The organism is Rhodococcus sp. PvP016 (genome assembly GCF_017832185.1).
Lineage (GTDB): Bacteria > Actinomycetota > Actinomycetes > Mycobacteriales > Mycobacteriaceae > Rhodococcoides.
This window is the reverse complement of the sequence record NZ_JAFIBH010000001.1, coordinates 567,694-625,364: the sequence shown is the minus strand read 5'-3', so window position 1 is coordinate 625,364 and position 57,671 is coordinate 567,694. Positions and strand designations below refer to the sequence as shown.

The following is a 57,671-nucleotide window of genomic DNA, read 5'->3' as shown; positions in this document are numbered from 1 at the left end:
ACGCGATGCAGGAACTGAGCGGCCGACAGCGGGAATGCCTGTTCATGGCGTTCTTCGAAGGTCTCACGTACGCGGAGGCCGCCGATCGGATGGGTGTGCCGGTGTCGACGATGAAGTCGCGTATCCGCAGCGCACTCGCGAAGATGCGCGTCGATCCACGCGTGGCCTGCCTGGCGGAGTGACCGTCAGCGGCCGTCCGTGACGGGCGGCCCGGAGACGTCGCAGTGCATCGGCGCGCGGCCCGCCGGGCGAGGTGTGCGGATCGAGACGGCGGCGAGTGCCCCGGCGAGCGCCAGCATGGCCGCGCAGATGAGCATCGCGGCGCGGAATCCCGACGAGAACTGTGCGGGATCCAACTGCCCGGAGATGCCCACGATGCCGGGGATCGCGGCGACCGAGAGCAGTTGAGCCGTGCGCGCGACCGCGTTGTTCACGGCGGACGCGGTACCCGCGTGCGATGCCGGTGCCGCGCCGATGACGGCCGCGGTGAGTGGCGCCACGAGCAGGGAGAGCCCCACGCCGAAGACGACGACGGCCGGCAGCACCGCACCGAGGTAGGTCGATCCCGGCCCGATGCGGATCATGAGCACCAGTCCGGCCGCGGCCACCAGTGGTGCCACCGTCATGGGCAGTCGAGGTCCGATGCGGCCGGCCAGCGCGCCGGCGCGCGCCGACAGCAGGAGGAGCGCCGCGGTGATCGGCAGTGTCGCCGTGCCGGCCGCGAGGGCCGAGTACCCCAGAGCCACCTGCAGTTGCAGCAGCAACAGGAAGAACACTCCGCCGAGCGCCGCGTAGGCCGCGAAGGTCACGACGTTCGCCGCGACGAAGACCCTGGACGAGAAAAGCGTGGGCGGCACCAGAGGGTGAGCCGTCCGGCGCTCGACGACGACGAACACGGCCATGCCGACCAGGCCGATCGCGATGATCGGCCACCGTCCGTCGATCGCGCCGTAGGTCAGTGCTGCGAGAGCGAGGGCGACGACGGCCGCTCCGGGGAGGTCGAGTCGGCCGGAGGCCTCGGGGTCCTGTGACTCCGGCACGTGACGCAGCGCGACGACGACGACCGCTACGGCGAGCGGCACGTTGAGCAGGAAGATGGACCGCCACCCGGCGATCTCCACGAGCCAACCGCCCAGCAGCGGGCCCACCGCGGACCCGATGCCACCGAAGCCCGACCACAGGCCGATGGCCGCACCCCGATCCTTCGGGTCGATCGACGCCGACAGGATCGCCAGCGAGCCCGGTGTGACGAGAGCGGCGCCGATGCCCTGCACGACACGAGCGACCACGAGGAACTCGACGTTCGGCGCGAGACCGCACGCGACCGACGCGACCGCGAACCAGATCGTGCCCAGGACGAAGATGCGCCGCCGTCCGACACGGTCGCCGAGCGAGCCGCCCAGCAGCACGAACGCGGCGAGCGTGAGGGTGTAGCCGGTGACCGTCCACTGCAGCCCGCTGACGTCGGCGCCCAGTTCGGTCCCGATGTCGGGGAGGGCGATGGTGACCACGGTTCCGTCGAGCAGCGACAGTGTCGATCCCAGCACCGTGGCCAGCACGATCCACCGGCCGCGCGCCGACGACAGGGGGACCGTCGCGGCGGGCGGGGTCACTGCTCGTCGAGACAGACGACGAAGGCGCGCTCGTCGTAGACGTAGCTGCTCGACGAGGGGCATTCCGACGCGTCGGTCGTGCCCTGCAGGACGTCGACGACTCGGACCCCGTCGATCATCGGAGCATCACAGTCGGAGCGCTCCGGGTCAGGAGTGCCCAGATCCATGCAGCCGCCGACCACGAAGTCGATGTCGAGGCACAGCGCGCCCTGCTCGACACCCGCGAGCGTCTCGTAATACGTCTGGTCGACGTCTCCGGGGCAGAAGTCGGTGGAGACCTCGGCCGACACCACGCGGTAGTTCGATTCGGGAGACCCGCACGCGGCCTCCTCGATGGTGGCCTCGTCGACCGTGCCGCCGAGGCGCACGCAGTCACCCGCCTGTGCGTCGATCGAGACGTCGCCACCGGTGCCGGACGGAGTGGTGGGGACCGGCGGGAGGATCGAATCGTTCGGCAACTCGGGCACCTCGGACGCGGGCACGGAGCCCTGCTGAGCGACGGGGGTACCGGTGACCGTCGACGAGCACCCTGCCAGCAGGGCGACCGCTGTCAGCACGAGGAGAACGGCCGGAGCGCGCCGCGTTCCCGGTCGCCGAGAAATCGTCATGGACGACACTGTAAGCCCGTAGCGCCGTTTGTCCGACGTGTAAGTATTGAGCGGTGGACCTCCCCGTTTCACCTCCGTTGCAGCCCATGCTCGCCAAGGCCTCCAAGACGGTCCCCGACCAGCCCGACTCGGGGGATCCGGCGTGGTCCTACGAGCCCAAGTGGGACGGCTTCCGCACGATCGTCTTCCGCGACGGAGACGAGGTGGTGCTCGGCTCACGTGGCGGCAAGGACCTGGCCCGGTACTTCCCGGAGATGGTCGACGCCGTGCGCGAGGAACTGCCCGAACGATGCGTCGTCGACGGCGAGCTCGTGGTCGCCCTCGAGACCGACGGATCGTGGCGGCTCGACTGGGACTCGCTGTCCGAGCGGATCCACCCCGCCGACAGTCGCGTGCGCATGCTGGCCGAGAAGACTCCCGCGCAGTTCATCGGTTTCGATCTCCTGGCTCTCGGTGACGAGGACCTGACCGGTCTTCCCTTCGCCGAGAGGCGCGCCCGCCTGGAGACGATCCTCGACACGGGCCGGACCGAGCCGCGCTGCCACGTGACGCGGGTGACCGCGGACGCCGCTCTGGCCACCGACTGGTTCGACCGGTTCGAGGGCGCCGGCCTGGACGGGGTCGTGGCCAAGCGGCTCGACGGCGTGTACGTGCCGAACAAGCGCGAGATGATCAAGGTCAAGCACGCCCGCACGGCCGACTGCGTCCTCATCGGGTACCGCATTCACAAGAGCGGCAACGGTATCGGGTCGATGCTGCTGGGTCTCTACAACGGCGACCAGCTCCAGATGATCGGCGGCGCGTCCGCGTTCACGGACGCGAAGCGGTTGTCCTACCTCGAGGAACTGGAACCGTTGCGGCTCGGTGACGACATCGTCTCCGACGGCGAGCAGACCCGCTGGCGCTCCGGCATGGACCGTACGTGGATCCCGGTGCGTCCCGAGCGGGTTCTCGAGGTGGCCTACGACCAGATGGAGAAGTCGAGGCTGCGCCATGCCGCGCGCTTCGTCCGCTGGCGCCCGGACCGAGACCCGCTGAGCTGCACGTACGACCAGCTCGACGTGCCCTCGGACTACGACGTCTCCGACATCCTCGAGAGGTCCTGACCGTGGCCGCGAAGTCGACGCCCGTGATGCTGCAGGTCGGCAAGCGTGAGGTGAAGGTCTCGAGTCCGGACCGCATCATCTACGAGGCCACGGACCGCACGCCGGACATCACCAAACTGCAGGTGTGCGAGTACTTCTCGGCGGTGGGCGAGCCGCTGATGCGCGCCCTGGGGGACCGTCCCACCGCGATGGAGCGCTGGCCCGACGGGTATCGCGACGGGATGCGCCTGGCCACCGGTCCGCAGGACAAGGGTGGCGACGGCTTCTATCAGAAGCGATTGCCGAGGGGTGCACCCGATTTCGTCGAGACCGTCGAGATCACGTTCCCGAGCCGGAGGCGCGCGGAGGAACTGTGTCCCACGGAACCGGCGTCGCTGGTGTGGGCCGCCCAGATGGGCACCCTGACCTTCCACCCGTGGCCGGTCCGTCGGCCCGAGGTCGACCGGCCCGACGAGCTGCGCATCGACATCGACCCCCAACCGGGCACCTCGTTCACCGATGCCCGCCGTGTCGCTCTGGTGACGCGAGAACTGTTGGAGGAGCTCGGTCTTCGTGGCTACCCGAAGACCAGTGGCAACCGCGGCATCCACGTGTACGTGCGGATCCGGCCGGAGTGGACGTTCGAGGACGTGCGTCACGCCGCGATCGGCCTGGGCCGTGAACTCGAACGCCGCGACGACGGCGTGACGACGGCCTGGTGGAAGGAGGAGCGCGGTGCGCGCCTCTTCATCGACTACAACCAGAACAACAGGGACCGCACCATTGCGAGTGCGTGGAGTCTGCGGGCGCGTCCCGGCGCCCCGGTGTCGACGCCGATGACCTGGGAGCGGCTCGCCGAGACCAGCGACCCCCACGAGTACTCCCTGGTCACCGTCCCCGACTACCTGCAGGACGGCGATCCCTGGGCATCGATGGACGACGAGGCGTACTCGTTGGCTCCGCTGCTCGATCTGTGGGAGACGCTGCCCGGCGGCGAACTCAACTTCCCTCCGGACTACCCCAAGATGCCCGGCGAGCCGCCCCGCGTCCAGCCGTCGAAGAAGGTGGCCGCTCACTGGGACGAGGACGGCAATCGGGCGCAGGAGTAGTCGACGTCAGTCGGCGACCGGCCGGCGGGCTGCTGCGCGCATGGCCTCGAGCTCGCGGATGATGGTCGCGGCGTCGTGCGGGCCGCTGTGGCGCTGCGGAACCCGGCCCTCGACGCCGAGGTAGAACGTCGGTGTCCCCGGTAGCTCGCTGGTGAGCGCGTCGAGTTCGTCGTCCTCGACGCGGGTGACGAAGTCGCCGGTGCGGAGATCGTCCTCGAAGCGATCCATGTCGAGTCCGAGGTCCGCGGCGTAGCGGTCGATGTCGTCGCGCTCGAGGGCGTCGCTGTGCAGGAACAGCATGTCGTGCATCTCCCAGAACTTGCCCTGTGCCGCAGCGGCTTCCGACGCCTCGGACGCGTACCGGGCATGCGGGTGGTAGTCGTCGAGAGGGTAGTGGCGGAAGATGTAGCGCACCTGGTCGCCGAAGTGTTCCCGCACCTCGCGCGTGCTTCCGGTCGCCTTGCTGCAGAACGGGCACTCGAAATCGCCGTACTCGACGATGGTGAGCGGCGCGCCCACCGGCCCGCGGATGTGGTCCCGCTTCGGGCTCACGCGGCGGAGGAGGTCCAGTGACGGTTCCGCGGGCGGCGGCGCGAATCGGTTACCGAGCGAGAACACCAGCCAGCCGAGCAGCGCGGCGATCACGGAGGCACTGAGCACGCCGACGCGGGCCTGGTCCGCGAGCGCCGGGTCGTCCAGTGCGAGATCGACGATGAACAGCGAGATGGTGAATCCCACGCCGGAGAGCGCGGCGCCGCCCGCGATCTGCGGGAAGGTGAGCCCCGGCGTCATGGATCCCGGACGGAGCTTCGCGAACACCGCGCTCGCCGTCGTGATGCCGACGAACTTGCCGAGCACCAGGCCGACGACGATGCCCCAGGTCAGCGAGGATGTGGCGGCGGCGCGCAGCGTCTCCGAGCTCAGGACCACACCCGCGTTCGCGAGGGCGAAGATCGGCACGATGATGAAGGCCGTGTACGGCTGGTGGAGCCGCATCAGCCGCTCGTTCACCGAGACTGCGCGCTCGAGTCCGAGTCGCGCGGCGCGGGCGTACTCCGGATTGGGGGACTGCCGGAACGCGCGAGTCAACGCGGCGGCATGTTCCACCTCGCGCCGCCGCGGCGGGTAGACGGGCAGGATCAGCGCGATCATGACGCCCGCGAGAGTGGGGTGGACGCCGGACTCGTACATGGCGACCCAGGTGACCACCGAGACGAGTCCGTAGCCGGCGCCGCGCCACACCCGCAGGCCGCGCAGCGACGCGATCAGAGCGAGGCCCGCCACTGACACGAGCAGCGGCCCGATCCGTAGTTCGTCGGTGTAGAACACAGCGATGATGGCGAGGGCACCGACGTCGTCGGCGACGGCGAGGGTCAGCAGGAAGATCCGCAGACGCACGGCTCTGGCTGGTCCGACGACCGCCAGCAGCCCGACCACGAACGCGGTGTCGGTCGAGATCACGACTCCCCATGCCGCGGCCTCGGGCCCGGTGGGATTGAGGAGAAGGAACAATGCCGCGGGCAGTGCGAGCCCGGCGATCGCCGCCACGATGGGTACGGCGGCGCGAGAACGGTCGCGAAGCTCGCCCATGGCGAACTCCCGCTTCACCTCGAGCCCGACGACGAAGAAGAACAGAGCCATCAGGCCGTCGTTGACCCAGTGCTGCAGGTCGAGTTCGATGCCCTGATCACCCAGCGTGATCGACAGCGGGGTGTGCCAGAACGACTGATAGGTCTCACCCCACGGCGAGTTGGCCCAGATCAGCGCGACCACGGTGGCGACGAGGAGGAACGCCGCAGCGACGGTCTCGCTGCTGTCTCCCCGACGCGCATCCGCGATCTTGTCGACCAGGCCTCTGAACCGCGTTCGATGCGCGGTGATCGACTCCGTCACCGCCCGAAACTACACGCAGCGCCGCACCCCTCGCGGGGTGCGGCGCTGTGAGCTGTGCGGTGGAGACGGAGTGTCAGCTCGCGTCGCGTGCCGCTTCCTTCTCGGAACCGGCGCCGGCCGTCGAGAGCTGGCCGCCCGCGTTCTCGAGGTGCGCACGCACGAACCAGTGGAACAGCTCGAGCTGGCCGCTGTGCCCGATGAGCAGGTCCTCGGTGACGGGGTCGACCTTGCCGACCTCCTCGATCGCCGCGCGGTAATCCGAGATCACGCCGGTGTAGACGAGGTCGAGGGCGCCGAGGTGCTCGATGGCCGGCGCTCGGCCGATGCTGTAGTCGTCCCACTTGCGCTGGGAGACGATGGTGCCGGGGGTGCCGAGTGCGGACGAGCCCAGCGTCGCGATGCGCTCCGCGACGTCGTCGGCGAAGCCGCGCACGGCCTCGACCTGGGGATCCAGCATCTCGTGAACGGAGATGAAGTTGGGTCCGACGACGTTCCAGTGCACGTGCTTGAGCGTCAGATGCAGGTCGTTCAGGGCGTTGAGGCGGTCCTGGAGAACCTCCGCCACATGGGCGCCGTCGGCGACGTCCATGCCGGGAACGGTGTACGAGGCCGTCTTCTGCGTCGTGTCAGTCATGCACCGTGGATTCACCGTCGGCCCCTCGTTCAAACCCCCCGGCGTCGCAGGTCACACCGGCTCGGGGGCAGGGTCTCGGTGTGGTCCGGCGCGACTCCGCATCTGCGTAGGCTGAGCGTCGTAGCGTTGTCGAGAAGGGTGTTCCACGAGTCATGCGAGTCTTCTTCTGCCGCAAGTGCGGTCAACAGCTGTCGTTCGAGAACTCCATCTGTCTGAGCTGTGACAGCAGGCTGGGATTCCACCTGCCGAGTCGCAGCATGCAGGTGCTCGACGACGATCTGTCCGTGGTCGTGGACGGCACCACTTGGCGACGCTGCGCCAACATCAAGTTGGCGCAGTGCAACTGGTTGGTGGACGCGACGGACGGTGACACGCTGTGCCTGTCCTGCGCCCTCACCCGCACGCGGCCCGCCGACTCCGACCAGGAGGCCATCGCCGAGTTCGCGTCCGCGGAGACGGCGAAGCGCCGGGTGGTGCTCGAGCTGGACGAGTTGCACCTGCCGATCATCGGGCGGGACGAGAACCCCGAGGGCGGTCTGGCGTTCGACCTGCTCTCGAGCGCCAACCGCAACGTCATCACCGGCCATGCCAACGGGCTGATCACGCTGGACCTCGCCGAGAGCGACGACGTGCACCGCGAGCAGCTCCGGGTGTCCATGGACGAGCCCTATCGCACGCTCGTCGGCCACTTCCGGCACGAGATCGGCCACTTCTATCAGATGGTGCTGATCGGCAGCGGTGATCATCGCGAGCGGTTCGAAGAGCTCTTCGGCAACCCGGACGACGACTACCAGGCGGCACTGGATCGGCACTACAGCGAGGGTGCACCGGACGGCTGGAAGAAGAACTACGTGTCGTCCTACGCGACGATGCATCCGGCCGAGGACTGGGCGGAGACGTTCGCCCACTACCTGCACATCCGAGACACCCTGGACACCGCCGCGGCCTACGCCTTCGCGCCCGCCGGATCCACCTTCGACGCGCCCCTGGCCGGCGACGTCGGCTTCAGCCGGATCATCGACTGGTGGCTCCCACTCACGTGGTCACTCAACCAGCTGAACAGGTCCATGGGACACCAGGACCTCTACCCCTTCGTCCTGCCAGCGAAGGTGCTGGAGAAGATGCGGTTCGTCCACTCCGTCATCGTCCCCGACGAGGTCTGAGCAGGCGCTCTCTACCAGGAACCGCTTCGTTCGGGAGGCAGCCGGGCGATGAGGGACCGCGCGCACTCGATGGTCAGCGTCGTGTCGTGCGACAGCACGTAGTCGTACCGACGTTCCATGTCGGGGCCGGTGTCACCGAGGTCGCGGGCCGCGAGCACCGCGGAGAAGTGGGGCGTCAGCACCACGACGTCCCATTCCTCGCGCAACGCGTCCGATGCGGCGAGGTTCGCGCCGCGGATCTTCGGGGCGGGCTCGGTGCCGATGTTCTCCGCGAGCGCGCCGACCAGCGTCGCGTTCATGGCCATCAGTTCCCACCGTCGTCCGGTGATGGGCGTGAAGTGCTTGACGTGCTGGAACGCTCCGAGCATCAGCGCGGTCTGCTGGCTGTCGGTCGCCATCGCCTCGAGGTTCTTGCTGATCTCGATGAGCAGACGCTTGCTCGCGCGACGCACGTCGCGACCGCCGGCGGCCAGGTTGTACGGCGTCGACATCGGGGTGAAGCCGCGATCGCGCGCGATCTCGAACTCCAGGGGTGAGCCCACGGGACTGTCGACGGAGAGATCGGTGGTCGATCCGTAGAGAGAGCCCTCGCCGACGCGCGCTCCCATGGCCTGCGCCGTGAGTGCTGCTCGCGGGGTGTCGATGCCCTCGGCCATGACCACGGCGCCGGTGCGCTCCACCTGGGCCGCGACAGCGTTGACCACGCGGGCCGTGAAGCGGTTGGGGCGCGTGGCCAGGAGGGTCCGGTCCAGCTTGATCACGTCCGGCTCGAGCAGCGGGAGCAGAGCGAGGGACTCGGGCCGTACTCCCACGTGGTCGACGGCGATGGCCCAGCCGAGTCGCCGGACCTCGGCGACCACCTGCATCAGGTGCGCCGGTCGTCGAATCAGCGCGGTCTCGTCGAACTGCAGCACCGCGCCGCCCATGTCGTGGTCCCGAAGGTCGGGCAGTTCCGTGAGGGAATCGGGATCGACCGCGATGAACAGGGGCAGTTCACGAGGGAGATCGGCACGCGCGGCCTCGCCGAGCGCTCCGTTCCACCGTGCGGCGTCGAGGTCGGGTGTCATGCCCATCGACTTAGCGGCGGACGCGAGCGACACGGGGTCGGCGAACGACGAGTCGGCGGGACCCCGAACGACCGCCTCGTACCCGACGATGGCGTCGGTCTGCAGATCGATGATGCGCTGGAAGGACGTGCGGAGGCTCTCGGGACCGAGCAGATCGCTGAGTCCGCCCCCGTCCCGGTCGCCGGAGAACAGCACGGGACGGGCCGGCCTGCTTCCGGCTGTGTTGGTTCGGTCGTCGATCACCACGGCGTGTGCCCTTCCGTCATGTCGGCACGTTCGCGAGGAACGTGCTCGACCCTCGACTGCCGCCGTGGTTTGACAGGAGTCATACGTCATCCCGGCGCGGCGCACTCAGCGCCCTCGCGGGTGTCTCACCACATTACCCGACTGGCGATCGCGACCACCCGTATGTGTTAATTGCGGTGCGATCAGGTAAGGCAACTTCGCTAGGGATGGTTCACAAGCATGGGTGCTCGACGTTCGGCTCGTTTCCTCGCTCGTTCGGCTGCAGGCGTCCTCGCCGCGGCCGCCGTCACCGTCGGAGTGGCCGTGCCCGCCTCCGCGGCACCGCTGTGGCCCGGTGGCCCGGACATCTCACTCCCGCCGATCCCCGGCATCACCGCCCCCGCGCCCGGTGTGCCGACACCGCCGGTCGCCCCGCCCGCACCCGTCGAGGCGCCGCGTGGTCCCGCGAACTTCTCCGCTCCCGCGCTGAACCCGTCCGCGGGCGAGGTCGTCGGTGTCGCGCAGCCGATCATCGTCCGGTTCGCCGCCCCGATCGACGACCGCGCGGTCGCCGAGCGAGCGATCGACGTGACCACCTCCGCCGGTGACGTCGCCGGCCGCTTCTTCTGGTTCTCCGACAGTCAGGTCCGCTGGCGACCCGACGTCTTCTGGCCGGCGAACACGACCGTGACGGTGACCGCGGGAGACGCGTCGTCCACCTTCACCGTCGGCGATGCGATCGTCACGACGGCCGACGACGACACCAAGACCATCACGGTGACGCGCAACGGCGAGGTGGTGCGCACCATGCCCACCTCGATGGGCAAGGTCGGCCACGAGACGCCCAACGGCACCTACATCGTCGGCGAGCGCTTCCGCGACATGTACATGGACTCGTCCACCTACGGCGTGCCGGTCGATGCGCCCGAGGGCTACCGGACCTACGTGGAGTACGCCACCCGGATGTCGAACAGCGGCATCTTCGTCCACGCCGCGCCGTGGTCGGTGGACAGCCAGGGTGTCGAGAACGTCAGCCACGGCTGCCTCAACGTCAGTACCGAGGACGCGAAATGGTTCTTCGAGACGGCTCAGAAGGGTGATCCCGTGGTGGTGCAGAACACCGACGGCGGCATTCTGAACGGTCGCGACGGACTCGGCGACTGGCAACTCTGAACGATCACATCTCGGACCGATACTGATCGGTCCATGTTCACCATTCGTTCGCTTTACCTAGGCTAATGTCCCATCGGTGAGAGCAAGCCCGCCGCGATCGCGGCCGGTGGTCCAGCGCACCTTGCCGGAACTGCCACCCGCACAACGATCTTTCCTCCGTCGACCGTGGCGCGACTACGCGCTGTTCCTGGTGCTGGTCGGGCCGAACCTGGTCCTGCTGGGCGTGTTCACCTACCGGCCGCTGCTGGACAACATCAGGCTCTCGTTCTTCGACTGGAACATCTCGTCGCCGACGTCGACCTTCATCGGTCTCTCGAACTACCGCGAATGGTGGGGACGCAGCGACACGTGGCAGATCGTGTCGAACACGGTCATCTTCACCATCGCGGCGGTGGCGGGCAGCATGCTCCTCGGACTCGTCCTGGCGATGCTCCTCGATCGCAAGCTGCGCGGGCGCAACATCGTCCGCTCGGCCGTCTTCGCGCCGTTCGTCATCTCCGGCGCCGCCATCGGTGTGGCGTTCCAGTTCGTGTTCGATCCGAACTTCGGCCTGATCCAGGACATCATGCGGCGGTTCGGCTTCGAGGGAGTGCCGGACTTCTACCAGAGCCCCGGGTGGGCGCTGTTCATGATCACGGTGACGTACCTGTGGAAGAACCTGGGCTACGCCTTCGTCATCTATCTCGCAGCGCTGCAGGGTCTTCGGCAGGATCTGACCGAAGCCGCGCAGATCGACGGCGCGAGTCGGTGGACGACGTTCCGCAAGGTGACACTGCCCCAGCTGCGTCCCACCACGTTTTTTCTGTCCATCACCGTCATGCTCAACTCGTTGCAGGTCTTCGACATCATCAACGTGATGACACGGGGCGGTCCCCTGGGCACCGGCACCACCACGATGGTCTATCAGGTGTACGAGGAGTCCTTCCGCAACTTCCGGGCGGGCTACGGCGCGACCGTCGCCACGATCATGTTCCTGGTGCTGCTCGTCATCACCGTCCTGCAGGTGCGAGTCATGGATCGAGGTGACGCGCGATGAGCGTGATCGACAGGGCGCCGGCCGCTACCACCGACGATGCCCGCCCGGCGCGGGACGCCGCCCGGCGTCGCCGACTCTCCACCCTCTTCGGCTACGCCGCGATGGTCGTGGTCATCGTCATCATCGGGTTGCCGCTCTTCTGGATCGTCGTCACCTCGTTCAAGGAGCGCGGTGACATCTACGTGCAGCCGTCGGTCTGGTGGCCCGCGGTGTTCCGCCCGGAGAACTACGACGAGGCGACGACCACCGTTCCGTTCTGGACGTTCCTGAAGAACTCCCTGATCATCACCAGCATCCTGGCCGTCGTGAAGTTCGCGCTCGGCGTGCTCAGCGCCTACGGCCTCGTCTTCCTGCGCTTTCCCGGCAAGACGATCGTCTTCCTCGTGATCATCGCGGCACTGATGGTGCCGAACCAGATCACGGTGATCTCCAACTACGCGCTGGTGGCACAGCTGGGGTGGCGCAACACCTTCCAGGGCATCATCGTGCCGCTGGCGGGCGTGGCGTTCGGAACGTTCCTCATGCGCAACCACTTCCTGTCGATACCGCAGGAGATCATCGAGGCCGCCCGCATGGACGCCGCCGGCCCGGTCCGCCTGTTGTTCCGGGTGGTCCTGCCGTTGTCGGGCCCGACCATGGTCGCGTTCGCCACCATCACCGTGGTGAACGAGTGGAACGAGTACCTCTGGCCGTTCCTGATGTCGGACGACTCGTCCGTCGCGCCGCTGCCGGTGGGCCTGACCCAGTTGCAGAACAACGACGGCGTCACCAACTGGGGGCCCGTCATGGCCGGCACGGTGCTCACCATGCTGCCCATCCTCGTCGTCTTCCTCGCGCTGCAACGCCACATGATCAAGGGACTCACCTCCGGCGCCGTCAAGGGCTGACCCCTCTCCCCCATCCACCGAGTTCTTGCACAAGGAGCACATCATGCAACCGTTCACTCGCCGCGGATTCCTCGGCCTCTCCGGTGCCGTCGCCGCCGGTGCCGCCCTCACCGCCTGTGCCGGAACGAGTTCGACGAGCACCTCGTCGTCGTCCGGCGGCGGCGATGCCAGTACGATCACGTTCTGGTCGTCCCACCCGGGCAGCTCGAAGGACATCGAGAACGAGCTCATCTCGCGCTTCCAGACCGCCAATCCCGATCTGACGGTGCAGATGGTCGACGGCGGCAAGAACTACGAGGAGATCGCGCAGAAGTTCAACGCCGCGCTGTCGGGCGGGTCGCTGCCCGACGTCGTGCTGCTCTCGGACGTGTGGTGGTTCAACTTCGCGCTGCTCGGCGCGATCTCGCCGCTGGACGACCTGTTCTCGCAGGCGGGCGTGAACACGAGCGACTACGTCGACTCGCTCGTCGCCGACTACAACTGGAACGACAAGACGTGGGCGCTGCCCTACGCCCGCTCGACCCCGCTGTTCTACTACAACCGCGAGGTGTGGACTGCTGCCGGACTCCCGGATCGCGGGCCGGCCACGTGGCAGGAGTTCGATCAGTGGGGCCCGGAGATCCAGCGCGCCATCGGATCCGGCAAGCTCGCGCACGGCTGGGGCAACGCGGAGGACTACCTGGGGTGGACCTTCGAGGGACCGATCTGGACGTTCGGCGGCAGCTACTCCGACGAGTTCGATCTGAAGTTCACCGACGAGCGCACCATCGAGGCCGGCAACTTCCTCAAGGACATGATCCACACGAAGAAGTACGCGGCCGTGTCCAACGACATCGCCAACGACTTCTCCGCGGGCCTGCTCGGCTCGACCATCGCGTCGACCGGCGACCTGTCGGGCATCACGAAGAACGCGAAGTTCGACTTCGGCACGGCGTTCCTCCCCGCCGAGGCGGGCACTCCCGGGTGCCCGACGGGTGGCGCCGGACTGGCCATCCCGGCCAACATTCCGGACGAGCGGAAGATCAACGCGCTCAAGTTCATCGAGTTCGTGACCAACACCGAGAACACGGCGTACTTCTCGCAGAACGTCGGCTACATGCCGGTGCGCAAGTCGTCCGCCACCGACGCCTCCGAGGTCGCGTTCCTCGAGCAGAACCCGCGCTCGCGGACCGCGGTGGACCAGCTCGCGCGGACGCGGTCGCAGGACTACGCCCGCGTGTTCGTGCCCGGCGGCGACCAGATCATCGGTGCGGGACTCGAGCAGATCGCCCTGCAGAACGCCGACGTGGCGTCGACGTTCTCGGGTGTGCAGGATCAGTTGCAGCAGATCATCGATCGCCAGATCACTCCCAAGCTGCCCAAGTAGAAGCGGATCACCTCTGTCATGGCCTCGGTACATTTCGTGGAGACGACCCACCGCTACGCGGGAGCCCCGACTCCCTCGGTGGACGCGCTCAGTCTGGACATCGCGGACGGCGAGTTCCTCGTGCTCGTCGGACCGTCGGGATGCGGCAAGTCGACGAGCCTGCGCATGCTCGCCGGGCTCGAGGCGATAGAGAGCGGGCGCATCGAGATCGGCGGCAAGGACGTCAGCGGGTACGCACCCAAGGAACGCGACGTCGCGATGGTGTTCCAGAACTACGCGCTGTATCCGAACATGACGGTGGCGGAGAACATGGGCTTCGCGCTGCGTAACGCGGGGATGTCGAAGGCGGACACGGCCGTCCGTGTCGAGGAGGCGGCTCGGATGCTAGAGCTCGAGCCCCTCCTCGGCCGGCGTCCGGGCAAGCTGTCCGGCGGCCAGCGTCAGCGCGTGGCGATGGGACGCGCGATCGTGCGTCGCCCCGAGGTGTTCTGCATGGACGAGCCGCTCTCCAACCTGGACGCGAAGCTCCGGGTGAGCACGAGGTCGCAGATCGCGTCGTTGCAGCGTCGGCTCGGCACGACGACGGTGTACGTGACCCACGATCAGGTCGAGGCCATGACGATGGGGGACCGGGTCGCGGTCCTGAAGAGCGGACTCCTGCAGCAGGTCGCGAGTCCGCGCGAGCTGTACGCGAATCCGGTCAACGACTTCGTCGCGTCGTTCATCGGCTCGCCCGCGATGAATCTGCTCGAGACGGACGTGGTGGACGGGCATGCCGTCCTGGGTGGCGCGCGTGTCCCGGTGCCCGCCGCACACCAGGGGAGGATCGTCGTCGGCGTCCGCCCCGAGTCGTGGGAACTGGTGGGCGAGTCCGACACCGAGGCGGTCGAGCTGACCACCGAGCTGGTCGAGGAGCTGGGCGCCGAGTCGTTCGCCTACTCGGTCGGACCGGCCGACGCCGGCTGGACGGCCCGCGGTGGCCGCGTGGTGGTGCGGGTGGATCGTCGTGTCGTGGTCGGCGCGGGCGAGCGCCTGCGCGTCAGGCCGGACGCGGGTGAGGTGTACTTCTTCGATCCCGAGTCCGGCCTGCGCCTGCGCTAGATCACCAGATGCGCACGCGCTGTTCCGGATCCAGGTAGAGCGCGTCCTGCTCCGTCACCTCGAAGGCCTCGTGGAAGCTGTCGAGGTTGCGAACCACGCCGTTGCACCGGAACTCGGGCGGCGAGTGGGGATCGATGGACAGGCGGCGCAGCGCCTCCGCGTCCCGCGCCTTGGTGCGCCACACCTGCGCCCAGCCGAAGAAGACACGCTGGAGCCCGGTCAGTCCGTCGATCTCCGGGGCCTCGGAGCCGTTCAACGAGATCTTGTACGCCTCGACGGCGATCGACAGACCACCGAGGTCGCCGATGTTCTCGCCGATCGTGAACTTGCCGTTGACGTGATGTCCGGGAAGGGCTTTCGGCTCGAACGAGTCGTACTGCTCGATCAGCGCAGTGGTGCGCTTGCCGAACTCGCTGCGATCACTGTCGGTCCACCAGTCGACGAGGTTGCCGTCACCGTCGTACTTGGCTCCCTGGTCGTCGAATCCGTGGCCGATCTCGTGTCCGATGACCGCACCGATGCCGCCGTAGTTCGCGGCGTCGTCGGCGTTCGGGTCGAAGAACGGGGGCTGCAGGATCGCGGCGGGGAACACGATCTCGTTCATGCCCGGGTTGTAGTAGGCGTTGACGGTCTGCGGCGTCATGAACCACTCGCCGCGGTCCACCGGACCACCGAGCTTGTCCAGATCGCGTTGGTACTCGGCCTCGTAGCCGCGGCGGTAGTTGCCCACCACGTCCGACGGATCGATCAGCAGCGACGAGTAGTCCCGCCAGGTGTCCGGGTAGCCGATCTTCGGGGTGAACTTGTCGAGCTTCGCCAGCGCGGCCGTCCGCGTCTCCGGGCTCATCCACTCGAGGTCGGAGATGTTGCGCCGGTACGCCTCGACGAGGTTGGCCACCAATTCCTGCATGCGCGTCCGCGAGTCGGCCGGGAAGTGCTTCTGCACGTACAGCTTTCCCACCGCCTCGCCCATCAGGTCCTGCACGAGGGAGACGCCGCGCTTCCAGCGCTCGCGGTTGGTCTCGGTTCCCGTCAGCGTGCGGCCGTAGAAGGCGAAGTTCTCGTCGACGATCGCGGACGTCAGGTACGGCGCGCGGGAGTGGAGGATGCGCCAGGTGGCCCAGGCCTTCCAGTCGTCGAGGCTCCGCGTCGACCACAGCTCCGCGAACGTGGTGAGGAAATCGGGCTGGCGGACGACGATCTCGGCGAAGTGCCGGTCCGCGTCCGCGCCGAGGCCCTCGATCCAGGCGTCCCACTCGAAGCCGGGAGCGTCCGCTCGTAGCGACTCGAGCGTCGTCAGGTTGTAGGAGAGATCGGCGTCGCGGCGCTTCACCACGTCCCAGTGGCCCGCCGCCAGGGCGGTCTCGAGATCGAGGACGCTCGCTGCGGACCGGGTCACGCCCGCGAGGGTGAACATGGCGCCGATGTGCTCGGCGTACTGCTCGCGAACCTGTGCGTGCTCGTCCTCGCGGTAGTACGACTCGTCGGGGAGGCCGAGGCCGGACTGCGAGAAGTGGACGAGGTAGCGGTCCGACTTCTTCGAATCCGTGTCGACGTAGTGCGCGATCGCGCCGCCGACACCGGTGCGCTGCAGAGTGCCGAGTGCGCGGGCGAGCGACTCGGTGTCGGTGGCGTCGGCCACCGCCGCGAGCTCGTCGGCGATCGGCGCGGTGCCGGCCGACTCGATGGCGTCGGCGTCCAGGAAGCTGCTGTAGAGGTCACCGATCTTCGCGGCGTCCGAGCCGGGCGCCGGGCTGGAGTCCGCCGCGACCTGGATGATGTCGCGGACGTGCTCCTCGGCCCGGTCGTACAGCGTCCGGAAAGCGCCGTCGACGGCGCGGTCGGCCGGGATGTCGTACTCGGCCAGCCAGCGGCCGTTGACGTGCTCGAAGAGATCGTCCTGCGCCCGAGTGGCGGCGTCGACGAACTTCAGGTCCAGGCCCGAGGGCCGTGCGAGTGATGCGTCCGAGGTCATGCCTCCATCCTGACAGGCCGGACGAGATGCGCGGGGGCGACGGGGCATTACGCTGGTCGTCGCAGGGTCACGTTGTCGACGAGAGAATTCGGGGTAACCGAGGCTCATGTCCACGGAACAGCACAGCATCGACGAGCCCGTCGCGCCGCCACCCCTCGACGAGGGCGCCCTCCTCGGCGCACTCGCCGCCTGGCTGCCGGAACAGCGGTGGTTCTCCGCCAAGGGTCACACCGTCACCGGAGTGCATCTGCTCACGCGGGAGACGCTGGCCACCACGTCCGAGCTGGTGGTCGAGCACGTGCTCGTGCGGGTGGACCTCGAGGGCGCCGAGCCCCAGATCTTCCAGGTGCCTCTCGGTGTCCGGACCTCGGTGGACGAGGACCTCGACCCGTGGGTGATCACCCGGGACGGCGGCGCGGTGGTGTTCGACGCCCTCCGCGATCCCGACGCCATCTCGGTGTACTCCGACCTCCTGGCCACCGGCGGGACCGGCGAGGTGCGCTTCCTGGCGATGCCGGGCAGCGACCTGCAGACCGGCCTGCGCGGAAAGGTGCTGGGCGCGGAACAGTCGAACACGTCGGTCATCCTGGGCGACCGTCATCTGCTGAAGATCTTCCGGCGCGTCACGATCGGGATCAATCCCGACGTGGAGCTGCACCGGGCGTTGGGTCAGGCGGGGTGCGAGAACGTCGCGCCGCTGCGCGGATGGATGGAAGCGGACATCGACCACACCGAGACGACCCTCGCCATGGCGCAGGACTTCGTGGCGGGATCCACCGAGGGGTGGACCACCGCGCAGGCGAGCGTGCGAGACGTCCTGGCCAGCGGTGACGTGACGACGTCCGACTTCACGAGCGAGGCGCGCGAGCTGGGCCGCGCCGTCGCCTCCGTACACGCCGATCTCGCGTCGGTGCTGGGCACGTCCCTGGCGCCGGCGGCCGGTACGGCGGCCGACATCTCCGCTCGCGTGGAGACGGCACTGCCGGTGATCGCCGACCTGGAGCAGTACCTGCCGCGCATCCGGGCCCTGATCGACCAGGCCGCGGGCACGGGCGGCATCGACACCCAGCGCATCCACGGTGACCTGCACCTGGGGCAGGTGCTCCGCACGCCGGAGCGGTGGGTCCTCATCGACTTCGAGGGCGAACCGTCGAAGTCGTTCGAGGAGCGGCGCACTCCGGACAGCACGCTGCGCGACGTGGCGGGGATGATTCGCTCCTTCGACTACGCCGCCATGAGCCACGTCGTCGAGATCGACGATCCGCAGGAACGGGCGCGACTCGAGCCCGTGGCGCGGGAGTGGGTGGAGCGCAACGTGTCCGCGTTCTGCGACGGCTACACCGAGGTGGCGGGACACGACCCGCGCATCTCGTGGGCGCTGCTGCGAGCGTACGAGCTGGACAAGGCCGTGTACGAGGCCGTGTACGAGGCGCGCAACCGCCCGACCTGGCTCTCGATCCCCCTGCACGCCATCGAGCGGCTCGTCGCGGAGTGACCTCGCGTACGGTCGCCGTGCTGCGGGCGGCCGGCTGCGTGTTCGCCGAGGACGAGGCAGCGCTGCTGATCGGGGAGGCTCCGGACGAGAGCACGCTGGCCGACTGGATCGCGCGCCGTGTCGCCGGTGAGCCGCTCGAGTACATCGTGGGGTGGGCGCAGTTCCACGGTGGCCGCGTGCTCGTCGAGCCCGGCGTCTTCGTGCCGCGCCGACGGACCGAGGCCATGGTGGACGCGGCGCTCGACCGACTCGGCAGCGGCGTGCTGCTCGATCTGTGCTGCGGCTCGGGTGCCGTGGCCGCCGCGGTGATGCGCTCGGCGCCGGGGTCCACGGTGTACGCCTCCGACATCGACCCGGTGGCGGTGGCGTGCGCTCGCCGAAACCTGCCGTGCTGCACGGTCTTCGAGAGCGACACGTTCGCCGCAGTACCGACGCACCTGCGCCACGGGATCGCCGTCCTCACCGCCAACACGCCGTACGTTCCCTCGTCGGCGATCGAGACCATGCCGCCCGAGGCGCGGGATCACGAACCCCGCGTCACGCTCGACGGTGGACCGGACGGACTGGACGTCCAGCGCCGCGTGGCCGCGCAGGCACGCGATTGGCTGGCGCCCGGCGGATCACTGATCGTGGAGGCGTCCGCGGCACAGGCCGACACGGTGCGGCAGATCTTCGCTGCCGCCGGTCTGGAGCCGACGGTGGTGCACGACGAGGATCGGGACGCCACCATCGTGATCGGGCGTGCGTGAGCGTCCACAACTCGTGCGGATCGACGGGATCCCGCCGATCCGACCGAGTTCAGGACTGTGACGCACGGTCAGGGCTGACCGAACCGCCCGGACTGGAAGTCCTCGAACGCCTGGAGCACCTCGGCCTTGGTGTTCATGACGAACGGCCCGGCCATCGCGACGGGCTCGCGGATCGGCTCGCCTCCGAGGACGAACATCTCCATAGACTCGGTGCCCTCCGCGGCGGCGAAGGTCAGCGTGTCGCCGGAGCCGTAGACCGTGGTCTGACCGGTGCGTACGGGCCGCCGCTCGGTGCCGACGGTGCCGGATCCGCCCAGCACGTAGGCGATGGCGTTGTAGCGCGCGTTCCAGGGCAGGGTGACCGAGGCACCGGGGGCAACGGTGACGTGGGACAGCGTGATGGGCGTGTAGGTCGATCCCGGACCCTGGTGGCCGTCCATCTCGCCGGCGATGACGCGCACCAGCGCGCCGCCGTCCGGGCTCGAGAGCAGAGCGACCTCGCGGCCGGTGATGTCCTGGTACCGCGGCGCCGCCATCTTGTTGCTGCGCGGGAGGTTCACCCACAGCTGCACGCCGTGGAACAGCCCGCCCGAGACGACGAGATGCTCCGGCGGGGCCTCGATGTGCAGGATGCCTGCTCCGGCCGTCATCCACTGGGTGTCGCCGCCGGTGATGGAACCGCCACCGCCGTGCGAGTCCTGGTGGTCCATGATCCCGTCGATCATGTAGGTGACGGTCTCGAAGCCGCGGTGGGGATGCCACGGCGTTCCCTTGGGCTCGCCGGGCGCGTAGTTCACCTCGCCCATCTGGTCCATGTGGATGAACGGGTCGAGGGACGTCATGTCGACGCCCGCGAAGGCACGTCGGACCGGGAACCCCTCGCCCTCGTAGCCGGTGGGGGCGGTGGTGACGGCGCGGACCGGCCGGTTCACCGAGCCGGGCTGCGGCGTGGAGATGCGGGGGAGCGCGAGAACGTTGTCGACGGTCACTGCGGGCATGTCGGCCTCCTGGGATTAAGTTGAAGAATCAACTACTTGCCCGGCTCAACCGCGCGGCCCCGCTACTTGTTCCCCCGCCGGATCCACGTGCAGATCGAACCAGTCGAGGGTGCGCGACCACGCGTCGTACGCAGCCCGTTCGTTGTAGACGGCGGGTCGATCGTTGCAGTGGAAGCCGTGCTCCGCGTCGGGATAGCGGGCGATGCGAGTGTCCACCTGCGCCTCGGTGACGGCGGCGTTCAGCGCATCGACGTCGTCGACCGGAATGCCGGTGTCGAGATCGCCGAAGAACCCGTGCCACGGCGTCCGCAGTGCCGTGGCGCCGTCGAGCAGGGGCGGGTAGCCGAAGCGACCCTCTCGGATGCCGCCGCCGTAGAACGTGGCCGCGGCGCCGAGTGGACGCCGCACCGCCGTCTCGAAAGCCACCGTGCCGCCCATGCAGAACCCGACGATGGCGCACCCGCTCGGTCCGTAGCCGTACCCGGCCAACTCGTCGAACGCGGCATCGACGTCCTGATCGATCTCCTCGGCCTTCAGTGCGCCGATCAGGTCCATCGCGGTGCTCATGTCGTCGTACGACACCACCGGATCACCGGCCCGATGGAAGAGATGCGGGGCCACGGCGATCCATCCCGCCGAGGCGAAGCGGCCGCAGACCTCCGCGATGTGGTCGGTCACGCCGAACGCCTCCTGGACGACGACGACACCGCCTCGTATCGGACCTTCCGGGACGCGTGTGGTGAAAGTGATGGCCATCCCACCATCAGATCACGAGAATCTCGGTGTTCTATGTGTGAAATGTGTGAAACGGGGAAAACCGCGCCGAGGAACCAGCAGGAGGCTGCCATGACATCGACCTTGAACAACCCCGGAGCAGCGACGCCGCAGGAGCCGACCGGTCCGCCGCCGACGTTCGAGATCGGTGCGCGGGTGCGCACCCGGCACTCCGTCGACCGCGACTCGGATCCGGCGTCGTGGCCTCTCGAGACGGGATCGATCGTCGAGGACTTCGCCGACTTCGTGGGCTCGTCCTCCGTGGGTCGGGACTGGGCCGTGGCGCACCGGTGGGCGGTGGCGTTGGACAACGGGTGCCTGGTGTTCCGCGACACCGACGACCTCGAGGCCGCCGGGGACCTGAGCTCGGCCGCCGAGGCGTCAGCGCGGAAGCAGTAGCACCAGCACGGTCACGCCGGCGATGACGATTGCCGCGCGGAAGGGCGTCCGGCCGCTGCCGGTCGACGCGATCCACGCGGCGACGATCACGACGGCCAGAGCGGCGATTCCCGCTGCGGTCGTGGCCCCGGTGCGCCCGAGGGCCCCGCTCCCCACGACCCCCACGATCGATGCGGTGACGAGCACCCCCGCGGCGAGTGGAGCGACCACGCGCGCGGGGAGTCGGTGTGCCAGCCCGCGGACTCCCGTCGCCGTGTCGTCGGCGATGTCGGGCAGCACGTTGACCAGGTGGGCGCCGAAGCCGAGCAGCGCCCCGACCGTGATCATCCACCACGGCGGCATCGCGTCGGCCACGGTGAGCGAGACGACCACGGGCGCCGATCCGAACGCGACGGTGTACGGCAGCCACGACACGACGGTGGATTTCAGACCCAGGTTGTAGGCGAGGGCCGACCCGACTCCCAGCACGAGGTGCACCGCACCGGGAACCACGCCGCACAGCATCGAGAACACCACGCAGACCACCGCAGCGACCGCGACGCACACCCGCACGATGGTGGGGTCGAGGCGCCCGACGGCGAGCGGCTTGTCCGTGCGGCCGACCGCGGTGTCCCGCGGGGCGTCGATCAGGTCGTTGGTCCATCCCACGATCAGTTGCCCGCTCAGCACCGCCACGACCACGACGACGAGGAGCCCTGCCGAAGGTGGCCCGATGCTGACCGACAGCAGTGCGACGAACGACGTGACCGCGGCGGCCGGGCCGGGGTGGGAGGCGACGAGGAGAGCGGAGAGTCGACTGCCCATGTACCGGAACAGTACTCAGCTGGCGCGAGCGTCCTCGCGTACCGGGGCTCCCGCGTCCCGCTCGCGGCGGGCGTCCTCGAGCACGACGAGCCTGCCGAGTGCCGTGCGCGCATGCATCTGCTGCTGCGTGACGGTCAGCTGGGTCCGCGCTCGGCCGAGGAACGTCCACGTCCAGTTGAAGACGGTGGTGAGTCGACTCTTGAATCCGACGATGTAGACGAGGTGCACCGCGAGCCACATCAGCCATGCCAGGAAGCCGGTGATCTTGACGGGTCCCACCTGCGCCACGGCCGAGAACCGCGTCACGGTCGCCATGCTGCCCTTGTCCCGGTAGTGGAACGGGGTGCGCTCGGGGCGCGGTGTGTCGGTGGCAGCGGCGCGGACGTCGGCGGTGATGCACCGTGCGGCGTAGCGGCCGCCCTGGATCGCCACCTGGGCGACGCCGGGGAGCTTGTCGCGCGCCATCATGTCGCCGATCACGAAGACCTCGGGGTGGCCCGGCAGCGTCAGATCGGCCTCGACGAGCACGCGGCCCGCGCGGTCGACCTCGGCTCCGGACTTCGCCGCGAGCTGCGCCGCGAGCGGGCTCGCGGAGACACCGGCCGACCAGACCTTGCAGGAGGACTCGATGCGGCGCTCGGTGCCGTCGCTGTCGCGGACCGACAATCCGTCGGCGTCGACGTCGGTGACCGCGGCGCGCAGCTCGACCTCGACACCGACCTTCTCGAGCCGTCGTCGAGCATTCTCGCCCAGCGAGTCGGCGAAGGGCGGCAACACCTTCGGGGCCGCGTCGAGCAGAATCACGCGGGCGTCGCGGCTGTCGATCGTGCGGAACGTTCCGGCGAGGGTGCGGCGCGAGAGCTCGGCGATCTGGCCCGCCATCTCGACGCCCGTGGGGCCGGCGCCGACGACGACGAACGTGAGCAGCCGTGCGCGCTCGACGGGGTCGGTGGTGAGTTCGGCGGCGTCGAACGCGTTCATGATGCGCCCGCGCAGCTCGAGGGCGTCGTCGAGCGTCTTCATGCCGGGGGCGAACTCGGCGAAGTGATCGTTGCCGAAGTAGGACTGGCCGGCGCCCGCGGCGACGACGAGGCTGTCGTACGGAGTGACGGTGACGCGGCCACGGCTGACCGAGACGACGGTGCGCGCCTCGAGGTCGACCTCCGTGACGTCGCCGAGCACGACGGCGGCATTCGCCTGGTTCTTGAGGATGAGACGGGTGGAGGGCGCGATCTCGCCCTCGGAGAGGATGCCGGTGGCCACCTGGTAGAGCAACGGCTGGAACAGGTGGTGCGCGGTGCGCGCCACGATCGTCACGTCGACGTCGCTCCGACGCAGGGCCTTGGTCGCGAACAGGCCGCCGAATCCGGAGCCGATGACGACGACGCGGTGCGGGGCTGTGGTGGTGGTCACGGTGCCCGTTCCTCTCACTTCACGTGGCCGACCTGCGGGTCCGCCTCCGACGGGGTTCCCGTCTGTGACCCAGACCATACACGGCGCGCTCGATTTGTCAGAACAAATAGGTGGAGCAGGGCGAACGCCTACGATTCGAGCATGGATCGCCCCGTGGTCGCCCTCGAGAACGCCGACGCCGTGTACGACTACTACCGGGAGCATCAGCAGAATCGACGCGTCACGCGGCTCGCCTACGGGGCTCTCGCCGGACGGTTCCGACCCCGCGTCCGGTACGGCGACGGCGCGCGCGAACGCCTCCGCGCCCTCATCTACGACGACACGCGGTTCATCCTGGCCGTGAACCACGTCAGCGAGACCGACCCGTACACGGTCGCTGCCGCCGCGTGGTCCAGTGCGCTGCGACCCGTCATCGGCCGCACCCGCGTCCTGGCCAAGGACGAGCTGTTCGTCGAGACCGAACCGAACCGTCCGCGGACCCGCCGCATCGCGGAGCGGACGTCGCAACGACGCCGCATCGAGATGATGGGCGGCATCCCGGTGTTCCGCAGCCGCGACCACGGTCTGCGCGCCGTGTCCCGAGCCGGCAATCTCATGATGGACGTGTGCGCCGAAAGGCTCTCTCGCGGTGACGACCTCGCGATCTTCCCGGAGGGCACGTGCAACGAGGGTGATCCGACGGTCCTCCAGCACGTCGGGAGCGGTATCGGCCACATCGTCACACGCGCACGGACGCGCGGCGTCGAGCCGAGGCTCGTGGTGATGGGGCTGCACTACGGACCGCCGCCCGGCAGGTACCGCTCGGCGAGCGTGCACATCGACGTGCCGGACATCGTGCTCCCCGACAAGCCGGTCTCCATCGCGCGCACCGTCGCCGAGTATCTTCAGGTCGCCGTCGAGCTGTCGGTCCGCCAGTACTGACTGGTGGTTTTGTCCGGTCGGACCGAAATGTTATGTGCTGCATCGTTGTTCACGTCCGATTCGGCTCCTGCTCGCCTGCTGTGTGCCTGACGTCGAGGTGACGGGAGCAGCGTCGTCTCCATGGTGGAGAACGCACTGAACCCGGCCGGGGAGATCGTCGACACGGGGGTTCCCGCGCACATCGCGGCACAGGCATCGATGGCCGAGCAGCGCGACTGGCACCTGAGCAATCTTCGACGCCACCGGGTGTCACGCCGGAACTTCCTCGTGGGCGCTGCCGCCGTCGCCGCAGCCGCCGGGGTGGGAAACCCCGGTTGGAATCGCGTCGCCTACGCGCAGGACGCGCCGCTGACCGTCGGAGGACGGCACCTCTCCTTCGGCTCCGACGCCGCGACGCAGCTTCGGTTCTCGGCGCAGCTCTCCCGCAATCCCGGACTCACCGGGGTGTTTCTCGACCACGGTCCGACCCCGGCACTGGGCGCCACCACATCGGCCGAGGTGCGCAACCTGGTGAGTCAGGTGCCGCGATCCGACGGCGGCATCCTGGCAGCCGAGCAGTTCTACGTGCACGTTCCGGTGGACGGCCTCACACCCCGTCTTCCGCACTACTACCGGTGGCGCACCGCCGACGGCTACGTCAGCGACGTCCGCAGTGCCGCACCGGCACTGCCGCCCGGACGGCTCGCACCGTTCCGGTTCACGATGATGGGAGATCAAGGCGTCGACGAGACGCCGACGCAGCCTCCCGGCCTGAAGCCCGGCGACTACGACGACCTCTACTACAAGCCCGACAACGAGCCGTCGGCCAAGCACGCGGCCAACATCGTGCGCCAGATCGCCGACTCACGGCCCGACTTCCACATCCTCGCCGGCGACATCGCGTACGCGGATCCGTCCGGACAGGGGCGCACGCCTCGCTTCGTCCCCAGCGGGGGCACCGTGGACAAGGTCTTCGACAAGTTCAACCCCTACGTGTGGGACGGCTACTTCGCCGCGATCGAGCAGAGCGCAGCATCGGCGCCCTGGCTGTTCGCGACCGGCAACCACGACATGGAGGCGCTGTACGGGCCCAACGGATACGGCGGCCACGCAGCACGATTGGATCAGCCGGACAACGGGCCCGCCGGGTGCCCGTCGGTGTACTCGTTCGTGCACGGCAACGTCGCGGTGCTGTCCCTCGACGCGAACGACGTGTCGCACGAGATCCGCGCCAACACGGGTTACAGCGGCGGACGTCAGACGGGATGGGTGGAGTCGACCCTGGCGCGCTACCGGGCCGATCCGGCCGTCGACTTCATCGTCTGCTTCTTCCACCACTGCGCGTACTCGACGACGAAGGACCACGCGAGCGACGGCGGTGTGCGCGGCGCGTGGGCGGGCCTGTTCGACCGGTACCACGTCGACGTGGTGCTGCAGGCGCACAATCACGTCTTCGAACGGTCCGATCCGATCCGCGGGGGATCCCCGACCCGCGTCGCCGGCGACCGATCGGAGGTCACCTCCGTCTCGGACGGCACCGTCTACTACACGGTGGGCGGTGGTGGCCGTCCGCGCTACGGATTCCAGGACGGCGAGCGCGAGAGCTACCGCGGCAACGAGGTGGCCGACACGTCGGTGCCGAACAGCTACGTCGTCGCCGCGGACGGATCGAAGGTGCCCGAATCGCTCACCTGGTCACGGGTGCGATTTCGCAACTACTCGTTCGTCCGCGCGGACGTGACGCCCGGAATCCCCGGCATCACACCGAGTCGGATGCGCATCGCCGCGGTCGACGAGTACGGGCGGGAGTTCGACGAGGTCACCTTCCGCCGTGAGCTGCCGCTCGCGTTCGGCAGCTAGAGCCCTCGGGGGTCTCGGTTCGTCGGTGCTTCGGCCCCGTCACCGTTCCGGCAGGGAACCTCTGGATGATGGGCGACAACCGGGATCACTCTGCGGATTCCCGTTTCCACCGCTCCGACGAGTTCGGCGGCACCGTCCCGGTGGATGCGGTCATCGGCCGAGCGCGCGCCGTCGTTCTCCCACCCGCGAGGTGGGGCTTGATTCACTGACATCGCGCCGCGCGTTCACGGTTCGATGATGGTGAAGCGGGCCGAGTTTCGCACTCCGAGGCGGGCCGTCACTCGATCACCGATGTGGTGATCGAGCAGCTTCTCGCTCCATGCCAGTCGTTGTGCGGGTCGCCCGCGGTAGTGGAAATACACGCCGACGCGGTCGGCGGCCGCGGGAATGTCGACGGTGTTCGTTCCCCAGCGCAGTGGGTGACCACGTCCGTCGACATCGAGGCCCGGCCTGGTGAACAGCGCATGGAACCACGTGTTCACCCGAGCCGGCTTCACAGTGACGGTCGCTGTGACAGTGTCCGTGGAGGACGTCATGCCAGTGCTCCTCTTTCCGGTTCCGCGCTGCCGGCGATGTTCACCATCCACCCGATGCCGAACCGGTCGGTGAGCATCCCGAAGGTGTCGCCCCACGGCGCCGTCTCCAGCGGGACACCGAGGGTGCCGCCCTCGGCGAGCGCGTCCCAGAACCCGCGCAGTTCTGCCGCGTCGTCGCCGCTCAGGGACACCGTGCCGTTGGTGCTCACCTCCATCGACGAGGGTGTGTCGGCGCCCATCAGTGTGAAGCCGCTCGGGGTGTCGAGCTGACCGTGCATGACGTTGCCGGACTCGGAGTCCTCGACGGGCATCCCGGAGTCTCCGAAGGTCGACAGCGTGAGTTCTCCGCCGAACACGGTGCGGTAGAACTCCATCGCCTCTCGCGCCGAGTCGCGGAACGACAGATACGGATTGAGTCGGGTGGTCATGGCGAGCCTCTTTCTCGAGCAGGGGTGGTCCGCCGACTCGTGTGACTTGATAGAAAGAGTGGGAGCCGCGGGGTTTCGGGGCCGAGATGAGAAAGAGGGTAGTCGTGAGCGAGCAGGTCAGGACAGCAATCGTCACGGGAAGTGCGCGAGGAATCGGTGCCGCCGTCGCCCGACGTCTCGCTGCGGACGGCTTCGGTGTCGCCGTCGTCGATCTCGACGAGGCGGCGTGTGCCGGCACGGTCGACGCGATCACCGCAGCCGGTGGTCAGGCCATCGCCGTCGGCGCGAACGTCGCCGACGAGCAGTCGGTCGTCTCCGCGGTCGAGCGCATCGCCACCGACTTCGGTGCACCCACGGTGCTGGTGAACAACGCCGGCATCCTGCGCGACAATCTTCTGTTCAAGATGTCGGTCGACGACTGGGACGCCGTGCTGGGCGTGCATCTGCGCGGATCGTTCCTCATGTCCCGCGAGGTGCAGAAGCATCAGGTCGAGGCCAAGTGGGGACGCATCGTCAACCTGTCGTCCACCTCGGCGCTGGGCAACCGCGGCCAGGCCAACTACGCGGCCGCCAAGGCAGGTATGCAGGGCTTCACGAAGACCCTCGCCATCGAGCTGGGCCGCTACAACGTCACGGTCAACGCGATCGCACCCGGTTTCATCGAGACGGAGATGACGGCGGCGACGGCCGAGCGCGTCGGAGTGCCGTTCGAGGACTTCAAGAAGGGCGCTGCGTCGCAGATCCCGGTCAACCGCATCGGTCAGCCGGAGGACATCGCCCACACGGCATCCTTCTTCTGCAGCGAGGGTGCGGGATTCGTGTCCGGCCAGGTCGTCTACGTCGCGGGCGGGCCCAAAGACTGACGATGCGAGTTCTTCTTCTCTCCGACACCCACGTCCCCACCCGCGCGCGGGATCTGCCCGCCGCGGTGTGGGACGCGGTGGACGCCGCCGAGCTGGTGGTGCACGCGGGTGACTGGATGGCGCCGTCGCTGCTCGATGCTCTCGAGGAGCGGTCGACCGATCTTCTCGCCTGCTGGGGCAACAACGACGGTGACGATCTCCGCGCGCGGTTGCCGGAGGTCGCACGGCGGACGGTCGAGGGTGTGCGCATGGTCGTCACGCACGAGACCGGAGCGAAGGGGGGACGGGAGAAGCGGATGGACGCGCAGTTCCCGGACGCCGACCTGCTCGTGTTCGGGCACAGTCACATTCCGTGGGACTCGGTGTCCGACAACGGGATGCGCCTGCTCAACCCGGGCTCGCCGACCGACCGTCGGCGGCAACCGCACTGCACCTACATGACGATGACCCTGAGCGACGGTGCCGTCTCGGACGTCGTGGTGCACGAGCTGTGACGCGCATCGACGCCTGGACATGGTCGGTGCGGCTGTTCAAGACACGCTCCGCCGCCGCATCGGCGTGCCGCGGCGGACACGTGAAGATCAACGGCAGCGCGGCCAAGCCGGCGCAGCACGTGGTACCCGGTGACGAGGTGCGCATCCGCGCCGGGGGATTCGAGAAGATCGTCGAGGTGACCCAGCTGGTGAACAAGCGAGTGGGAGCTCCGGCCGCGGTGACGTGCTACATCGACCGGAGTCCACCCCCGCCGCCACGGGAACTGTTCGCCGCAGTGCCCGTTCGCGATCGAGGAGCCGGCAGGCCGACGAAGCGGGACCGGCGCGAGATCGACCGGTTGCGGTCGGCACCGCCGAGCGACTAGCTGTACTCGACAGGCGCGCGGGGTTCCCTCGGCCGGCGCCTGACGTTCCCGCACCCATCCTCGGCTCTCGCACGCGTGTTGCTCGGCAAGGCTGCGTGCGGAACGCGAGGAAGGGTGCGGGAACGGTGTCAGCGCAGCAGTGCGCGCGACATGACGACGCGCTGAATCTGGTTGGTGCCCTCGTAGATCTGCGTGATCTTGGCGTCGCGCATCATGCGCTCGACGGGGAAGTCGCGCGTGTAGCCGGCGCCGCCGAAGAGCTGCACCGCGTCGGTGGTCACCTTCATGGCGACGTCCGAGGCGAAGCACTTGGAGGCAGCGGAGATGAAGCCGAGGTTCTTCTCGCCGCGCTCGGCGCGAGCGGCTGCCGAGTACACCATGAGGCGAGCCGCCTCGATCTCCATCGCCATGTCGGCGAGCATGAACTCGACGCCCTGGAACGTGCTGATGGCCTTGCCGAACTGCTTGCGGTCCTTGGTGTACGCGATGGCCGCGTCGAGAGCGCCCTGCGCGATGCCGACGGCCTGGGCGCCGATGGTGGGACGGGTGTGGTCGAGCGTCGCGAGTGCCGTCTTGAAGCCGGTGCCGGGCTCGCCGATGATGCGGTCTCCGGGGATGCGGCAGTTCTCGAAGTACAGCTCACGGGTGGGGCTGCCCTTGATGCCGAGCTTGCGCTCCTTCTCGCCGACCGAGAAGCCCTCGTCGTCCTTGTGCACCATGAACGCCGAGATGCCGTTGGCCTTCTTCTCGGGATCGGTGACGGCCATGACGGTGTACCAGGTCGACTTGCCGGCGTTGGTGATCCACGCCTTCGAGCCGTTCAGGATCCAGTCGTCACCGTCCGCCTTCGCGCGGGTCTTCATACCGGCGGCGTCCGAGCCCGCCTCCCGCTCGGACAGTCCGTAGGACGCCATCTCGCCCTCGGCGATGGAGGGCAGCACCTTCTGCTTGAGCTCCTCGCCGCCGCTCAGGATCAGGCCCATGGTGCCGAGCTTGTTCACGGCGGGGATCAGTGAGGAGGAACCGCACACGCGCGCAACTTCCTCGATCACCATGCAGGCTGCGACCGAGTCGGCTCCCTGGCCGCCGTACTCCTCGGGGATGTGCACGGCGTTGAAGCCGGAGGCGTTGAGTGCCTTCAGGGCCTCGTCGGGGAAGCGCTCCTGCTCGTCGACCTCGGTGGCGTACGGAGCGATCTCCTTCTCGGAGAGTGCGCGGATGGCCTCGCGCAGTTCGTTGTGCTCGTCGGCGAGCTGGAAGAGGTCGAAGCTGGGGTTGCCGGCCATGGGATGTCCGTTCGTCGTGGTGAAGGGAGTCGTGGCACTCGGTGTCACGGAATGTGGCCAGCGTACCGGACCGACTGGCCGGTGACCATGGCGGCGTGGCACCAAGTGTCACCGGTCACGTGCGGGTGCTCCGAAGCCGTACCGTCCGTCCCTTATTCTGGTGGCCGTGCACCACCAGGCGACGACCCGTGCGCCGGGTGCCCGGGCCGTCGGTGTGCTGCGTCCGGGCCACCGCGTCGACCTCGACGGCCTCCGCGGGCTGGCGATCGCCCTCGTCGTCGTCTTCCACATCTGGTTCGGCAGGGTCTCGGGCGGCGTCGACGTCTTCCTCGTTCTGTCCGGCTTCTTCTTCACGCCGATGGTCCTGCGCCGCGTCGAGCGAGCCGACGGTCCCGTCCTGCGGCCCCTCGTCGTCCGCACCGCCCGACGCCTCTACCCCGCTGCGGTGGTGGTGTTCGGCGCTGTGGCCCTGTGGACCGTGTGGGACCGGCCCTTCACGATGTGGGACGCGACGACGCGGCAGCTCCTCGCTTCGCTGGCGTACGTCCAGAACTGGGAGCTCGCGCGGACCGCGTCCGACTACGCGGCGGCCGATCTGTCGGTCAGTCCGCTCCAGCACCTGTGGTCGATGTCCGTGCAGGTGCAGTTCTACGTCGGTGTCACGGCAGTGGTGTTCCTCGTCGCCGCGGCGTGCCGACGGTGTGGTCGCCGGGACCTGACGACACCGGTGCTGGTGTCGGTGCTCGCGGTCGCCGCCGCGGTGTCGTTCGCCTACGCGGCCGACATCGGCCGCACCCACCAGGGGTGGGCCTACTACGACACCGGGGCGCGGACGTGGGAGCTCGCGGTCGGTGCGATCGCCTGGCTGGCGATCGGCCGGGTGGTGCTGCCGGCCGCGCTGCGTGCCGCGGCCGCCGTCGTCGGACTCGCCGCGCTCGTGGGCTGTGGGTTCCTCGTCGACGGTGCGGCGCAGTTCCCCGGTCCGGCCGCGCTGGTGCCGGTCGGGGCCGCGATGCTGCTGGTGGTCGCCGGTGCAGGTGCTCCCGAGTCCCGAGCACCTGCCGTGACCCGCGTTCTCGAGTCCCGCCCACTGCAGTTCCTCGGCTCCATCGCCTACCCGCTGTACCTGTGGCACTGGCCGATCCTCATCGCGGTGCTGAGTGCAGGGCACTCGGTGACCGTGGTGACGGGATCCGCCGTGACGGTCGTCTCGATCGCCCTGGCCGTCGCCACGCGCTCGTGGGTGGAGGAGCCGGTGCACCGTCGGGGCGCGGGCCGCGGCGTCCTCATTGCCCTGGTGGCCACCGGAGCGGTCGGCCTCGCCGCGGTGAGCGCGGCCTGGCAGGGCTACCTCGACCGCGCGACGGCGCAGCCGACCGCCGACGTGAGCGCCGACGAGCGCTACCCGGGGGCGCTCGCACTCGTCGACGGTGAGCCCGTGCCGGACGCTCCGATGCGACCCACCGTGCTCGATGCGGACCTGGACCTGCCGCAGTCGACCCTGGACGGCTGCATCGCGGACATGACGCAGCGCGAGGTGATCTCGTGCGTGTACGGCGATCCCGATGCGACGCGCACCCTTGCCCTCGCCGGCGGATCGCACGCCGAGCACTGGCTCCCCGCTCTCCACCGGATCGGCCGGGATCGCGGGTTCGCCGTGATCACCTACCTGAAGATGGGATGCCCGCTCGACATCGGCGAGCCGCTCCTGGCGGACCTGCCCTACCCGGACTGCCGGGACTGGTCCTCGGAGGTGCTCGACATCCTCGCGGCGGACCGCCCCGACTGGGTGTTCACCACGTCGACGCGGCCGAGCCCCACGGAGTTCGGTGACGTCACGCCCGACGCGTACCTCGACGTCTGGGCACGCTTCTCCGCGCTCGCTCTTCCCGTCGTGGCCGTGCGGGACACTCCCTGGCTCAGCCGGGAGGGCGTCCCGTATCGCGCCGCGGACTGCCTTGCCGACGGCGGCGACAGCGAGTCGTGCGGACTGCCGCGCAGCGAGGCCCTGTCCGAGATCGATCCGGCCCGCGCCGCGTCGCTGCCGTTCCCCTCGGTGGTTCCCGTCGACTTCTCCGATGCGGTCTGCGGTCCCGACGTGTGTCGCGTCGTCGAAGGAAACGTGCTGGTCTACCACGATTCCCACCACCTGTCGGCGACGTACGTCCGGTCGCTCGTGCCGGTGGTCGACAGCACGCTCGGCGAGGTCACGGGGTGGTGGTGAGACCGTCCCCGAAGTGCTGTGCGAGCAGGGTCGTGACGTCGGCGACCGACGTTCCCGGCGGCAACACGAGTGCGGTGGGCCGGTCTCCCGCGGTATCGGTGACGAACCGCCGCTTCACCGCTCCGAGGGCACGTCGCACGTCCTCGACCTCGACTCGGGCCCCGTCGCGTAGCCACGTGCGCAGCAGGTAGTTGTGCGTCGCCGTGACCGCGGCGGCGAACTGCACCAGGGACAGCGGCTCCTGCGTCGGGGCGCCGCGGCGCAGAGTGTCGACGAAGACGCGCTCGTACCGCAGCACCATCACCAGTTCGCGCTCGCGCAACGCGGGAACCGTCTGCAGGACGCGGTAGCGGCGACGGGTGGTGTCCGGCGTGCCGGAGAACCGGGCGAACACGCGCGCTGCGGCCTCGCACACGGCGTCGTACGGGTCGAGGTCGGTGGTTCCCAGGAAGTCCTGCACATGGGCGAGGGTGGCGTCATGGTCGAGGAAGACCACGTCCTCCTTGGACCGGAACTGCCGGAAGAACGTGCGGCGCGACAGCCCGGCGCTCTCCGCGATCTGGTCGACCGTGGTGGCCTCGTACCCCTTGCTCTCGAAGAGCTCCAGCGCCGCGCCCATGACCTCGAGGCGGAACCGGGAGTCCTCGGTTTCTCGCGGTTCGTCGTGGGCGGCCATGGCTTCACGGTAGCGTGAACTGCTCGGACCGGTGAGCTGCCGGAACGCACGTGACGGTGAAGGGACGAGGTCGTGGCGTTGGTGATGGGTGTCGATTCGTCCACCCAGTCGTGCAAAATCGTTGTTCGGGACGCGGATTCCGGTGAGCTGGTCCGCCATGGCCGAGCCGGCCATCCCGACGGCACCGAGATCGACCCGGCCCGGTGGCACGACGCTCTCGAGACCGCTCTCGCGGACGCCGGTGGAATGGACGGCGTCGACGCGGTCTCCGTCGGAGCGCAGCAGCACGGCATGGTGTGTCTCGACGAGGCAGGCGAGACCGTCCGACAGGCGTTGCTGTGGAACGACACTCGCTCCGCCGAGTCGGCTCGCGACCTGGTGACCGAGCTGGGTGGAGGCCAGGCATGGGCCGACGCCGTGGGCGTGGTGCCGGTCGCGGCCATCACCGCGGCGAAACTGCGCTGGCTCGCGGACCACGAGCCGGACAATGCCGATCGCACTGCGGCAGTCTGTCTTCCACACGACTGGTTGTCCTGGCGCCTCGGCGGCGCTCGCGGACTCGACGCCCTGGCCACCGATCGGGGTGACGCCAGCGGCACGGGGTACTTCTCGGCGGCCACGAACGAGTACCGCGTCGATCTGCTCGGTCTCGCGCTCCGCGGGCGCACCCCGCACGTGCCCACCGTGGCGGCGCCCTCGACGCGGATCGGCACGACGTCCGGCGGCGCGGCCATCGGGCCCGGAACCGGTGACAATGCCGCTGCAGCACTGGCTCTGGGTGCCGGCGAGGGTGACCTGGTGGTCTCCATCGGCACGTCCGGTGTGGTCTCCGCCGTCACCACCGTGGCTCCTCGCGACGCGTCGGGACTGGTGGCGGGCTTCGCCGACGCCACCGGTCGTCAACTGCCTCTCGTCTGTACCCTGAACGCCGCGCGCGTGCTCGATGCGACCGCACGGCTGCTCGGCGTCGACCACGACGAACTGTCGCGGCTCGCGCTGTCCACGGAGAGCCAGGGCCTGGTCATGGTGCCGTACCTCGAGGGGGAGCGCACACCGAACAGGCCCGACGCGACCGGCGCGATTCACGGCCTGCGCCTGACCAATTCGACCCCGGCGCACCTCGCGCGTTCCGCGATCGAGGGCCTGCTGTGCAGTCTCGCCGACGGGATCGACCACCTGGTGGCGCAGGGTGCGACGGTGTCGCGAGTGCTGCTCGTCGGCGGGGGCGCGAAGTCGGAGGCGGTGCGCGTCCTGGCGCCGGCAGTCTTCGGAATGCCCGTCGACGTCCCGCCGCCCGGTGAGTACGTGGCCGACGGGGCCGCGCGCCAGGCGGCCTGGGTGCTGTCCGGCGGGGCCGAACCGCCCGCCTGGGCCGCGGCGGACATCCCCCGGTACGAGGCGGACCCGACCCCGGCGGTGCGAGAGCGCTACGCGGAGGTGAGCCACCTGACCGAGGGGACGTAGTGGTTCGGTGTGGGCGTACGGGCGTCAGCGCACCGACCACTCCACGGTGGCGCGGGCTCCGCGGGTGTGCAGGGAGTCGAGAGCCGCGGTGTAGGCGTCGACGAAGCGCGGATCGTCCACCAGATCCCCGAACAACTCGCGGTTCCGCACGAACGCGAGGGGGTCCTCGCGCTGCTGCCGAGCCAGCGGGGTGAGCGTGTCCTTCAGACGGTCGACGATCTCGATGGGCTCACCCTGCTCGTCGACACCCTCGGCGTAGCGCGCCCAGCTCGCGATCACCGCGGCGGACAGTGCGACCGGTCCGCCGGACTCGAGGTTCGTGCGCACCACCGGGACCAGCCACTTCGGGATCCGGTCCGACGATTCGGCGCAGAGCCGTGCCACGGTGTCCCGGATCTCGGGGTTGGAGAAGCGCTCGATCAGCGTCTTCTTGTACTCGGCCAGGTCGATTCCGGGAACCGGGTGCAGCGTGGGAGTGGCCTCCTCGTCCATGTAGCGCAACAGGAACTCGGCGAACAGTGCGTCCTGCGTGACGTCGTGCACGAGCCGGTAGCCGCTGAGGTACCCGACGTAGCAGAGGGCCTGATGGCTCGCGTTGAGCAGGCGCAGCTTCATCAGCTCGTACGGGGTGACGTCGTCGACCACCTGAACGCCCACGTCCTCGAACGACGGCCGGCCGAGGGTGAAGTGATCCTCGAGCGCCCACTGGGTGAACGGCTCCGCGGCCACCGGCCACTGGTCTTCGAGGTCGTAGCGTGCGGCGAGCTCGTCGACGACGTCGGGTGTGGTGACGGGCGTGATGCGGTCGACCATGGAGTTGGGGAACTGCGCGTTGTCCGTGATCCACTGTGCCAGTTCGGGATTCTTCAGGCGGGCGAACGCGGTGAAGGTCGACCGGGCGATGTGGCCGTTGCCCTCGATGTTGTCGCACGACATGATCGTGAACGGTGCGAGCCCGCGATCCTTCCGGCGGGACAACGCCTCGCACACCAGTCCGAAGGTCGTGCCCGGTACCGCACCGGGGGCCAGATCAGCTCGTACAGAGGGGTTCTCGGCGTCGAACTCGCCCGTGGTGGCGGAGAAGTTGTAGCCGCCCTCGGTGACGGTGAGAGAGACGATGCGGGTGTCGGCGTGGGCGAGCTTCTCGATCACCGCCTCGGGATCGTCCGGCGCGAAGAGGTACTCGGTGATGGATCCGACGACCGAGGTGTCCCACGAGCCGTCGGAGTGCCGCAGCGCCAGCGTGTAGAGACAGTCCTGGGCGTCCATGACGTCCTTCATGCGGCGATCACCCGGCAGGACGCCCACGCCGCAGATACCCCAGCGTGATGCGGACTCGAAGTCGGTGCGGAGCAGCCGGTCCACATACATCGCCTGGTGCGCACGGTGGAAGCCGCCGACGCCGAAGTGGACGATCCCGGTGGTGATCGCCGAGCGGTCGTACCGTGGCACGTCCACGTCGTCGGGAAGCTGGTCGAGGGTGGCGGCGGACAGCTTCACGAGAGAGTCTCCTGACTGGGTGTCACGGTGACGACAGCCTTGATGCTGCCGTCGGTACGGTCGTGATTCAGTGCGTCCTCGACATGATCCAGGTCGAACCGGCCGGTGACCATGCTGTCGAGCTCGACCCGTCCGGTGCGGACGAGTTCCAGTGCGGTGGGCCAGGTGTCGGCATAGCGGAAGACGCCGGTGACCCACAGTTCCCGGTTCTGGATCACCGACACGGGAATCGGGTACTCGTCGCCGCCCATGCCCACGAGCACCACTCTGCCCGCAGGGCGCACGGCGCGCATCCCGTCCTGCACTGCGCGGGGTGCGCCCGACGCGTCGATGAACGCGTCGACATCGAGGTCGTGTACCGACTCGGCCGCCGGATCGATCACGCGGGTCGCCCCGTACCGGGTGGCGTTGGCGCGGCGGTCGGCCGAGATGTCCGACACGAGGATCTCCGTCGCGCCGAAGGCGCGTGCGACCTGCGCGGTGAGCACTCCGACCGGCCCGGCGCCCGCGATCAACACTCGTGAGCCGCCGGTGATTCCGGCCTTGCGCGCGGTCGCGATGGCCACCGACAAGGGCTCGAAGAGGGCCGCGGCGTCGTCGGACACCGCGTCGGGGACATCGTGCGCGAACGAGGATCCGATGGTCACGTACTCGCAGAGGGCACCGTCCACGGGAGGGGTTGCATAGAACTCCATGTGGGGGCACAGGTTGTAGTGGCCCGAGCGCGTCTCGCGACTGTCGGGATCGGGTCGTTGCGGCTCGATGGACACTCGGGACCCGACTCGCCGAGGGGAGACGCCGTCACCGACGGCGACGATCACGCCCGACGCCTCGTGGCCCAGAACGAGCGGCGAGTCGACGACGAAGTCGCCGATGCGACCCTCGCGGTAGTAGTGCGCATCCGATCCGCAGACTCCGACGGATGCCACCCGGACCAGGACGTCACCTGCGCTCGGCGTCGGCACCGGCCGTGTCTGCGTCTCGATGTGTCCCGGTTCGGTGAGAACTGCGGCACGCATGGAATCGACTGTTGTGTGGATCACACCTGGATGTTAGCTTAAGTGAGCAGATGAACACCAGGTGAGCAGATGCTCACCTCGACGACCGGGAGCGACATCGTGACGACGCCGAGTTCGAGCGACGAGCTGAGGCTCGCGCTGCGTGCGGCGACGATGTACCACGTCGAGGGCGCGACCCAGGCGGAGATCGCCACCAAGCTCGGTGTCTCCCGTCCCACGGCAGGCCGACTCGTCGCCCGGGCCCGGGCGAACGGGCTCGTGCGCATCGAGATCCACGTGCCCGAGGAGATCAGCGGATCGGTGCACACCGATCTCGAACGTCGACTCGAGGAGCGGTACGGCCTGGACGAGGCGCTGGTGGTCACGTCCACCATCGACGACGCCGGCGGCCGGTACGACGCGGTGGGCCGCGCCGCGTCGGGCGTCCTCACCCGACGCGTGCAGCCTGCTCACACCCTCGGTTTCACGTGGGGGCCGGAGACGGTCGCGGTGGCGCAGTCGCTCCAGGGACGCGGCAGCCGGTGCACCCGCGTGGTGCAGCTGGACGGATCCATGAGCACCGCGGACTACCAGACCGGGGTCGACTTCGTCCTCACCCGGTGCGCCGAGCAACTGCAGGCGACGCCGATGCGGCTCAACGCCCCTCTTTACGCCGACCCGGCGACAGTCGTCGCGCTGCAACAGGACTCGCTGATGTCCAAGGCACTCGACGCCGGACGCACCGCGGATCTCATGTTCTTCGGACTGGGCCCGGTCTCGACGTCGACGACACTGTTCGAGGGAAGCTTCCTCGACGCCGACCTCCTGTCCGAACTCGATCGACTCGGTGCGGTCGGTGAGATCGGCGGTCGGTTCTTCGACTCCGACGGCGCCGACGTCGACAGCTCACTGACCGACCGCACGGTCTCGGTGCCGCTGGACGACATCCGTAACTGCGCCACCACGCTCCTCATCTCCGGCGGTGCGCGCAAGCACGCCGCGATCCGGGCCGCTCTGCGCGGCCGTCTCGCCACCGTCCTGGTGACCGATATCGCCTGTGCTCTGGACCTTCTCGACGAGCACGGCAGCAACCCCATGAAGGAATCGAGGTAGTACCGACGTGACATCACGATTCGTCCCACTCGCCGCCCTCGCCGCAGCCACCGTGCTGACGGCGAGCGGCTGCGCGGGCGCGGGATCGTTCGGAGGTGACGGTGGCGGCACGACCATCACCGTGGCCATCGTCTCCAACTCGCAGATGTCCGACGCGATCTCGCTCGCACCGGAGTTCGAGGCCGAGAACCCGGGTGTGAACCTGAAGTTCGTCTCGCTGTCCGAGAACGAGGCGCGCGCGAAGATCACGGCGTCGGTGGCCACGGGCGGCGGTGAGTTCGACGTGGTGATGATCAGCAACTACGAGACGCCGCAGTGGGCCGAGAACGGGTGGCTCACCAATCTGTCCGAGTACGCCCAGGCCACACCGGGGTACGACGAGGACGATTTCATCCCGTCGCTCAAGGAGTCGCTCTCCTACGAGGGAAGCATGTACTCGGTGCCGTTCTACGGTGAGTCGTCCTTCCTCATGTACCGCAAGGACCTGATGGAGGAAGCGGGCATCACGATGCCGGCCGAGCCCACCTGGGACCAGGTGGCCGAGGCCGCCGCGACACTCGACCGTCCGGGCATGTCGGGCATCTGCCTGCGTGGCAAGCCCGGCTGGGGCGAGGTACTCGCTCCCCTCGACACCGTCATCAACGCCTTCGGCGGCCGGTGGTACGACGAGAACTGGAACGCGCAGCTCGACAGCCCGCAGGTCGAGGAAGCCGTGCAGTTCTACGTCGACCTGGTCCGGTCGCACGGCCAGGCCGGCGCGGCGACGAGCGGCTTCAGCGAGTGCGGAACGCAACTCGCACAGGGCAACACGGCCATGTGGTACGACGCCACCTCGGCGGTGTCGGTGCTCGAGGACCCCACGTCGAGCACCGTCGTCGGCAAGATCGGTTACGCCAAGGCCCCGTCGGCGGTCAAGGGCGACAACGGGTGGCTGTACTCCTGGTCGCTCGGCATCCCGACGACGTCGGAGAGCCCGGACGACGCCTGGAAGTTCGTGTCGTGGATGACGAACAAGGAGTACCTGAAGAAGGTCGGTACCGAGCTCGGCTGGGAGCGGGTGCCGCCGGGAAGCCGGTTGTCCACCTACGAGATCCCGGAGTACAAGGAGGCGTCGGCCGCCTTCGGTCAGGTCACGCTCGACTCGATCAACAATGCCGATCCGCTGAACCCGACGGTCGATCCGGTGCCGTACACCGGCGTCCAGTTCCTCACCATCCCCGAGTTCCAGGATCTCGGCACCCGGGTCAGTCAGCAGATCAGCGCCGCCGTGGCAGGACAGATCAGCGTCCAGGACGCGCTCGCTCAAGCGCAGCAGTACGCCGAGGTGGTCGGCAAGACGTATCAGGAGGATCAGTGATGACCACGACCGATGTCGGCTCGGCGAGATCCGAGACGCCGTTCGCTCCTCGCGAACGGGTGATCTCGAAGGCGGAGGGGTGGCGGCGCCGCGGTCCCCTGCTGCCGGCCATGGTCTTCGCGATCGTCGTCACGCAGATCCCGTTCCTGTTCACGCTGTACTACTCGACGCAGTCGTGGAACCTGGTGCGCCCGGGATCGCGGGAGTTCAACGGTCTGAACAACTACGTGGACGTGTTCCGGGACAGCCAGTTCCGCTCGGTCGCGTTCAACACGGTGATCATGATCGTGGGCACGGTGATCATCTCGGTGGCGCTCGGCCTGGTGCTCGCACTGCTGTTGGACCGTAAGTTCATCGGTCGCAGTCTGATTCGCACCCTGCTGATCACTCCGTTCCTCATCACCCCGGTCGCCGGTGCACTGATCTGGAAGACCACCATGTTCGACCCGGTGTTCGGCCTCATCAACTTCGTGCTCAGCCCGTTCGGAGTCGACCAGATCGACTGGGTCTCGCGGTTCCCGCTCGCCGCGGTCATGACCAACCTGGTCTGGCAGTGGACCCCCTTCATGATGCTGCTGATCCTGGCGGGACTGCAGTCCATGCCGAAGGACATCGCGGAGGCGGCGCGGGTGGACGGTGCCGGGCCCGTCGCCCTGTTCCGCGAGTTGACGTTGCCGCATCTGCGACGCTTCATCGAGCTCGGAGCGGTGCTGGGCGCCATCTACCTCATCAACACCTTCGACGCCGTCTACATGATGACGTCCGGCGGCCCGGGTGTGGCGTCGTCGAACCTGCCGTTCTACATCTATCAACGAGCGTTCCTCGGCTTCGACATCGGTCAGGCCGCGGCCATGGGCGTCGTCACCGTGGTGGCCACCATCGTCGTCAGCACACTGGCGCTGCGACTGATCTTCACGAGCTTCAGCGGGAAAGAGGAGGCTGCCTGATGAGTACCACCACCGAGCGGAGCACCGGCAGCGGAGCTCCGAGTGTCACCGCGCCGATCACCCGCAAGAAGAGATGGGGGCCGGGATCGATCTGGTCCTTCGTCGCCTGGGTCGCCGGTATCGCTTTCTTCTTCCCGGTTCTGTGGATGGTCATCACCGGGTTCAAGCAGGAAGCCGACGCCTACACCGCGACGCCGAAGATCTTCTTCACCCCCACCCTCGACCAGTACCGCGGCGTTCTCGAGAGCGGCATCGGCACGACGCTGCTCAACTCGGCCTTCGCGACCGTCGTGTCCACGATTCTCGTTCTGCTGCTGGGTGTCCCGGCTGCTTTCGCCCTGTCGCTGCGTCCCGTGAAGAAGACGCAGGACGTGCTCTTCTTCTTCATCTCGACGAAGATGCTGCCGGTCGTGGCGGCCATCGTGCCGCTGTACGTCATCGTCGGCGACATCGGTCTGCTCGATAACATCTGGGCGCTCATCATCCTGTACACGGCGATGAATCTGCCGATCGCGGTGTGGATGATGCGGTCGTTCTTCCTCGAGGTCCCGAGCGAGTTGCTCGAGGCCGCGAGCATGGACGGGGCGTCGCTGTGGACCTCGGTGCGGGAAGTCATCCTGCCGCTGGTCTCGCCCGGCATCGCGGCCACGTCGCTGATCTGTGTGATCTTCTCGTGGAACGAGTTCTTCTTCGCCGTCAACCTCACCGCCGTTCAGGCACAGACGATTCCGGTCTACCTCGTCGGCTTCATCACCGGGCAGGGCCTGTACTGGGCCCAGCTCTCCGCCGCTGCGACGTTCGCAGCCCTCCCCGTCGTCCTCGCCGGATGGTTCGCGCAGAACAAGCTCGTGCGCGGCCTGTCCTTCGGCGCCATCAAGTAGGAGAAAGAACCATGGCTGCAATCTCGTACAAGCAAGCGTCCTGCATCTACGACGGCGCCGACAAGCTGGCGGTGGACTCGCTCGACCTCGACATCCAGGACGGTGAGTTCGTCGTCCTCGTCGGGCCGTCGGGCTCCGGGAAGTCCACCGCGCTGCGGATGCTCGCCGGCCTCGAGGAGATCGACGGCGGCGCCATCGAGATCGGCGGGAAGAACATGGTCGGTGTGCCGTCCAAGGACCGCGACATCGCGATGGTGTTCCAGAACTACGCGCTCTACCCCAACAAGACCGTCGGCGAGAACATGGGCTTCGCGCTCAAGATGCGCGGGGTCAGCCTCGAGAAGCGTCAGGCCCGCGTCGCCGAGGCGGCCCGACTCCTCGACCTTACCGAGTACCTGGATCGCAAGCCCGGCAAGCTCTCCGGTGGTCAGCGGCAGCGCGTCGCCATGGGCCGCGCGATCGTCCGTGAGCCCCAGGTGTTCTGTATGGACGAGCCGCTGTCGAACCTCGACGCCAAACTGCGGGTGCAGACGCGCACGCAGATCGCCGCTCTGCAGCGTCGGCTGGGGACCACCACCGTGTACGTCACGCACGACCAGGTCGAGGCCATGACGATGGGCGACCGCGTCGCGATTCTCAAGGACGGGAAGCTGCAGCAGTTCGCGGCTCCGACCGAGCTGTACGACCACCCGGTCAACGCCTTCGTGGCCGGCTTCATCGGCTCGCCGGCGATGAATCTGTTCACGGTCCCAGTTGTCTCCGGCGGCCTGAAGGTCGGGGAGCGCACCGTGCCGCTCGAGCGCGACCAGCTGACCGCGATCGCCGCGGCGGGACTCGACGAGGTGACCCTCGGCCTGCGTCCCGAACAGCTCGCGATCGGTTCGGCGGACGACGAGGGACTGCTGGTCACCGTCGACCTCGTCGAGGAGCTCGGCAACGAGAGCTATCTCTACGCCAGCTTCGACGACACCCGGATCCGCGCCTCGGACGGCACTCCGGCCACGATCGTGGCACGCTCTCCGAGGAGGGCACCCGCGCGGATCGGCCAGAAGGTCACGCTGACCAAGCAGGAGGGCACCGCGTACCTGTTCCACCCGACCTCGGGCGAGCGGATCGGTGCCTGAGCAGTAGGGGGCAAGACTCGGGTGTGGGAACGTGCCGGGAAGACCGTTCCCACACCCGTCCACCATCGGGTCGTCACGCTCGTCTGCGGGCTATCGGTCCCCGTGGGCGTGGTCGAGCAGCACGTCCGCCGCGTCTCCCGGGTGACTCCAGGGCCACCAGTGCTTCGCGTCGACCTCGAGGACGGTCAGGTCGGGGACCCAGCGGTCGACGTTCTGAACCGGTCGGCACCGAACGGATCGACACGTTTCAGCGCACGGCACGAGGGTAGTTCGAGACACTCGCTCACGACACAGGAGACTCGTCATGGCCCGTGCCACCCTCGCCCACCTGCTTCACGACGTCGGACTCGCCGCCTGGTTCGGCGGAACCCTCGCGAATGCCGTCGCACTGAACAAGGCGGCGTCGAACGCCGACACCGCTGCGTCGACGGGCGCTGTCGCCAATGAGGGATGGGACCGGTGGACGCCGGTCAACGCCGCCGCGATCGGCGTTCACCTCGCCGGCGCGACCGCGCTGCTGAAGAACGACTACGGACGTCTGAAGGCACAGGACGGCGTCGCCTCGATGGCCGTCGCCAAGACCACGCTCACGGCGGCCGCGCTGGCGGTCACCGCGTACAGCCGCGTTCTCGGACAGAAGGTCTCGAAGGAGGGCGCCGTGCCCGCAGCCGACGGGACCACGCCCACCGCGTCCACACCGCCCGAGGTGGCGGCCGCGCAGAAGCAACTCCAGGCGCTGCAGTGGGTCGTCCCCGCACTGACCGGAGGTGTCGTCGCCATCTCCGCGTACGCGAGCGAGCAGTTCCGTCCCGAGGAAGTGGCGCGGGGCGTAGTGTCGCGCGTCATCGGCTGATCGCCCGATCCGCGAGGTCTGTCCGGGTCGCAACCGCAGAGTGGTGATGACGTGGCAACGACACCGGACGACGACACCGACGCGGGAGCCGACCAGCGCACTCCGCTGGTGCAACCGCCGAAGTTGCGGACCGAGGCCGACCGCGGCGCGACCCGGTTGGAGCTGTTCTTCGACCTCGCGTACGTGCTGGTCGTGCACCAACTCGCGCTCGCGCTGAAGGACGACCTCCGCTGGCAGGGCATCGCCGAGTTCGCGGGAATCTTCGCCGTCACGTGGTGGTCATGGGTGACCACCACGTTGTACGCCAACAGGTTCGACACGAACGACGTCCTGTACCGATTGCTGAAACTCGCGGCCACCTTCGCCGTGGCGGTGATGGCCGCCAGTGCCGCGACGGCGGTGGGCGGCGACGGCACCGTCGCCTTCGGAGCCGGGTACATCGCGACGCGGGTGATTCTCGCCGGTCTGTATCTTCGCGCACGGCGTCACATCCCCGATGTCCGCGTCACGATCGATCTGTACCTCGCGGCCACCGCCGTCAGTATCGTGATCTGGACGGTCTCGCTGCTCACCCCGTCACCGATCACCTACGTGCTGTGGGCGGTGGGAATCATGGTGGAGGCCGCGGCGCCGTTCGCCGCGACCCACTGGGGACCGGATGTTCCGCTGCACCTCGAGCATCTGCCGGAGAGGTTCGGGCTCTTCGTCATTCTCGTTCTCGGTGAGTCGATCTCGGCTGTGGTGCTCGGGATGCACGACACCCACTGGATGTTCTCGTCCGTCGCCGTCGCGGCACTCGGATTCACGATCGCTGCAGCAGTGTGGTGGATGTACTTCGACATCGGCGGCGCGGAGGCCAAGACGGAGATCCAGGACGACGAGCGGGCGGTGGGCAGTGGCCGTGCCGACGGGTACGTCTACGGGCACCTCCCTCTCACCCTGGGTGTCGCTCTCCTCGGCGTCGGAATCCAGCAGTACGTCCTGCATCCGGTCGGCGAACTGACCGATGCCGGGCGCTGGGCCCTGTCCGGTGGGGTGGCGCTGTTCGTCGTCGGGATCTGCGCCGTTCTCGGCTGGAGTTCCGGCGACTGGAGAACGGTGTCCCCGTGGCCGGCGCTGGCCATTCCCGTCGTCGTCGTGCTGGGTCTCGTCGACACCAGGCTCCCGTTCGCCTCGGCCGTCGTCCTCGCTGTCGGTGCGATCACGGCCGTCGTCACCGGGGTGATCCGTCGGCGACGCAGTCCGGTCGACACGACCGAGACCTGACGCCGCGGGCTATCGGTCCCCGTGGGCGTGGTCGAGCAGCACGTCCGCCGCGTCTCCCGGATGACTCCAGGGCCACCAGTGCTTCGCGTCGACCTCGAGGACGGTCAGGTCGGGGACCCAGCGGTCGACGTCCTGGACCAGATCGGGGGAGAGAAAGCGATCCTTCAGCGGAACCACCACGAGTGTGGGCACGTCGCACCGCGGTGGTGGCCCGGACAGCATGCGTCGAATGATGTTGGCGCGGTACAGCTCGACACCGCGCTGCATGTTCAGCGGATCCGCGGCGGGAGCGGGATCCGCGGGACCGGCCTCGACGAACAGACGTGGAACGTACTTCCCCAGGACCGGCACGTGGAACCCCCAGATGTACCAGGACCGGCCGAGCTGACCGAGCACCGACGGCCACTGGGTGGGCCGCAGTCCGCGCCGACGCGACGTCTCGCGCAGGTGGTCGATGCTGGGACCGGAGACGGAGGTGAACGATCCGAACACCTCGACTGCGCGGGGATCGCGCATCGGCTCCCACATCTGCACCGAACCCCAGTCGTGGGCGAAGGCATGGACCGGTCCGCGGAGATCGGGGATGGACTCGACCACCGCATAGGTGTCGTCGGCCAGGCGTTCGATGGCGAACGACTCGGACCGCTCCGGGCGCTCGACGACGGTGCGACCACCACCGCGCGTGTCGTAGGCGATGACGCGGGCGCGATCACCGATGGCGTCGATCATCTGGTGAAACATGGTGTGGTCGTCCGGATACCCGTGCACGAGCAGCACCGTCGTGTCCGACTCCGGATCGCCGTACTCGAACACGGCCAGTGCGGCACCCGTCGAGTGAGCGGTCCACCTGCTGTGCGGCTCGGTCATCCTGCCTCGCTTCTTCTGTACAGCGACTCTCCTCGGAGCAGCCGCGCGACGAGGTGCAGCCGCACCTCGTCCTGTTCGGGTTGCGGATGCACCACGGCGGAGAGTGCTTCCCCGTCGAGGAGGTGTACCACCGTGAAGAGCACCGTATCGAGTTCCGCCGCGGGGATGATTCCCGCGATCGGTAGCGAGCGTCCGAGATCGGTGATCTCCCGGTGATAGCGAACCGTGAACGGGACGAGACGGTCCCGCAGTGCCTCGTCGCTCCGGGCAGCGATGAGCAACTCGTACCAGGCACCGTTGATCGGCGCTCGGCAGGCGGCGCGCAGCAACGTCAGACAGTGCTCGACGGACGCCGAGCCGAAGCCGGACAGCCCGGCGCGAAACTCCTCGAACTGGCGCCGCCGGACCTCGTCCGCCGCGGCCACGACGAGATCGAGGCGCGTGGGGAAGTGCCGAAAGAGCGCGCCCGACGACACCCCCGCGCGCGTCACCACCTCGTTGACCGTCGTCGCGGCGTAACCCTTCTCGCACAACGACGCGATGGTCGCGTCGAGGAGACGCGCGATGGTGTCGGTGCGGCGCTCTTCCTGCGTTCGTCTCACACGGACACGGTAGTGGCCGCAGGTGTCCTCACGCCCGCTCGCAGGAATCGGCCGGCGCGCTCGGACACCCCGAACCACGATGCGAAGCGACCCTCGCGGTAGACCACTCGGCCCCCGATGAGCGTCGCCGTGACGGCGTCGTCGTTGCGGTTGACCATCCGGCTCAGCCCACTGAACTCGGGCATCGACTCCTCGTTGTAGGCGTCGACCTCGTCCGTCAGTCCCGCCGGGTTCACCACGACGATGTCCGCACGGTCACCGAGGCGCAGGTGCCCGGTGTCGACGCCGTAGAAATCGGCCAGTTCGCCGCTCAGCTTGTGCGCCGCCTGGCCGACGGTCAGGAACGACTCGTGTGCGTCGTGCACCCGACGGAGCAGGCGGATCCCGAAGTTGTAGAACGCCATGTTCCGCAGGTGCGCCCCGGCATCGGAGAACCCCACCGTCACACCGGGCTTCGTGATCAGCTTGTCCATCTGCTTACGGCGGTGGTTGGCGATCGTGGTGTGCCAGCGCAGCTTCCGGCCGTGCTCGACGACCAGGTCGAGGAACGCGTCGACGACGTGGATTCCCTGCTCCCGCGCCAACTCCGCGACGTTCTTCCCGATCACGGACGCGTCGGGGCACTCGGTGATGATGACGTCGCCGAAGTCCCGGTGCCACACACGGGAGGAGAACTTCTTCTCGAAGTCGGCGCGGAACCAGCGTCGATACGCCTCGTCCTTCAGCAGCTCGTTGCGGCCCAGTTCCTCGCGCAGGTGCAGAGCCGCTCTGCCGGAACCGAATTCCTCGAAGACGACCAGGTCGATTCCGTCGGAGTAGACGTCGAACGTCGTGGGCAGGTGCTGCCACCGGAACTGACCCTTGCCGGGGCCGTTCACGATCGCGGCGAGGGGGCCGAAGATGTGGTGGATCCAGGGTGAGGCCTTGGCGTCGGCCGCGGCGAGCAGCGACACCTTCAGCGCGCGACGTCCGATCCCGGTGGCCGCACCGAGGAAGAAGACCATGTCGTACTTCGTGTTCAGATTCGGAATGCTCTGCAGCAGCCGGCCGCGCCGCCGCAGGATCTTGTGCAGGCGCCGGAACTCCGACCAGGATGCGTAGGACGACGGCAGGGAACGTGACCGGTAGCGGTCGCCGTCCAGTTTGTCCCACGGATTGGTCATCGTGGACATGCCGAGCATTCCGGCGTCGAGCGCCTTCTCGAGAGCGTCGGACATCTGCGCGGTCTCTTCGCGCGTCGGCTTCTGGGAGCGGTCGGTCGACCGATCCAGCCCCATGACGTGGGCGCGGAGATCCGAATGTCCCACCAGCGACGCGATGTTCGGACCGAGTGGGAGCCGCTCTAGCGCGGCGATGTACTCCTCGGGACCGTCCCACGTCTTGTGCGTGTCCACAGCTTTGAGCACGTGATCGCGCGGCAGTGCTTCGACGCGGCTGAACAGGTCCGCGATGTCCACCGGCGTCGAGTACAGCGTGGACAGCGAGCAGTTCCCCAGCAGAACCGTCGTCACGCCGTGGCGGACCGATTCCACCAGTCCGGGGCCCACCAGCACCTCCGCGTCGTAGTGGGTGTGCACGTCAATGAAGCCCGGCATGATCCACTGGCCGGTGGCGTCGATGACCTCGGTGTCCGGTCCGACGTCGAGCGCGTCCGAGGAGACAGCACGGACGACGCCGTCGACGATTCCGACGTCGCGGCGAACCCCCGGCCCACCGTCACCGTCGAAGACGGTCCCGCCGCTGATGACCACGTCGAAGTGCGACTCGTTCATGTGACCTCCATCACCGTGTAGTGCGCTCACCGTAACTTAGAGAGTGATCACTCGCAATGGTGGGACTTCGTCCCCCGTGCGTCATTCGCGTACCTCTGGATGCGCAAAAGGCGCACGGGGCCGAAGGCCACTCAGAACGCGAGAGGACGGTGCGACTCGCGGACGTAGGTCCAGGTCGAGGACGGACGCACCAGCCCCGCCGACTCGAGGTCCACGCCGTCGTCATCGATCGTCGAGGTGAGGAACGTGCGATCGGACTCGTCGAGGGCGCGTGACTGCACCTCGGCGAACGCCTCGATCGCGATGCGGTGGTACTCGTCGAGCGGGTTCTGTCGGCCGAGCGCCCGGAGATGAATGCTCTCGCGGACGTCGCCGAGGTGCGCGAGGTAGTCCGACCACGCACGGTCGAGATGGTGGAGAACGACGCGCCGCGCGGCTTTCACACGAGCGTCGGCGTCGACCGTCTCCAGTTCCGCGGCCCGCTCGGGATTGCGGGTGGCCAGCAGGTCCCACGCCTCGTCGGTGCCGAGCAGCGCGGCCCGACGCGTGTCGAGGATGTCGCGGTGCTGGGCGGTCAGTTGGTTGTACCGCCAGGTGGACGCGTGGGTGTCGAGCATCGCGCCCTCCGCGACGCGCTGCGCGTGGTCGATGCGCTTGGCCGCGACCTCCGACTCGATCAAGCCCGTGTCGTCGGGGTTGCCGGGTCGATCGCTCTTCTCCAGGTAGCGCGTCACCAGCGAGTCGTCCCAACTGGCGAAGAACACGGAACGGCCCGGATCACCCTGTCGCCCAGCGCGTCCCCGTAGCTGGTTGTCGAGACGCTCGGTGACGTACCGCGCCGTGCCGATCACGAGAAGGCCGCCGAGGTCGGTCACGCCGTCCCCGAGTCTGATGTCGGTTCCGCGGCCGGCGATCTGTGTCGAGACGGTCACCGCACCGCGCAGTCCGGCCCGCGCGATGATCTCGGCCTCTTCCGCGTCGTTCTTCGCATTGAGGGCGACGACCGGCACCCCGGCGTCCTCGAGCCGAGCGGCCAGCGACTCGGACTCCTCGACGTCGTGGGTCCCCACGAGCACGGGCTGTCCCGTGGCGTGGGCTTCCAGTACCGCGGCGACGACGGCTGCGTTCTTCTCGGGCGCGGTGGCGTACACGCGGTCGACCTCGTCGACGCGGACGAGCGGCTCGTTCGGCTCGACCACCGACACCCCGAGGCCGTAGAACGTTCGAAACTGTTCTCCCGCTGCGAGAGCCGTTCCGGTCATCCCGCACACCCGGCGGTACCGACCCATCAGGGCCTGCACGGTGATGGTGTCGAGGACCTGCCCGGTCTCCGTGCGCGCCAGGCCTTCCTTCGCTTCGACCGCGGCCTGGAGACCGTCCGGCCAACGCTGCAGCTCCGCGACCCGTCCACGGGAAGCGTTGACCAGCTGTACCCGGCCGTCCCGCACGATGTAGTCGACGTCCCTGCGCACCAACACCTCTGCGTGCAGGGTGAGGTTGACGCGCACCAACGTGGTGCCGACGTGCTCCTCGCTGTACAGATCGATCCCGCCCAGCGAGTCCTCGAGCTTCTCGGCCCCGGCGTCGGTCAGGAACACGTTGCGACGCTCGGCATCGACTTCCCAGTCGGTGTCAGCGTCGAGAGACCGCACGGCGTCGAGCACGTCGTCGGCCGACACGTCCTGATCGATCGAGCCGGCGAGCACCAGGGGCACCAGAGCTTCGTCGACGAGCACCGAGTCGGCCTCGTCGACGACGGCCACGTCCGCGGTGGGGGAGACCAGCGTGTCGACGTCGTCGACGAGATGGTCGCGCAGTACGTCGAAGCCCACCTCGTTGACCGAGGCATAGGTGACGTCGCACCCGTAGGCGGCGCGCCGCTCGTCCGCCGTCGACTCCGCCGTGATCCACCCGACCGTGACTCCGAGCGCGTCGTAGAACGGGCCCATCCACTCGGCGTCGCGTCGAGCGAGGAAGTCGTTGACCGACACCACGTGCACGTCCCTGCCCTGCAGCACATAAGCCGCGGCCGCGACGGCGCCTGAGAGTGTCTTCCCCTCACCAGTCGCCATCTCGATCACGTCGCCCTCCAGCAGCCGTACGGCTCCGTAGAGCTGAGTGTCGAAGGGGCGCAGGGACAACGCACGATCGGACGCCTCGCGCGCGAGCGCGAGGAACGCGGGCACGTCGAGGGAGCCGGCTCCGCGGAGCCCGTCGGCCGCGGCGCGCAGGCCGTCCGCGTCGAGGTCGCGGTGGCGGTCCTCGAGCGCCCGAGCGGCATCCACGGCATCTCGCGACCGCGCATGCCCCTTCGCGACCGAACGACCGAGCAGGGACCAGAACCGTGACGCCATGTTCGCAAGGCTACCGACGGGCTATGTGTGGCCGCTGCAAGCTGTGTGCACACCTCCAGCGTCGAGCGCACACCCTCTGCTGCCGGTGGGTGGGGGTCTGCGGTCACCAGAAGGGGTGCACACATCTTCGGCTGCACCCGGCAGCGCGTCGGCCGCTGCAGCCTGTGTGCACACCCTCTGCGTCAGGCGCGCACCCTCTGCTGCCGGCGGGTGGGGGTGTGCGGTCACCAGAAGGGGTGCACACATCTTCTGCTGCACCCGGCAGCGCGTCGGCCGCTGCAGCCTGTGTGCACACCATCAGCGTCAAGCGCACACCCTCTGCTGCCGGCGGGTGGGGGTGTGCGGTCACCGCAACCCGTGCACACACGCCGGACGTACACGTCGAGCACCCGATCCGCTCACCGCTCCGACGACGTGACCTCACTCAGCCACCTGGACACCAGCTCGACGGCCTCCGGCGCGGCCACGGCCGTCGCGTGGTCGTACCCACGCAGCTCCTCGTACTCGGAGCCGGCGATCAACGATGCGGTGTGCCGGGTGTCGTCGATACGCTGGACGTCGCGAGAGCCGACGTAGAACAGTGTCGGCGCGATGATGGCACGGACGGCGTCGTCGGCGATGCCTGGATCGTCGTCCGATGCCCGGAAGTACGCGGCCAGTGCCTCGGAGTCGTTGCGCAGGAACGCGGCTCGGGTGCCGGAGTCGACCGGGAAGCCGCGGCGACTCGACCACTCGTCGACGAACCCGTCCATTCCCCGTTCGGCGAGGACGTCGGCGCTGCCGTCGAAGAACAGGCTGTCCAGCGCGCCCTTCTGCGGCCCCGATCCGGCTCCGCCCACGACGAGTGATGCGACACGCTGGGGAGTGCGGGTGACCAGATTGAGGCCGGACCGACCGCCGAACGAGTAGCCGACGTAGTGCACGGCTGCCACGTCTGCCGCGTCCAGGACGGCGACCAGATCCTCGCTGACACGGTCCATCGAGTACGCGGCGACGTCGCGCGGGGCGTCGCTGCGTCCGTGTCCACGCTGGTCCACGAGGATCAGGCGGTACCGGTCTCGTAGCGCACGGACGTAGCCGAAGGTGCGCCAGATCTGGTGCGACAACAGGCTGCCGTGGACCAGCATCACCGGCGGGCCGGCCGGGTCACCCGTCACCGAGTACGCGATGCGGGTGCCGTCCACGGGGTTCGTCGCGAAGTCCACGGTGCCATGGTCGCAGGTGGGCGATCTCAGGCGGACGTCGAGGTGAGCCCCTCGCCGGTGAGATCGACCCGCCGCGTGATCCCCAGCGCATCGAGGAACGCCTCGTCGTGGCTGACCACGATCAGGGCTCCCCGATACGACGACAGCGCCGTGCTGAGGTGCGTCCTGGACGCGACGTCGAGGTTGTTCGTGGGTTCGTCGAGAATCAGCAACTGCGGTGCCGGATCGGCCAGCAGCAGCATCGCGAGGGCCGCGCGCACCCGTTCCCCGCCCGACAGCGTGCGCACCACCGCGTCGGCCCGCCGACCGCGGAAGAGGAAGCGAGCGAGCCGAGTTCGGACGTCGGTGATCGACGTGTCCGGTGCCGCGCGGCGCACGTTCTCCACCACGGACGCGTCGTCGTCGAACACGTCCAGCGACTGCGGCAGCACCGCGGTCGGCACCGACGACGCCAGAGATCGCAAGAGCGTCGTCTTGCCGACTCCGTTGTCCCCGACGAGCGCGATGCGTTCCGGGCCCACGACGGTGAGCTCGACCGTCCTGTCCGGGTACCGACCGTCCAGATCGAGCAGCATCTCGCCCGTCGACGCCACCGACTTCGACGCGTGCACCGCCGTCTCGGGCAGATCCACCACGATCTCGGTGTCGTCACGAATCATCTCGTGCGCCTCGTCGGCCCGCGTGCGGGCGTCGGCGACGCGATCCTCGTGTCCGATGCGGTACTTGGCAGCCGACTCCTGTGCGGCGCTGCGCCGGTTGTGGGCGACGATCTTCGGTACCCGCTTCTCACGAGATGCCTTCTCTCCCATCCGACGCCGGTGGGCCACGGTGGACTGCGCCTCGACCAGATCCCGCTTCTGCCGGCGCAGATCCTGATCGGCCGACCGCGCCGCGGCCCGCGCTGCCTCCTGCTCGCCCTCCACGACACTCCGGTAGTGCGTCCAGTTGCCGCCGAACATTCGGAGCGACGCGGGCGACGACCGTACCGAGTGGAGTTCGGCGATGTCGTCCATGGTGTCGAGCAGGCCCTGGTCGTGGCTCGCGACGACGACGGCGCCGGAGAACTCGTCGAGTACTCGTCCCAGAGCGGATCGAGCTCGTCCGTCCAGGTTGTTCGTCGGTTCGTCGAGAAGCAGGACGGAGGGCCGCCGGATCACCTGACCGACGAGTGCGACGAGCGTCGACTCGCCCCCCGACAGGGTTCTCATCGGTCGATCGAGATCTGCTGCCGTGCCCAGACTTTCGCCGAGGCCGGCCGAGTCGAGCAACGCGAGAGTGCGCTCCTCGACGTCCCAGTCCGCACCGACGTCGGTGAAGTCGTCGGGATCCGTGCTGCCGTGCTCGATCCGTGCCAGGGCCCGTCGGACGTCCCCGATGCCGAGGAGATCGGCGACGGTGTCGGAGTGGTTCGTGACCACCTGCTGGGGAAGATGGCCGACGGTGCCCGTGACGCGCACCGACCCGCGCTGCGGTCGATACCGCCCGGTGATCAGGTGCAGCAGAGTGGATTTGCCCGCTCCGTTGGTGCCGACAAGGCCGGTCCGGCGCGGCATGAACGATGCGTCCAGGCCGTCGAGGACAGGCCGGCCGTCGGGCCAGGAGAAGGTGAGATCGGAGAGAACGACGGAGGGTGATACTGACATGGAGCACCTCGAGAGGAGTGTCGTGCCACCGCGACGTGCGCGTCGGTGGGATCCGCACTACTTACGAGAGGAGCAACTGCCTGTCCGTTCGTCGGGGACGATGAGCTACCAACTGTAGGTCGGCAGCGCAGAACGGTCAACAGAGATGTCGAATGTGGCTGTGAATCAGTCGGTCTCGTCGTCCTGAGTACTGGTGTTCCGGACGTCGGGTCCCTGGGCCCGCAGGTCGTCCACCTTCGCCATGGCCTCGCGCAGTTCTGCGAGCCAGGGGTCGATGTGGTCTCCGGTCAGGCGCACGGCCCAGGCGAGCGCGTCGGCGCGCGAGCGTGCGACGCCGGCGTCGACGAGGGTGTCGAGTACCTTCCGCTCGGGCTGACGCAGTCGAGTCATGACCGGCACCGCGAGGTGGGTGAAGAGGGTGGTGTCGCCGTCGATGGTGACACCCCAGGCGACCTTGCGGCCGTAGCGTGCCTCGGCCTCGTCGGCGATGCGCATGCGATCATCGCGGGTGGACTCACGGAATCGAGCGATGCGGCCCTCGACGCCGGCATCGGACTCGGGGGCGTTCAGTTCGCCGATCACGACGATCTCCTCGCGGTCGACCTCGACCGTGGCGGTGCCGTCGAACCAGTCGTCGGGCAGGCGGCCCAGGAACCACTGTTCCGCGTCGCCTGCGTCGGGTACGTCCTTCTGCTGCCATCCGCCGGGCCGGCCGACGCGTTCGCCGCGCTTTCCGCCGCGACCGCGGCCGTGTCCGTGAGGTCCACCGCGCCGGGGTGCGTCACCTCGACCGAAGGGATGTTCGCCGAACGGGAAGTTGTCGTGATTCATGATGTTCTACTTTCGTCTGTGGCGCGATTACTTGATTACAACGCCAGTGATTACAAGATTACACACGCCGCGCCGACCGTCAAGAGTTCGTCGCGTCGTGTGACCGACGGATCGGTGGGGCACTATCAGTGCGTGCCTTCGCTGATGTCTCGACCGTCCCGCCGATTCGGCCCTTCCACCAGCAGCGGACTCCGTCTCGCCGCCGCGACCATCGCGGTCGCGCTCGCCGCCACGGCGTGCAGCGCCGACGAGCCCCCGGCGTCGCGCGTGACGGCCGATCAGTTCGCCGAAGCACTGAGCACACAGAACGTGGGCGCCGCGGCAGAGTTGACCTCGGATCCGGCGGCAGCGACCGCGGTGCTCACCCAGATGTACGACGGACTCGGCGGTGGCGGAACGGTCACGGCGACACCGCGGTTCACGGTGAGCCAGGCAGACGACGAGCAGCAGACGTTCACGCTGTCCGCCTCCTGGTCCTTCGCGCCGCCCGAGGAGGCGGAGGCACCCGCGACCGGCACCGCATCCGCGACGGCGACCACCACGGCCGCCCCCACCACGTCGGCGCCGGTGGACGCGGAACGCGTCTGGACCTACACGACGACCGGATCCGTCGCCGACGGCGGACAGGGGCTGAAGGTCACCTGGAACCCGGGTGTCGTCGTACCGGGCCTGACTCCGGAGACGACGGTCCGGTACACACCCGTCACCGCGTCGACCGCGCCTCGCGTCGTCGACACCTCGGGGGCGCCGCTCATGTCGCAGCAGGTGGTGACGCTGGTGAATCTCGACCAGACCGCCGATCCCGGCGCCGTCGCGGCACTGGTGTCGCCCTTCGCGCCGACGGTCACCGCGGAGTCCCTCCGCGAGGCACAGGCGAGCGCTCCGTCGGTGACGGCCGTGAGCCTGCGGCAGGAGGATCTCGCTCCCATCGAGTCCCTGCTCTCCGCGCTGCCGGGCGTCACTCTCGCGCCGCAGACGCGGCTCCTGACCGAGAATCGCGCACTGTCCTCTCCCGCGCTGAACGACGTGGCGCAGCTGTGGCAGGAGCAGCAGGACGCCACCGCAGGGTGGGCCGTGCAGTTGGTGGCCGCCGACGGTTCCGTCGCCCAGCGGGTGACCGGCGTCGAGGCGACCGTCGGCCCGGACATCCAGGTCACGCTCGACACGCTGCTGCAGCTCAAGGCCGAGAACGCTCTCGCGTCGACACCGAACGCCGCGGCCGTCGTGGCGATCCGGCCGTCCACCGGAGACGTCGTGGCCGTCGCGCAGAACTCGGCGGCGGACGCGCAGGGCCCGATCGCCCTCACGGGCCTGTACCCGCCGGGCTCCACCTTCAAGACCGTCACCACCTCGGCGGCACTGCAGGCGGGCACCGTCACCCCCACGACCGTGGTGCCGTGCCCCGGATCCGCGAACATCGAGGGCCGGACCATCCCCAACGACGACAACTTCGACCTCGGATCGGTACCGCTGCAGACGGCGTTCGCGCGTTCGTGCAACACCACCATGGGTCAGCTGGCCGTCGATCTGCCCGACGACGCGCTGCAGGAGGCGGCCCTGCAGTTCGGGCTCGGCGTCGACTACCTGACACCCGGGCTCACCACCGTGACCGGCAGCGTTCCGCCCGCGACGACGCCGGCCGAGCGCGTCGAGAGCGCGATCGGGCAGGGCACCGTCACCGCGTCCCCGTTCGGCATGGCCCTGGTCGCGGCGTCCATCGCGGACGGATCGACCCCGTCGCCGACCATGATCACCGGACGACCCGGTACCGCGGATCGCACCGTGGCAGCTCCGCCGGCCGAGGTGACCGACCAACTGCGCACCATGATGCGAGAGACGGTCACCGCCGGTACGGCGACGCAGTTGCAGGACATCGACGGACTGCTCGGTAAGACCGGCACCGCCGAGGTCGCGAGCGGCCCGGCGCACGGGTGGTTCGTCGGCATCCGCGGTGACCTGGCGTTCGCCGTCTTCGTCGAGGGCGGCGACTCCTCCGCGCCGGCGCTGACGGTGGCGGGGTCCTTCCTGCGCTGAGTGGCCTTCGGCCCTGTGCGCCTTTTGCGCACCCCTGGATACGCAAAAGGCGCACGGGGTGACCGGATCGTGACCGGTCCGAGTGCTCACCGTGCTGTGTTACTGGTGTGACTCATGTGATTATTGGGGCATGGTTCTGCGTTCCAGGTACGTCGTCGCGCTGCTCGCAGTGTTCGTGTCGCTCGCGACTGCCGCCTCGTTCGTGGTGAACAAGCCTCGCAGTGAGGCGGCGGTGCTGGTGGACCGGTTCGTCGCCGCCCTCGATCAACGTGACGTGGCCGCGGCCGCCGCGCTGACCTCCTACCCCAATGCCGCGGCCCAAACGATCGGCGCCATGTTCGACTCGATGGGACCCGGAGTCTCGACGAGCCGCATGTCGCAGTACATCGGCCTGGACGACGAGTCCGGCTTCTTCACCGTCGACTCCACCTGGTCGTTCGGCGAACCCCGCGGCCAGGACACGCGCGAGTGGCGCGTCACCACCCAGGGGTCGACGCGCAAGCTCGGCGTCGGCTGGCGCATCTCGTGGGACCCGTCGATCCTCGCCCCGGAGCTGCGTGCCGGTGGGTCCGTCCGCTACGCCCGCACCGATGCACCGGCACCGCGCGTGCTGGACGCCTCGGGCGCCGTGATGATGGCGGAACAGAACGTCGCCTCCGTGCGGCTCGATCCCTCCGCGACCTCCGACCTGGCCGACACGACGTCCCGCCTCGCCGACGTCATCGACGTCGTGGCGCCGCTGATCACCTCCGAGTCGCTCCAGGCCGACGTCGCGGCGGACCCCGGTGCCGTGATCACCGCAGTGAACCTGCGTGCCGACGACTACGCCGTGCTGGAGGACGACCTGCGTGCGATCCCCGGTGTGGTGCTCTACGCGGAACCCAAACTCATCACCGGTGACCGGCGGCTGACGTCGCCGGTGCTGGACTCGCTGCGGACCGTGTGGCAGGACTCCCGCGACGCCACCGCGGGCTGGGCGGTCGAGGTCGCGGACACCGACGGCGAGACCACTCGCCTGGCGGGTTTCCAGGGTCCGGGATCACCCGACATCACGTCCACTCTCGACCCGGCCGTGCAGCTCGCCGCGGAGACCGCCGCCGTCAGCGTCGGGACCCCGGCCTCGATCGTGGTCATGAAGCCGTCCACCGGCGCCGTCGTCGCCACCGCGCAGAACAGTTACGCCAACGACGAGGGCACGCCGGCGTTCACCGGCCTCTACCCCGCCGGAACGTTGGTGGACGTGATCGAGGCGTCGGCCGATCGCCAGAAGATCGGATTCTCCGACGCCGCACGCCAGTTCGGCTTGGGCACCTCCTTCGACATCCCCGGTCTCGACGCCGTCACCGCCTCGCTCCCCGACGGCCAGTCGGCGGTGGACCAGTTCCGCGGTGTCAGCCGGACGTCGTCCGCATCCGGCATGACGGTGACACCCTTCGGCCTCGCCGAGATGGCGGCGTCCGTCGCTCGCGGATCGGCCCCGGCTCCGATGATCGTCGGCGGCGTACCCGCGACGGTGTCCGGTGCGGGGTCGCCCGTCGCCCCGGCCGTACTGACCTCGTTGCGGAACACACTGCGTGACAACGCCCGCAGCGAAGGCGTCAGCGATCCGTCGGTCACCGGGCTCGCCGGGGACAACGGGGACGATCGCTGGTTCCTCGGCA

General features: G+C 68.6%; 51 protein-coding genes and 1 pseudogene (2 of these 52 only partly in view). 29 read left to right on the top strand and 23 right to left on the bottom strand.

The genetic code is table 11. The features are described from left to right. Nucleotides 1–182: the end of a sigma-70 family RNA polymerase sigma factor gene (locus tag JOE30_RS02795; RefSeq protein WP_307806041.1), read on the top strand. It extends 397 nt beyond the left edge of the window; only the last 182 of its 579 coding nucleotides appear in the window; its start codon lies beyond the left edge, outside the window; its stop codon occupies nt 180–182. Between the two features lie 3 nt (nt 183–185). On the opposite strand, the gene JOE30_RS02790 is transcribed toward JOE30_RS02795, so the two are convergent. Together JOE30_RS02790 and JOE30_RS02785 are read right to left on the bottom strand one after the other, a co-directional pair. Next, a complete protein-coding gene (locus JOE30_RS02790) occupies nt 186–1,613 on the bottom strand; it encodes an MFS transporter (protein ID WP_307806040.1) in 1,428 nt (475 codons plus the stop codon). Continuing rightward, on the bottom strand, nt 1,610–2,221 hold the full coding sequence (locus JOE30_RS02785; RefSeq protein ID WP_204869296.1) for a hypothetical protein: 612 nt from the start codon (nt 2,219–2,221) through the stop codon (nt 1,610–1,612). The genes JOE30_RS02790 and JOE30_RS02785 overlap by 4 nt, the downstream gene beginning before the upstream one ends. A 53-nt stretch (nt 2,222–2,274) precedes the next feature. Between JOE30_RS02785 and JOE30_RS02780 the strand changes: the two genes are divergently transcribed. Both JOE30_RS02780 and JOE30_RS02775 read left to right on the top strand, forming a co-directional pair. Next, nucleotides 2,275–3,327: an ATP-dependent DNA ligase gene (locus JOE30_RS02780; RefSeq protein ID WP_204869295.1), complete on the top strand. Its 1,053-nt coding sequence runs from the start codon at nt 2,275–2,277 to the stop codon at nt 3,325–3,327. A gap of 2 nt (nt 3,328–3,329) precedes the next feature. Continuing rightward, nucleotides 3,330–4,415 (top strand): DNA polymerase domain-containing protein, encoded by a 1,086-nt coding sequence (locus JOE30_RS02775; protein WP_204869294.1) that lies wholly within the window; start codon nt 3,330–3,332, stop codon nt 4,413–4,415. A 6-nt stretch (nt 4,416–4,421) separates the two neighbouring features. Here the strand turns inward: JOE30_RS02775 and nhaA are convergent, their stop codons facing one another. Together nhaA and JOE30_RS02765 are read right to left on the bottom strand one after the other, a co-directional pair. Next, on the bottom strand, nt 4,422–6,266 hold the full coding sequence (gene nhaA, locus JOE30_RS02770) for a Na+/H+ antiporter NhaA (RefSeq protein ID WP_239533294.1): 1,845 nt from the start codon (nt 6,264–6,266) through the stop codon (nt 4,422–4,424). Nucleotides 6,267–6,381: 115 nt separating this feature from the next. Further along, entirely contained in the window at nt 6,382–6,942 is a 561-nt protein-coding gene (locus JOE30_RS02765; RefSeq protein WP_056441116.1) for a Dps family protein, read from the bottom strand. A gap of 152 nt (nt 6,943–7,094) precedes the next feature. Here JOE30_RS02765 and JOE30_RS02760 point away from each other — a divergent pair, with 152 nt between their 5' ends. After that, the gene (locus tag JOE30_RS02760) at nt 7,095–8,105 is read left to right on the top strand and encodes a putative zinc-binding metallopeptidase (RefSeq protein WP_204869293.1); all 1,011 of its coding nucleotides are present in this window, start codon (nt 7,095–7,097) and stop codon (nt 8,103–8,105) included. Between the two features lie 11 nt (nt 8,106–8,116). On the opposite strand, the gene JOE30_RS02755 is transcribed toward JOE30_RS02760, so the two are convergent. Beyond that, nucleotides 8,117–9,418, bottom strand: a complete 1,302-nt coding sequence (locus JOE30_RS02755) for an EAL domain-containing protein (protein ID WP_307806039.1) — start codon at nt 9,416–9,418, stop codon at nt 8,117–8,119. Nucleotides 9,419–9,637: 219 nt separating this feature from the next. Here JOE30_RS02755 and JOE30_RS02750 point away from each other — a divergent pair, with 219 nt between their 5' ends. From JOE30_RS02750 to JOE30_RS02730, 5 genes are all read left to right on the top strand, one after another. Next, nucleotides 9,638–10,570 carry a L,D-transpeptidase gene (locus JOE30_RS02750; protein ID WP_204869291.1) on the top strand — a complete coding sequence of 311 codons (933 nt, stop codon included), beginning with the start codon at nt 9,638–9,640 and terminating at the stop codon, nt 10,568–10,570. A 76-nt stretch (nt 10,571–10,646) separates the two neighbouring features. After that, complete coding sequence (locus JOE30_RS02745; RefSeq protein WP_371831700.1) at nt 10,647–11,606, top strand: carbohydrate ABC transporter permease; 960 nt, start codon at nt 10,647–10,649, stop codon at nt 11,604–11,606. Beyond that, nucleotides 11,603–12,493: a carbohydrate ABC transporter permease gene (locus tag JOE30_RS02740; RefSeq protein ID WP_204869290.1), complete on the top strand. Its 891-nt coding sequence runs from the start codon at nt 11,603–11,605 to the stop codon at nt 12,491–12,493. Before JOE30_RS02745 ends, JOE30_RS02740 begins: the two co-directional genes overlap by 4 nt. A gap of 43 nt (nt 12,494–12,536) precedes the next feature. After that, nucleotides 12,537–13,859, top strand: a complete 1,323-nt coding sequence (locus JOE30_RS02735) for an ABC transporter substrate-binding protein (RefSeq protein WP_204869289.1) — start codon at nt 12,537–12,539, stop codon at nt 13,857–13,859. An 18-nt stretch (nt 13,860–13,877) separates the two neighbouring features. Then, nucleotides 13,878–14,960 carry an ABC transporter ATP-binding protein gene (locus tag JOE30_RS02730; protein WP_204869288.1) on the top strand — a complete coding sequence of 361 codons (1,083 nt, stop codon included), beginning with the start codon at nt 13,878–13,880 and terminating at the stop codon, nt 14,958–14,960. A gap of 1 nt (nt 14,961) precedes the next feature. Here the strand turns inward: JOE30_RS02730 and JOE30_RS02725 are convergent, their stop codons facing one another. Further along, entirely contained in the window at nt 14,962–16,935 is a 1,974-nt protein-coding gene (locus tag JOE30_RS02725) for a M13 family metallopeptidase (RefSeq protein WP_204869287.1), read from the bottom strand. 106 nt (nt 16,936–17,041) lie between these two features. Here JOE30_RS02725 and JOE30_RS02720 point away from each other — a divergent pair, with 106 nt between their 5' ends. Further along, nucleotides 17,042–18,430 (top strand): phosphotransferase, encoded by a 1,389-nt coding sequence (locus JOE30_RS02720; protein ID WP_204869286.1) that lies wholly within the window; start codon nt 17,042–17,044, stop codon nt 18,428–18,430. Further along, nucleotides 18,427–19,179, top strand: coding sequence for a putative protein N(5)-glutamine methyltransferase (locus tag JOE30_RS02715; protein ID WP_204869285.1), 753 nt, complete (start codon nt 18,427–18,429; stop codon nt 19,177–19,179). The genes JOE30_RS02720 and JOE30_RS02715 overlap by 4 nt, the downstream gene beginning before the upstream one ends. Nucleotides 19,180–19,247: 68 nt before the next feature. Here the strand turns inward: JOE30_RS02715 and JOE30_RS02710 are convergent, their stop codons facing one another. Together JOE30_RS02710 and JOE30_RS02705 are read right to left on the bottom strand one after the other, a co-directional pair. Next, nucleotides 19,248–20,177 carry a pirin family protein gene (locus tag JOE30_RS02710; RefSeq protein ID WP_204869284.1) on the bottom strand — a complete coding sequence of 310 codons (930 nt, stop codon included), beginning with the start codon at nt 20,175–20,177 and terminating at the stop codon, nt 19,248–19,250. Between the two features lie 45 nt (nt 20,178–20,222). After that, nucleotides 20,223–20,933 carry a dienelactone hydrolase family protein gene (locus tag JOE30_RS02705; RefSeq protein ID WP_204869283.1) on the bottom strand — a complete coding sequence of 237 codons (711 nt, stop codon included), beginning with the start codon at nt 20,931–20,933 and terminating at the stop codon, nt 20,223–20,225. Nucleotides 20,934–21,023: 90 nt separating this feature from the next. Here JOE30_RS02705 and JOE30_RS02700 point away from each other — a divergent pair, with 90 nt between their 5' ends. After that, nucleotides 21,024–21,350 carry a hypothetical protein gene (locus tag JOE30_RS02700; protein WP_239532466.1) on the top strand — a complete coding sequence of 109 codons (327 nt, stop codon included), beginning with the start codon at nt 21,024–21,026 and terminating at the stop codon, nt 21,348–21,350. Here JOE30_RS02700 and JOE30_RS02695 read toward each other — a convergent pair. After that, complete coding sequence (locus JOE30_RS02695; protein ID WP_204869282.1) at nt 21,333–22,154, bottom strand: UbiA family prenyltransferase; 822 nt, start codon at nt 22,152–22,154, stop codon at nt 21,333–21,335. The two genes, JOE30_RS02700 and JOE30_RS02695, sit on opposite strands and share 18 nt — an antisense overlap. Before the next feature lie 15 nt (nt 22,155–22,169). Beyond that, on the bottom strand, nt 22,170–23,567 hold the full coding sequence (locus tag JOE30_RS02690) for an NAD(P)/FAD-dependent oxidoreductase (protein ID WP_307806038.1): 1,398 nt from the start codon (nt 23,565–23,567) through the stop codon (nt 22,170–22,172). 141 nt (nt 23,568–23,708) lie between these two features. Here JOE30_RS02690 and JOE30_RS02685 point away from each other — a divergent pair, with 141 nt between their 5' ends. The 3 genes and pseudogenes from JOE30_RS02685 to JOE30_RS02675 form a co-directional block, all read left to right on the top strand. Beyond that, a complete protein-coding gene (locus tag JOE30_RS02685; protein ID WP_204869280.1) occupies nt 23,709–24,488 on the top strand; it encodes a 1-acyl-sn-glycerol-3-phosphate acyltransferase in 780 nt (259 codons plus the stop codon). 120 nt (nt 24,489–24,608) lie between these two features. Continuing rightward, a complete protein-coding gene (locus JOE30_RS02680) occupies nt 24,609–26,327 on the top strand; it encodes a metallophosphoesterase (RefSeq protein WP_204869279.1) in 1,719 nt (572 codons plus the stop codon). A 23-nt stretch (nt 26,328–26,350) separates the two neighbouring features. Beyond that, nucleotides 26,351–26,536, top strand: a pseudogene (locus tag JOE30_RS02675) (S26 family signal peptidase); the annotation flags it as partial. A 15-nt stretch (nt 26,537–26,551) separates the two neighbouring features. Here JOE30_RS02675 and JOE30_RS02670 read toward each other — a convergent pair. Beyond that, nucleotides 26,552–26,863: a hypothetical protein gene (locus JOE30_RS02670; RefSeq protein ID WP_204869278.1), complete on the bottom strand. Its 312-nt coding sequence runs from the start codon at nt 26,861–26,863 to the stop codon at nt 26,552–26,554. Continuing rightward, nucleotides 26,860–27,291 (bottom strand): VOC family protein, encoded by a 432-nt coding sequence (locus tag JOE30_RS02665; protein WP_204869277.1) that lies wholly within the window; start codon nt 27,289–27,291, stop codon nt 26,860–26,862. The genes JOE30_RS02670 and JOE30_RS02665 overlap by 4 nt, the downstream gene beginning before the upstream one ends. Before the next feature lie 104 nt (nt 27,292–27,395). On the opposite strand from JOE30_RS02665, the gene JOE30_RS02660 reads away from it, so the two are divergent. Genes JOE30_RS02660 through JOE30_RS02650 form a run of 3 tightly spaced genes read left to right on the top strand, consistent with a single transcriptional unit; the run spans nt 27,396 to nt 29,013 of the window. Beyond that, complete coding sequence (locus JOE30_RS02660; RefSeq protein ID WP_027506139.1) at nt 27,396–28,154, top strand: SDR family oxidoreductase; 759 nt, start codon at nt 27,396–27,398, stop codon at nt 28,152–28,154. A 2-nt stretch (nt 28,155–28,156) separates the two neighbouring features. Beyond that, complete coding sequence (locus JOE30_RS02655; RefSeq protein WP_204869276.1) at nt 28,157–28,648, top strand: metallophosphoesterase family protein; 492 nt, start codon at nt 28,157–28,159, stop codon at nt 28,646–28,648. Continuing rightward, on the top strand, nt 28,645–29,013 hold the full coding sequence (locus tag JOE30_RS02650; RefSeq protein ID WP_204869275.1) for an RNA-binding S4 domain-containing protein: 369 nt from the start codon (nt 28,645–28,647) through the stop codon (nt 29,011–29,013). Before JOE30_RS02655 ends, JOE30_RS02650 begins: the two co-directional genes overlap by 4 nt. A 128-nt stretch (nt 29,014–29,141) precedes the next feature. Here the strand turns inward: JOE30_RS02650 and JOE30_RS02645 are convergent, their stop codons facing one another. Further along, entirely contained in the window at nt 29,142–30,299 is a 1,158-nt protein-coding gene (locus JOE30_RS02645) for an acyl-CoA dehydrogenase (RefSeq protein ID WP_204869274.1), read from the bottom strand. Nucleotides 30,300–30,465: 166 nt separating this feature from the next. Between JOE30_RS02645 and JOE30_RS02640 the strand changes: the two genes are divergently transcribed. Next, nucleotides 30,466–32,523 carry an acyltransferase family protein gene (locus tag JOE30_RS02640; RefSeq protein WP_307806037.1) on the top strand — a complete coding sequence of 686 codons (2,058 nt, stop codon included), beginning with the start codon at nt 30,466–30,468 and terminating at the stop codon, nt 32,521–32,523. Here JOE30_RS02640 and JOE30_RS02635 read toward each other — a convergent pair. Further along, nucleotides 32,507–33,199, bottom strand: coding sequence for a TetR family transcriptional regulator (locus JOE30_RS02635; RefSeq protein WP_204869273.1), 693 nt, complete (start codon nt 33,197–33,199; stop codon nt 32,507–32,509). The genes JOE30_RS02640 and JOE30_RS02635 overlap by 17 nt on opposite strands. A gap of 72 nt (nt 33,200–33,271) precedes the next feature. Between JOE30_RS02635 and JOE30_RS02630 the strand changes: the two genes are divergently transcribed. Beyond that, on the top strand, nt 33,272–34,663 hold the full coding sequence (locus JOE30_RS02630; RefSeq protein WP_204869272.1) for a xylulokinase: 1,392 nt from the start codon (nt 33,272–33,274) through the stop codon (nt 34,661–34,663). Between the two features lie 24 nt (nt 34,664–34,687). On the opposite strand, the gene JOE30_RS02625 is transcribed toward JOE30_RS02630, so the two are convergent. Together JOE30_RS02625 and JOE30_RS02620 are read right to left on the bottom strand one after the other, a co-directional pair. Next, nucleotides 34,688–36,163 carry a mannitol dehydrogenase family protein gene (locus JOE30_RS02625; RefSeq protein WP_204869271.1) on the bottom strand — a complete coding sequence of 492 codons (1,476 nt, stop codon included), beginning with the start codon at nt 36,161–36,163 and terminating at the stop codon, nt 34,688–34,690. Further along, nucleotides 36,160–37,182, bottom strand: coding sequence for an NAD(P)-dependent alcohol dehydrogenase (locus JOE30_RS02620; protein ID WP_204869270.1), 1,023 nt, complete (start codon nt 37,180–37,182; stop codon nt 36,160–36,162). The genes JOE30_RS02625 and JOE30_RS02620 overlap by 4 nt, the downstream gene beginning before the upstream one ends. Nucleotides 37,183–37,251: 69 nt before the next feature. Between JOE30_RS02620 and JOE30_RS02615 the strand changes: the two genes are divergently transcribed. From JOE30_RS02615 to JOE30_RS02585, 7 genes are all read left to right on the top strand, one after another. Next, complete coding sequence (locus tag JOE30_RS02615; protein ID WP_204869269.1) at nt 37,252–38,274, top strand: sugar-binding transcriptional regulator; 1,023 nt, start codon at nt 37,252–37,254, stop codon at nt 38,272–38,274. 7 nt (nt 38,275–38,281) lie between these two features. Continuing rightward, nucleotides 38,282–39,631, top strand: a complete 1,350-nt coding sequence (locus tag JOE30_RS02610; RefSeq protein ID WP_204869268.1) for a sugar ABC transporter substrate-binding protein — start codon at nt 38,282–38,284, stop codon at nt 39,629–39,631. Beyond that, nucleotides 39,631–40,578, top strand: coding sequence for a carbohydrate ABC transporter permease (locus tag JOE30_RS02605; RefSeq protein ID WP_204869267.1), 948 nt, complete (start codon nt 39,631–39,633; stop codon nt 40,576–40,578). The genes JOE30_RS02610 and JOE30_RS02605 overlap by 1 nt, the downstream gene beginning before the upstream one ends. Then, nucleotides 40,578–41,459, top strand: a complete 882-nt coding sequence (locus JOE30_RS02600; RefSeq protein WP_204869266.1) for a carbohydrate ABC transporter permease — start codon at nt 40,578–40,580, stop codon at nt 41,457–41,459. Before JOE30_RS02605 ends, JOE30_RS02600 begins: the two co-directional genes overlap by 1 nt. An 11-nt stretch (nt 41,460–41,470) precedes the next feature. Next, the gene (locus tag JOE30_RS02595) at nt 41,471–42,583 is read left to right on the top strand and encodes an ABC transporter ATP-binding protein (protein WP_204869265.1); all 1,113 of its coding nucleotides are present in this window, start codon (nt 41,471–41,473) and stop codon (nt 42,581–42,583) included. 304 nt (nt 42,584–42,887) lie between these two features. After that, nucleotides 42,888–43,436, top strand: a complete 549-nt coding sequence (locus JOE30_RS02590; RefSeq protein WP_204869264.1) for a hypothetical protein — start codon at nt 42,888–42,890, stop codon at nt 43,434–43,436. A gap of 51 nt (nt 43,437–43,487) precedes the next feature. Next, nucleotides 43,488–44,702, top strand: a complete 1,215-nt coding sequence (locus tag JOE30_RS02585) for a low temperature requirement protein A (RefSeq protein ID WP_307806036.1) — start codon at nt 43,488–43,490, stop codon at nt 44,700–44,702. A gap of 9 nt (nt 44,703–44,711) precedes the next feature. On the opposite strand, the gene JOE30_RS02580 is transcribed toward JOE30_RS02585, so the two are convergent. The 7 genes from JOE30_RS02580 to JOE30_RS02550 form a co-directional block, all read right to left on the bottom strand. Beyond that, complete coding sequence (locus tag JOE30_RS02580; RefSeq protein WP_204869263.1) at nt 44,712–45,569, bottom strand: alpha/beta fold hydrolase; 858 nt, start codon at nt 45,567–45,569, stop codon at nt 44,712–44,714. After that, complete coding sequence (locus JOE30_RS02575) at nt 45,566–46,171, bottom strand: TetR/AcrR family transcriptional regulator (RefSeq protein WP_204869262.1); 606 nt, start codon at nt 46,169–46,171, stop codon at nt 45,566–45,568. The genes JOE30_RS02580 and JOE30_RS02575 overlap by 4 nt, the downstream gene beginning before the upstream one ends. Then, nucleotides 46,168–47,943, bottom strand: coding sequence for an amidohydrolase family protein (locus JOE30_RS02570; protein WP_204869261.1), 1,776 nt, complete (start codon nt 47,941–47,943; stop codon nt 46,168–46,170). The genes JOE30_RS02575 and JOE30_RS02570 overlap by 4 nt, the downstream gene beginning before the upstream one ends. A 131-nt stretch (nt 47,944–48,074) precedes the next feature. Next, complete coding sequence (gene secA2, locus JOE30_RS02565) at nt 48,075–50,297, bottom strand: accessory Sec system translocase SecA2 (protein ID WP_204869260.1); 2,223 nt, start codon at nt 50,295–50,297, stop codon at nt 48,075–48,077. A gap of 398 nt (nt 50,298–50,695) precedes the next feature. Continuing rightward, nucleotides 50,696–51,502, bottom strand: a complete 807-nt coding sequence (locus JOE30_RS02560) for an alpha/beta fold hydrolase (protein ID WP_307806035.1) — start codon at nt 51,500–51,502, stop codon at nt 50,696–50,698. Between the two features lie 26 nt (nt 51,503–51,528). Continuing rightward, entirely contained in the window at nt 51,529–53,145 is a 1,617-nt protein-coding gene (locus tag JOE30_RS02555) for an ABC-F family ATP-binding cassette domain-containing protein (RefSeq protein ID WP_204869259.1), read from the bottom strand. Nucleotides 53,146–53,310: 165 nt separating this feature from the next. Beyond that, on the bottom strand, nt 53,311–53,976 hold the full coding sequence (locus JOE30_RS02550; protein WP_239532464.1) for a hypothetical protein: 666 nt from the start codon (nt 53,974–53,976) through the stop codon (nt 53,311–53,313). A gap of 132 nt (nt 53,977–54,108) precedes the next feature. On the opposite strand from JOE30_RS02550, the gene JOE30_RS02545 reads away from it, so the two are divergent. Together JOE30_RS02545 and JOE30_RS02540 are read left to right on the top strand one after the other, a co-directional pair. Further along, entirely contained in the window at nt 54,109–56,010 is a 1,902-nt protein-coding gene (locus tag JOE30_RS02545) for a penicillin-binding transpeptidase domain-containing protein (RefSeq protein WP_371831699.1), read from the top strand. Between the two features lie 130 nt (nt 56,011–56,140). Further along, nucleotides 56,141–57,671 carry the 5' portion of a penicillin-binding protein gene (locus JOE30_RS02540; protein ID WP_204869258.1) on the top strand. It continues 110 nt past the right edge of the window, so only the first 1,531 of its 1,641 coding nucleotides appear in the window; it begins with the start codon at nt 56,141–56,143; the stop codon falls past the right edge of the window.

What these genes read in the sequence shown, in the direction of transcription:
- JOE30_RS02590 (WP_204869264.1), top strand. Translation starts at nt 42,888, where the DNA reads ATGGCCCGTGCCACCCTCGCCCACCTGCTTCACGACGTCGGACTCGCC.
- JOE30_RS02720 (WP_204869286.1), top strand. Translation starts at nt 17,042, where the DNA reads ATGTCCACGGAACAGCACAGCATCGACGAGCCCGTCGCGCCGCCACCC.
- JOE30_RS02750 (WP_204869291.1), top strand. Translation starts at nt 9,638, where the DNA reads ATGGGTGCTCGACGTTCGGCTCGTTTCCTCGCTCGTTCGGCTGCAGGC.
- JOE30_RS02665 (WP_204869277.1), bottom strand. Translation starts at nt 27,291, where the DNA reads ATGACCACCCGACTCAATCCGTATCTGTCGTTCCGCGACTCGGCGCGA.
- JOE30_RS02760 (WP_204869293.1), top strand. Translation starts at nt 7,095, where the DNA reads ATGCGAGTCTTCTTCTGCCGCAAGTGCGGTCAACAGCTGTCGTTCGAG.
- secA2 (WP_204869260.1), bottom strand. Translation starts at nt 50,297, where the DNA reads ATGGCGTCACGGTTCTGGTCCCTGCTCGGTCGTTCGGTCGCGAAGGGG.
- JOE30_RS02765 (WP_056441116.1), bottom strand. Translation starts at nt 6,942, where the DNA reads ATGACTGACACGACGCAGAAGACGGCCTCGTACACCGTTCCCGGCATG.
- JOE30_RS02615 (WP_204869269.1), top strand. Translation starts at nt 37,252, where the DNA reads ATGCTCACCTCGACGACCGGGAGCGACATCGTGACGACGCCGAGTTCG.
- JOE30_RS02635 (WP_204869273.1), bottom strand. Translation starts at nt 33,199, where the DNA reads ATGGCCGCCCACGACGAACCGCGAGAAACCGAGGACTCCCGGTTCCGC.
- JOE30_RS02605 (WP_204869267.1), top strand. Translation starts at nt 39,631, where the DNA reads ATGACCACGACCGATGTCGGCTCGGCGAGATCCGAGACGCCGTTCGCT.
- JOE30_RS02670 (WP_204869278.1), bottom strand. Translation starts at nt 26,863, where the DNA reads ATGACGTCCTCCACGGACACTGTCACAGCGACCGTCACTGTGAAGCCG.
- JOE30_RS02595 (WP_204869265.1), top strand. Translation starts at nt 41,471, where the DNA reads ATGGCTGCAATCTCGTACAAGCAAGCGTCCTGCATCTACGACGGCGCC.
- JOE30_RS02550 (WP_239532464.1), bottom strand. Translation starts at nt 53,976, where the DNA reads ATGAATCACGACAACTTCCCGTTCGGCGAACATCCCTTCGGTCGAGGT.
- JOE30_RS02555 (WP_204869259.1), bottom strand. Translation starts at nt 53,145, where the DNA reads ATGTCAGTATCACCCTCCGTCGTTCTCTCCGATCTCACCTTCTCCTGG.
- JOE30_RS02705 (WP_204869283.1), bottom strand. Translation starts at nt 20,933, where the DNA reads ATGGCCATCACTTTCACCACACGCGTCCCGGAAGGTCCGATACGAGGC.
- JOE30_RS02600 (WP_204869266.1), top strand. Translation starts at nt 40,578, where the DNA reads ATGAGTACCACCACCGAGCGGAGCACCGGCAGCGGAGCTCCGAGTGTC.
- JOE30_RS02620 (WP_204869270.1), bottom strand. Translation starts at nt 37,182, where the DNA reads ATGCGTGCCGCAGTTCTCACCGAACCGGGACACATCGAGACGCAGACA.
- JOE30_RS02580 (WP_204869263.1), bottom strand. Translation starts at nt 45,569, where the DNA reads ATGACCGAGCCGCACAGCAGGTGGACCGCTCACTCGACGGGTGCCGCA.
- JOE30_RS02785 (WP_204869296.1), bottom strand. Translation starts at nt 2,221, where the DNA reads ATGACGATTTCTCGGCGACCGGGAACGCGGCGCGCTCCGGCCGTTCTC.
- JOE30_RS02740 (WP_204869290.1), top strand. Translation starts at nt 11,603, where the DNA reads ATGAGCGTGATCGACAGGGCGCCGGCCGCTACCACCGACGATGCCCGC.
- JOE30_RS02710 (WP_204869284.1), bottom strand. Translation starts at nt 20,177, where the DNA reads ATGCCCGCAGTGACCGTCGACAACGTTCTCGCGCTCCCCCGCATCTCC.
- JOE30_RS02655 (WP_204869276.1), top strand. Translation starts at nt 28,157, where the DNA reads ATGCGAGTTCTTCTTCTCTCCGACACCCACGTCCCCACCCGCGCGCGG.
- JOE30_RS02645 (WP_204869274.1), bottom strand. Translation starts at nt 30,299, where the DNA reads ATGGCCGGCAACCCCAGCTTCGACCTCTTCCAGCTCGCCGACGAGCAC.
- JOE30_RS02695 (WP_204869282.1), bottom strand. Translation starts at nt 22,154, where the DNA reads ATGGGCAGTCGACTCTCCGCTCTCCTCGTCGCCTCCCACCCCGGCCCG.
- JOE30_RS02700 (WP_239532466.1), top strand. Translation starts at nt 21,024, where the DNA reads ATGACATCGACCTTGAACAACCCCGGAGCAGCGACGCCGCAGGAGCCG.
- JOE30_RS02680 (WP_204869279.1), top strand. Translation starts at nt 24,609, where the DNA reads ATGGTGGAGAACGCACTGAACCCGGCCGGGGAGATCGTCGACACGGGG.
- JOE30_RS02570 (WP_204869261.1), bottom strand. Translation starts at nt 47,943, where the DNA reads ATGAACGAGTCGCACTTCGACGTGGTCATCAGCGGCGGGACCGTCTTC.
- JOE30_RS02685 (WP_204869280.1), top strand. Translation starts at nt 23,709, where the DNA reads ATGGATCGCCCCGTGGTCGCCCTCGAGAACGCCGACGCCGTGTACGAC.
- JOE30_RS02735 (WP_204869289.1), top strand. Translation starts at nt 12,537, where the DNA reads ATGCAACCGTTCACTCGCCGCGGATTCCTCGGCCTCTCCGGTGCCGTC.
- JOE30_RS02730 (WP_204869288.1), top strand. Translation starts at nt 13,878, where the DNA reads ATGGCCTCGGTACATTTCGTGGAGACGACCCACCGCTACGCGGGAGCC.
- JOE30_RS02725 (WP_204869287.1), bottom strand. Translation starts at nt 16,935, where the DNA reads ATGACCTCGGACGCATCACTCGCACGGCCCTCGGGCCTGGACCTGAAG.